47 protein-coding genes (2 of these 47 running past the window's edge) are annotated in these 57,157 nt (G+C 70.2%); 17 read left to right on the top strand and 30 right to left on the bottom strand.

The genetic code is table 11. The annotated features are described in order from the left end of the window. Positions 1-255: the final stretch of a sigma-70 family RNA polymerase sigma factor gene (locus HNR51_RS04310; protein ID WP_012456670.1), read on the top strand. 480 nt of this gene lie to the left of the window's left edge; only the last 255 of its 735 coding nucleotides appear in the window; the start codon falls outside the window, past its left edge; it ends in the stop codon at positions 253-255. A gap of 353 nt (positions 256-608) precedes the next feature. Here HNR51_RS04310 and HNR51_RS04315 read toward each other — a convergent pair whose 3' ends face one another. Next, the gene (locus HNR51_RS04315) at positions 609-1,145 is read right to left on the bottom strand and encodes a Ros/MucR family transcriptional regulator (RefSeq protein ID WP_012456671.1); all 537 of its coding nucleotides are present in this window, start codon (positions 1,143-1,145) and stop codon (positions 609-611) included. Between the two features lie 372 nt (positions 1,146-1,517). After that, positions 1,518-1,925, bottom strand: coding sequence for a hypothetical protein (locus HNR51_RS04320; RefSeq protein WP_182554086.1), 408 nt, complete (start codon positions 1,923-1,925; stop codon positions 1,518-1,520). A gap of 234 nt (positions 1,926-2,159) precedes the next feature. Here HNR51_RS04320 and HNR51_RS04325 point away from each other — a divergent pair, with 234 nt between their 5' ends. Beyond that, entirely contained in the window at positions 2,160-3,335 is a 1,176-nt protein-coding gene (locus tag HNR51_RS04325; protein ID WP_012456673.1) for a vWA domain-containing protein, read from the top strand. 13 nt (positions 3,336-3,348) lie between these two features. Here the strand turns inward: HNR51_RS04325 and HNR51_RS04330 are convergent, their stop codons facing one another. Both HNR51_RS04330 and HNR51_RS04335 read right to left on the bottom strand, forming a co-directional pair. Continuing rightward, a complete protein-coding gene (locus HNR51_RS04330; protein ID WP_012456674.1) occupies positions 3,349-3,669 on the bottom strand; it encodes a 2Fe-2S iron-sulfur cluster-binding protein in 321 nt (106 codons plus the stop codon). A gap of 175 nt (positions 3,670-3,844) precedes the next feature. After that, a complete protein-coding gene (locus tag HNR51_RS04335; RefSeq protein ID WP_182554509.1) occupies positions 3,845-4,201 on the bottom strand; it encodes an Hpt domain-containing protein in 357 nt (118 codons plus the stop codon). Between the two features lie 360 nt (positions 4,202-4,561). On the opposite strand from HNR51_RS04335, the gene HNR51_RS04340 reads away from it, so the two are divergent. After that, on the top strand, positions 4,562-12,556 hold the full coding sequence (locus HNR51_RS04340) for an apolipoprotein A-IV repeat region-like domain-containing protein (protein WP_182554087.1): 7,995 nt from the start codon (positions 4,562-4,564) through the stop codon (positions 12,554-12,556). Positions 12,557-12,882: 326 nt separating this feature from the next. Here the strand turns inward: HNR51_RS04340 and HNR51_RS04345 are convergent, their stop codons facing one another. From HNR51_RS04345 to HNR51_RS04355, 3 genes are all read right to left on the bottom strand, one after another. After that, complete coding sequence (locus HNR51_RS04345) at positions 12,883-13,512, bottom strand: helix-turn-helix domain-containing protein (protein ID WP_182554088.1); 630 nt, start codon at positions 13,510-13,512, stop codon at positions 12,883-12,885. Between the two features lie 191 nt (positions 13,513-13,703). Further along, a complete protein-coding gene (thiD, locus tag HNR51_RS04350) occupies positions 13,704-14,510 on the bottom strand; it encodes a bifunctional hydroxymethylpyrimidine kinase/phosphomethylpyrimidine kinase (RefSeq protein ID WP_182554089.1) in 807 nt (268 codons plus the stop codon). A gap of 216 nt (positions 14,511-14,726) precedes the next feature. Beyond that, complete coding sequence (locus HNR51_RS04355; protein WP_012456679.1) at positions 14,727-15,455, bottom strand: thiamine phosphate synthase; 729 nt, start codon at positions 15,453-15,455, stop codon at positions 14,727-14,729. A 229-nt stretch (positions 15,456-15,684) separates the two neighbouring features. Here HNR51_RS04355 and HNR51_RS04360 point away from each other — a divergent pair, with 229 nt between their 5' ends. Continuing rightward, the gene (locus HNR51_RS04360) at positions 15,685-16,701 is read left to right on the top strand and encodes an NUDIX hydrolase (protein ID WP_239681461.1); all 1,017 of its coding nucleotides are present in this window, start codon (positions 15,685-15,687) and stop codon (positions 16,699-16,701) included. A gap of 8 nt (positions 16,702-16,709) precedes the next feature. Here HNR51_RS04360 and HNR51_RS04365 read toward each other — a convergent pair whose 3' ends face one another. From HNR51_RS04365 to argC, 3 genes are all read right to left on the bottom strand, one after another. Further along, the gene (locus HNR51_RS04365) at positions 16,710-16,985 is read right to left on the bottom strand and encodes a hypothetical protein (protein ID WP_012456681.1); all 276 of its coding nucleotides are present in this window, start codon (positions 16,983-16,985) and stop codon (positions 16,710-16,712) included. A 209-nt stretch (positions 16,986-17,194) separates the two neighbouring features. After that, positions 17,195-17,728 carry a Ros/MucR family transcriptional regulator gene (locus HNR51_RS04370; RefSeq protein ID WP_012456682.1) on the bottom strand — a complete coding sequence of 178 codons (534 nt, stop codon included), beginning with the start codon at positions 17,726-17,728 and terminating at the stop codon, positions 17,195-17,197. Positions 17,729-18,568: 840 nt separating this feature from the next. After that, the gene (gene argC / locus HNR51_RS04375; RefSeq protein WP_182554091.1) at positions 18,569-19,513 is read right to left on the bottom strand and encodes an N-acetyl-gamma-glutamyl-phosphate reductase; all 945 of its coding nucleotides are present in this window, start codon (positions 19,511-19,513) and stop codon (positions 18,569-18,571) included. Between the two features lie 246 nt (positions 19,514-19,759). Between argC and HNR51_RS04380 the strand changes: the two genes are divergently transcribed. Then, positions 19,760-20,299: a hypothetical protein gene (locus HNR51_RS04380; RefSeq protein WP_182554092.1), complete on the top strand. Its 540-nt coding sequence runs from the start codon at positions 19,760-19,762 to the stop codon at positions 20,297-20,299. Positions 20,300-20,521: 222 nt separating this feature from the next. On the opposite strand, the gene HNR51_RS04385 is transcribed toward HNR51_RS04380, so the two are convergent. After that, positions 20,522-20,692: a hypothetical protein gene (locus tag HNR51_RS04385; RefSeq protein ID WP_182554093.1), complete on the bottom strand. Its 171-nt coding sequence runs from the start codon at positions 20,690-20,692 to the stop codon at positions 20,522-20,524. 104 nt (positions 20,693-20,796) lie between these two features. Beyond that, positions 20,797-20,997 carry a hypothetical protein gene (locus HNR51_RS04390; RefSeq protein WP_012456686.1) on the bottom strand — a complete coding sequence of 67 codons (201 nt, stop codon included), beginning with the start codon at positions 20,995-20,997 and terminating at the stop codon, positions 20,797-20,799. 316 nt (positions 20,998-21,313) lie between these two features. On the opposite strand from HNR51_RS04390, the gene HNR51_RS04395 reads away from it, so the two are divergent. From HNR51_RS04395 to HNR51_RS04420, 6 genes are read left to right on the top strand one after another with little or no spacing between them, the layout of a single operon-like run. Then, positions 21,314-22,231, top strand: coding sequence for a 50S ribosomal protein L11 methyltransferase (locus tag HNR51_RS04395; RefSeq protein ID WP_182554094.1), 918 nt, complete (start codon positions 21,314-21,316; stop codon positions 22,229-22,231). Between the two features lie 41 nt (positions 22,232-22,272). Beyond that, positions 22,273-24,105, top strand: a complete 1,833-nt coding sequence (locus HNR51_RS04400) for an aminopeptidase P family protein (protein WP_182554095.1) — start codon at positions 22,273-22,275, stop codon at positions 24,103-24,105. A gap of 16 nt (positions 24,106-24,121) precedes the next feature. After that, the gene (locus HNR51_RS04405; RefSeq protein WP_182554096.1) at positions 24,122-24,373 is read left to right on the top strand and encodes a DUF4258 domain-containing protein; all 252 of its coding nucleotides are present in this window, start codon (positions 24,122-24,124) and stop codon (positions 24,371-24,373) included. Then, positions 24,370-24,567 (top strand): DUF2283 domain-containing protein, encoded by a 198-nt coding sequence (locus HNR51_RS04410; RefSeq protein WP_182554097.1) that lies wholly within the window; start codon positions 24,370-24,372, stop codon positions 24,565-24,567. Before HNR51_RS04405 ends, HNR51_RS04410 begins: the two co-directional genes overlap by 4 nt. A 16-nt stretch (positions 24,568-24,583) precedes the next feature. Beyond that, complete coding sequence (locus HNR51_RS04415; RefSeq protein WP_182554098.1) at positions 24,584-25,057, top strand: low molecular weight protein-tyrosine-phosphatase; 474 nt, start codon at positions 24,584-24,586, stop codon at positions 25,055-25,057. Beyond that, entirely contained in the window at positions 25,054-25,860 is an 807-nt protein-coding gene (locus HNR51_RS04420) for a fructosamine kinase family protein (RefSeq protein ID WP_182554099.1), read from the top strand. The genes HNR51_RS04415 and HNR51_RS04420 overlap by 4 nt, the downstream gene beginning before the upstream one ends. A gap of 101 nt (positions 25,861-25,961) precedes the next feature. Here HNR51_RS04420 and HNR51_RS04425 read toward each other — a convergent pair whose 3' ends face one another. From HNR51_RS04425 to HNR51_RS04435, 3 genes are all read right to left on the bottom strand, one after another. Next, on the bottom strand, positions 25,962-26,345 hold the full coding sequence (locus HNR51_RS04425; protein WP_182554100.1) for a nuclear transport factor 2 family protein: 384 nt from the start codon (positions 26,343-26,345) through the stop codon (positions 25,962-25,964). Positions 26,346-26,476: 131 nt separating this feature from the next. Next, positions 26,477-28,591, bottom strand: coding sequence for an ABC transporter ATP-binding protein/permease (locus HNR51_RS04430; RefSeq protein WP_141954020.1), 2,115 nt, complete (start codon positions 28,589-28,591; stop codon positions 26,477-26,479). A 247-nt stretch (positions 28,592-28,838) separates the two neighbouring features. Next, on the bottom strand, positions 28,839-29,168 hold the full coding sequence (locus HNR51_RS04435; protein ID WP_141954022.1) for a hypothetical protein: 330 nt from the start codon (positions 29,166-29,168) through the stop codon (positions 28,839-28,841). A gap of 469 nt (positions 29,169-29,637) precedes the next feature. Here HNR51_RS04435 and HNR51_RS04440 point away from each other — a divergent pair, with 469 nt between their 5' ends. Continuing rightward, entirely contained in the window at positions 29,638-30,291 is a 654-nt protein-coding gene (locus tag HNR51_RS04440; RefSeq protein WP_182554101.1) for a hypothetical protein, read from the top strand. Positions 30,292-30,295: 4 nt separating this feature from the next. On the opposite strand, the gene HNR51_RS04445 is transcribed toward HNR51_RS04440, so the two are convergent. Both HNR51_RS04445 and HNR51_RS04450 read right to left on the bottom strand, forming a co-directional pair. Further along, positions 30,296-31,222, bottom strand: coding sequence for a pyridoxamine 5'-phosphate oxidase family protein (locus HNR51_RS04445; protein ID WP_182554102.1), 927 nt, complete (start codon positions 31,220-31,222; stop codon positions 30,296-30,298). Then, positions 31,219-31,845 carry a glutathione S-transferase family protein gene (locus HNR51_RS04450; protein ID WP_152278620.1) on the bottom strand — a complete coding sequence of 209 codons (627 nt, stop codon included), beginning with the start codon at positions 31,843-31,845 and terminating at the stop codon, positions 31,219-31,221. The genes HNR51_RS04445 and HNR51_RS04450 overlap by 4 nt, the downstream gene beginning before the upstream one ends. Positions 31,846-31,989: 144 nt before the next feature. On the opposite strand from HNR51_RS04450, the gene HNR51_RS04455 reads away from it, so the two are divergent. After that, positions 31,990-32,898: a LysR family transcriptional regulator gene (locus tag HNR51_RS04455; RefSeq protein WP_182554103.1), complete on the top strand. Its 909-nt coding sequence runs from the start codon at positions 31,990-31,992 to the stop codon at positions 32,896-32,898. 42 nt (positions 32,899-32,940) lie between these two features. On the opposite strand, the gene HNR51_RS04460 is transcribed toward HNR51_RS04455, so the two are convergent. From HNR51_RS04460 to HNR51_RS04495, 8 genes are all read right to left on the bottom strand, one after another. Then, a complete protein-coding gene (locus HNR51_RS04460; protein WP_182554104.1) occupies positions 32,941-34,548 on the bottom strand; it encodes a sulfite reductase subunit alpha in 1,608 nt (535 codons plus the stop codon). After that, on the bottom strand, positions 34,545-36,335 hold the full coding sequence (locus HNR51_RS04465; RefSeq protein WP_182554105.1) for a NirA family protein: 1,791 nt from the start codon (positions 36,333-36,335) through the stop codon (positions 34,545-34,547). Before HNR51_RS04465 ends, HNR51_RS04460 begins: the two co-directional genes overlap by 4 nt. An 11-nt stretch (positions 36,336-36,346) precedes the next feature. Beyond that, positions 36,347-37,567 (bottom strand): NAD(P)/FAD-dependent oxidoreductase, encoded by a 1,221-nt coding sequence (locus HNR51_RS04470; RefSeq protein WP_182554106.1) that lies wholly within the window; start codon positions 37,565-37,567, stop codon positions 36,347-36,349. Between the two features lie 24 nt (positions 37,568-37,591). After that, entirely contained in the window at positions 37,592-38,386 is a 795-nt protein-coding gene (locus HNR51_RS04475) for an ABC transporter ATP-binding protein (protein WP_012456704.1), read from the bottom strand. A 13-nt stretch (positions 38,387-38,399) separates the two neighbouring features. Further along, a complete protein-coding gene (ntrB, locus tag HNR51_RS04480; protein ID WP_012456705.1) occupies positions 38,400-39,260 on the bottom strand; it encodes a nitrate ABC transporter permease in 861 nt (286 codons plus the stop codon). Further along, positions 39,260-40,552: a CmpA/NrtA family ABC transporter substrate-binding protein gene (locus HNR51_RS04485; RefSeq protein ID WP_182554107.1), complete on the bottom strand. Its 1,293-nt coding sequence runs from the start codon at positions 40,550-40,552 to the stop codon at positions 39,260-39,262. Before HNR51_RS04485 ends, ntrB begins: the two co-directional genes overlap by 1 nt. Before the next feature lie 329 nt (positions 40,553-40,881). Beyond that, positions 40,882-41,898: a CmpA/NrtA family ABC transporter substrate-binding protein gene (locus tag HNR51_RS04490; protein WP_182554108.1), complete on the bottom strand. Its 1,017-nt coding sequence runs from the start codon at positions 41,896-41,898 to the stop codon at positions 40,882-40,884. Continuing rightward, entirely contained in the window at positions 41,895-42,482 is a 588-nt protein-coding gene (locus tag HNR51_RS04495; RefSeq protein ID WP_012456708.1) for an ANTAR domain-containing response regulator, read from the bottom strand. The genes HNR51_RS04490 and HNR51_RS04495 overlap by 4 nt, the downstream gene beginning before the upstream one ends. 268 nt (positions 42,483-42,750) lie before the next feature. Here HNR51_RS04495 and HNR51_RS04500 point away from each other — a divergent pair, with 268 nt between their 5' ends. The 4 genes from HNR51_RS04500 (at position 42,751) to HNR51_RS04515 (ending at position 50,486) form a co-directional block, all read left to right on the top strand. Beyond that, a complete protein-coding gene (locus tag HNR51_RS04500; protein WP_182554109.1) occupies positions 42,751-43,389 on the top strand; it encodes a hypothetical protein in 639 nt (212 codons plus the stop codon). A gap of 181 nt (positions 43,390-43,570) precedes the next feature. Next, positions 43,571-45,433, top strand: coding sequence for a glycoside hydrolase family 15 protein (locus HNR51_RS04505; protein ID WP_182554110.1), 1,863 nt, complete (start codon positions 43,571-43,573; stop codon positions 45,431-45,433). 50 nt (positions 45,434-45,483) lie between these two features. Further along, on the top strand, positions 45,484-47,559 hold the full coding sequence (gene tkt, locus HNR51_RS04510) for a transketolase (RefSeq protein ID WP_182554111.1): 2,076 nt from the start codon (positions 45,484-45,486) through the stop codon (positions 47,557-47,559). Between the two features lie 104 nt (positions 47,560-47,663). After that, positions 47,664-50,486, top strand: coding sequence for a bifunctional transaldolase/phosoglucose isomerase (locus HNR51_RS04515; protein WP_182554112.1), 2,823 nt, complete (start codon positions 47,664-47,666; stop codon positions 50,484-50,486). A 264-nt stretch (positions 50,487-50,750) separates the two neighbouring features. On the opposite strand, the gene HNR51_RS04520 is transcribed toward HNR51_RS04515, so the two are convergent. The 5 genes from HNR51_RS04520 to HNR51_RS04540 all read right to left on the bottom strand — a co-directional run. Beyond that, a complete protein-coding gene (locus HNR51_RS04520) occupies positions 50,751-51,395 on the bottom strand; it encodes a DedA family protein (protein ID WP_012456713.1) in 645 nt (214 codons plus the stop codon). A gap of 81 nt (positions 51,396-51,476) precedes the next feature. After that, a complete protein-coding gene (locus HNR51_RS04525) occupies positions 51,477-51,683 on the bottom strand; it encodes a hypothetical protein (protein WP_182554113.1) in 207 nt (68 codons plus the stop codon). Between the two features lie 124 nt (positions 51,684-51,807). After that, positions 51,808-53,268, bottom strand: a complete 1,461-nt coding sequence (locus HNR51_RS04530) for a methyl-accepting chemotaxis protein (RefSeq protein ID WP_182554114.1) — start codon at positions 53,266-53,268, stop codon at positions 51,808-51,810. 350 nt (positions 53,269-53,618) lie between these two features. Continuing rightward, positions 53,619-54,491 carry an MBL fold metallo-hydrolase gene (locus HNR51_RS04535; RefSeq protein ID WP_012456716.1) on the bottom strand — a complete coding sequence of 291 codons (873 nt, stop codon included), beginning with the start codon at positions 54,489-54,491 and terminating at the stop codon, positions 53,619-53,621. 104 nt (positions 54,492-54,595) lie between these two features. Continuing rightward, on the bottom strand, positions 54,596-57,157 hold the 3' portion of the coding sequence (locus HNR51_RS04540; protein WP_182554115.1) for an efflux RND transporter permease subunit. It continues 663 nt past the right edge of the window; 2,562 of the gene's 3,225 nt are visible here — the last part of the coding sequence; its start codon lies beyond the right edge, outside the window; the stop codon is at positions 54,596-54,598.

Consider the following 57,157-nt stretch of genomic DNA (forward strand, 5'->3'; position numbering starts at 1 on the left):
CAGGGCGACCGGCTCGACGTCGAGGATTTGCAGACGGCGCTCGCCAAGCTGCCGCCAGACCAGCGCGAGGCCCTCGTGCTGGTGGGCGCCGAGGGCGTCTCCTACGAAGAGGCGGCGACGATCATGGGCTGCAAGGTCGGCACGGTGAAGAGCCGTGTCAGCCGCGCCCGCGGCCGCCTTGCCGAACTCCTCGGCTACGACGAGGAGGATCTCTCCTCCGACCGCTTCATCCAGTCGGCGATGCCCGACGCCTGATTTTTTTCGGGAAGGCGTAGCGCCGGAAGGGTCTCGGACGTCATGGTCCGGGATCGGGCGGAAGGCTCGGTCCGCGCGGATCTGCGACACCGGCTCGACGCGACGGACATTCCGGCCAGAGCCCGGCATCGCACCGCGGGCGGTGTCCATGCTCCGCGCCGCGGTCTCGCGCAGCCGGCTGAGTGCATCTGTCGAGCATGTGAAGCGGAATTCGGCGCTCCGGGGCGCCGCGCCAGCCTGCCGAAACGCGCGAGCGGCGCTCGTCCGGAACCCAGTTCAACACGCCGTCGCTTCAGCGGACGGACGGAATCGACCGGCGGGATTGGATCGCCCCGCCGGTTCGGCAATCGACGTCAGGCGGCCTTGCGGCGTCCGCCGGTCTTGCGGCCCTCGCCCGAAGCGGCGCTCTTGCGGCGCGGCTCGGCCGGCGCTTCCGACACCACCGCGTCCGCGGGTTCCGCGGTCTTCGCGGCGGACTTGCGGCGCTGCTGGCCGAGGCCGAGATCCTTGGCCAGCGCCGAGCGCGCGGCCGAATAGTTGGACGAGACCGTCGGATAGTCCGCCGGCAGGCCGTAGCGGCGGCGGTAGCCCTCGATGTCGAGGCCGTGCGTGGTCAGGTGGCGCTTGAGCGTCTTGTAGGGCTTGCCGTCGATGAAGGAGATCAGGGCGTCCGGCGTGATCGACTTCTTGACCTGAGCCGGGGTGGCCCGCTCGACTTCTTCTTCCTTCGGCGCCTGCGGGGCCGAGAGCGCGACGAGCGCGGCATGAACCTGAACAATCAGGCCCGCAAGTTCGGGCGACGGCAGGGAGTTATTCGAGACATAGGCCGAGACGAGATCGGCGGCGAGCTCGATACGGTCGATTTGCGAGACCTGATTTGTTTCCGACATTGTACGTGATCCTGTTTTCCCCTCGATTTCGTGAGCTAAAAGGATTTGAGAAAGTTTCAAGTCCGGTTCTACCGATTTTCCTGGAAATCGACTGCAAAATCGAGAAAAAGCGCCGATCAGACCGATATTGCCAACGATCAATCGGGATCAGACCGCAGACTGGCACCGCTCAAGGTGGTGGGTACAAGCTGAGGTTCGATCACAAACGTGTTTGGCCGCGCCCGATTCGCCCATTCAACAAATCGTGAGAGACGAGTGAGCGGGAAACCCTGATCTCGCTCGGTCGAGGCCGCCGGCTTTGATCGTCCGCGCCAGTTCAGGATCGATCGCGCCCGCCGGATCGATCAGGCTCTATCGGCCTCGATCCCGCCTTTACAGGCCCGGCAGTCTCGCCTCATCGTCGGGCTGCTTGGCGGTGCTGCGGCGCTGCCTGCCCTGCTCGGACAACGACGGCAGGCTGCAGCGGTAGACCACCGTGTCGGGTGGTCCGAGGGCGGCGTGGAGCGGGACCGTGACGGTGTCGCCGGAAAAGCGCCAGTGGCGGGTGCCGCGATCCCAATACAGCCAGACGGTGGTATCGTGTCCCTTCACGTCGAAGATGGCGGCCTTCTTCGACATCGCCCGCAATGTTCGCGGTTCGTAGAGACCCTTGCGGCGATAGGCGGCGCGGGCCGCCTCGCCCTGGCGGTCGACGAAGGTGTTCTGAACGATCTGCAGCGTCGCACCGGGCTTGCGAAGGAATTTCTTGAAATCGCTCAGAGATCGCAAGACCACGGGCATGGCGTCCTTCCAATCGTCAAGTCACGGACTCATCCTGCCTTGTGCGACGTCACCTTAGTTCCACCGAGATGACGGTTCTTTCTCACGCGCAAAGATAGTCTTGGGCGATATCCACGGGAAAACGCCGCTGTCCACAGGAGTCGAAGGCACTCAAGCTCGGCTGTTTGGCGCGGGCGTCTTGCCCGAGCCCGGCCTCGGCTTGACCCGCGGGCCGGGCTCGGGCGTTTAGGCCCTATGCTGCTGCAATTCTTCACGGGCCTGCGCGAGGCCCGCGTGCCGGTGTCCCTGCGCGAATACCTCACCCTGCTCCAGGCGATGGAGAGCGACCTCGCCGACAAGCGCGTGGAGGAGTTCTACTTCCTCGCCCGCACCGTCCTGGTGAAGGACGAGTCCCATCTCGACCGGTTCGATCGGGTCTTCGCCTCGGTCTTCAAGGGGCTGGAGACGCTGGGCGAGGGGGTCGAGCCCGCCCCCATCCCCGAGGAATGGCTGCGCAAGCTCGCCGAGAAGTATCTGACCGAGGCGGAGAAGGCCGAACTGAAGGCGCTCGGCTGGGACAAGCTGTTCGAGACCCTGAAACAGCGCCTCGCCGAGCAGAAGGGGCGTCACCAGGGCGGCTCGAAATGGATCGGGACGGGGGGCACCTCGCCCTTCGGTGCCTACGGCTACAACCCGGAGGGCATCCGCATCGGCCAGGACGGCAACCGCAACTTCCGGGCGGTGAAGGTATGGGACCGGCGCGAGTTCAAGGATCTCGACGATTCTCGCGAACTCGGCACCCGCTCCATGCGGGTGGCGCTCCGCCGCCTGCGCCGCTTCGCCCGCACGGGGGCGGCCGACGAACTCGACCTCGACGGCACCATCCGCGAGAGCGCCCGCAAGGGCTTCATCGACGTAAGACTGCGCCCGGAGCGGCGCAACGCCGTCAAGGTCCTGCTCTTCCTCGATGTCGGCGGCTCGATGGACTGGCACGTGGAGCTGGCCGAGGAGCTGTTCTCGGCGGCGCGCTCCGAGTTCAAGCATTTCGCGCACTACTACTTCCACAACTGCCCCTACGAGGCGGTGTGGACGGAAAACCACCGCCGTCACGACGAGCGCATCCCGCTCCTCGACGTGATCCGCACCTACCCGTCCGATTACCGGGTGGTGTTCGTGGGCGATGCCTCGATGAGTCCCTACGAGATCGCCCATCCCGGCGGCTCGGTGGAACACTGGAACGAGGAGGCGGGCGAGGTCTGGCTCGGCCGCGTCCTCGATCACTTTCCGAAGGCGGTCTGGCTCAATCCCGTCCCGGCCGAGCACTGGGCCTATACCCAATCGATCGGCATGGTCCGCCGGATCTTTTCCGAGCGGATGTTCCCGCTGACGCTGGAAGGATTGGACGGGGCGATGCGGGCGCTGCTGCGGTAGCGCCTCGGCCGGCTCAGCCCTGACGGGCCGGAGTCGTCACGACGAGTCCGTCGAGTTCGGGCGTGACGCGGATCTGGCAGCACAGGCGCGAGGTCGCGCGCACGTCCGAGGCGAAGTCGAGCATGTCCTGCTCCATCGGCTCGGCGGGCCCGACCTTGTCGGCCCAGGCCTCGTCCACGTAGACGTGGCAGGTGGCGCAGGCGCAGGCCCCGCCGCACTCGGCATCGATGCCCGGCACGTTGTTGCGGATCGCCGTCTCCATGACGGTCGAGCCGACCTCGCCGTCGATCGTGCGGGCCGTGCCGGCGTGATCGACGAAGGTGATCTTGGGCATTCCTTGCTCCGGGACGTGTCGGCGTCCGCCTGCGATCCTTCAAGGGGCGGCGTGGCGCCTGCTTGCGGGCGGCGGAGTCAGAATGCAAGCGGGAAGCCGGTGCTTTTCGGTCGCGCCGCCTCGGTTGTCGCGTGTCCGGCCGCCGGATGTCGGGCTTCGTGGTGCCGCGTTCGTCCTAGGAGCGATCGGGGCGCCGCTCGGTCTCCGGGCCGAGGGCGTCCAGCGTCGCGGCCGCCGCCGTCCGGAGCGCCGCGAGATCGGCCGCGCGCCCCGCGCGCAGATCCGCCTCGACGACCGCGCACGCCTGCGCCACCCGCATCGCCCCGACCCCCAGAGCCGCCCCTTTCAAGGTGTGGGCGAGGTCGGCCCGCGCCTCCGCCGGGCGGCCTTCCTCCGCCAGCGCCGGCAGCAGGCGGCGGCACTGATCCTCGAACAGGCTGAGTACCTCGCAGGCGAGATCCGCGTCGCCGAAGGTCTGCGCGTCGAGATGGGCGCGATCGAGCAGGGGGGCAGGCTTTTTCTCGGCGTCCACGACGATCCTCACGATGATCCTTTTGCGTCCTTGGGCTCGCCTTGCGCGCCGAACGGCCGCACGCGGTCCGCGAAGCCGGCTGGCGCGGCGACCTGGCTGTGGGCGGCGGGGGCTATCCACAGCGCAGGGCCGCGCGGGGCGTACCGGTTTAAGCCTGCACGCGTCAGAACTTGAGGCGAGTGCCCGATCACGGGCCTTGGCTTGGTAACCATTCCGTTAAGGTTTCTTGGGTGCGCCGATCCGATCGGGTATCGGGTTCGGGTCCCGAGGGACTAAGGTTCCTTGGCTAGTCGGGTAAATCCGTCTCCGCTGCGGAGGGCGCGTGCTCTGCAACGGACGGCGATGCGTACGAGGCGTTGCATGGCCACCGAGAAGAAGCTGAAGGATCCGGCGGAGGCGGCCCTCTCCGCGATCGAGCAGGCTTTGAATCTGGACATTCCGGCCCCGGGCGAGACAGCCCGGGTCGAGCCGCGCCTGCCCGATGTCGGCGACGGCGACCCGCTGGCCGATCCCTTCTCCGAGGCCGGGGGACGCCGCACCCCGACCCTCGACATCGACCCCGCGCCCTCCGACCTGCCGCCGCCGGAGCGCGGGCGCTCGCGCCGCGAGGGCGGGCTCCTGCCGCCCGACCGCTCGCTGGTGGCCAACGACGACCGCCAGAACATCGGCATCCTGCAGCAGACCCTGCGGGTGCGGCCCTCGCGCAAGCCGTACCTCGTCGCTGCCATCGCCTCGTTCCTCTGGCTCAACGGTCTCGTGGCGCTCGCCTGGAACCAGTCCGGCGGCGACCTGAAGGCGTTCATCACCGGGCTCACCGCGCTCCAGGCGGCGGTGGTGGCCACCGCCATCGCCGGGCCGATCGTGCTGTTCCTGATCACCGCGATGCTGGCGGTGCGCGCCCACGAGATGCGCCTCGTCGCCCGCGCCGTCGGCGAGGTGGCGATCCGGCTGGCCGAGCCGGAGAGCTTCTCGACCGATGCCGTGCTCACCATGTCGCAGACCGTGCGGCGCGAGGTCGCCGCCGTCGGCGACGGCGTGGAGCGGGCGCTCGCCCGCGCGGGCGAACTCGAAACGCTGGTGCGCGGCGAGATCTCGACCCTGGAGCGCGCCTATTCCGACAACGAGATCCGCATCCGCAGCCTCGTCGACGAGCTGATCGCCCAGCGCGAATCCATCGTCGGCAGCGCTGACCGGGTGCGCGGCGCCATCACCGGCTCGCACGAGAACCTGTCGAGCGAGCTGGAGGGTGCCGCCGAGCGCATCGTCGCGGCGATCAACGGCGCGGGCGAGCGGGTGACCGGGGCGCTCGACGCCCGTGGCGAGGCGATCACCGCGGCTTTGGGCGAGGTCGGCGAGCGGGTGGTCGGCAACGTCTCGACCCGCGGCGACGACCTGATCCGCCAGCTCACCGCCACCAGCGAGGGTGTGCGCAGCGGGCTGGAGGAGATCGGCGGCAGCCTGACCACGACGCTGCAGCAGCGCGCCGACGAGGTGACGCAGGCCTTCGAGCGCACCGGCGGGGCGCTGACCCGCACGCTGGCCGACAATGCCGGCGCCGTCGCCCAGTCCCTGTCGCAGACCGGCACCGGCCTGATCGAGGCGCTGGACCGCCAGGGCGGCGCCGTGCGCGAGACCTTCGAGCGCTCGACCAGGGGCCTGGAAGAGGCCTTCCTGTCGCGCGGGACCGAGCTGACCGATCGCTTCGCCCAAACCGGCGGCGCGATCACCGCCCGTTTCGCCGAGACCGGCGAGGGCCTGAGCCGGAACTTCGCCGCCACCGGCGCGGCGATCTCCGAGGACATCGCCGCCCGCGGCGCCCTGCTGCGCACCGAGATCGAGGCCGCCGGCACCGGCGTCTCCGATCTGATCGAGGGCCGCGGCCGCGACGCCCAGGCCGCCCTGGCGCTCGCCGCCGGCAGCGTCGCCGACGACTTCTCCACCCGCATCGAACGGGTGCGCGACGGGTTCCTCGCCTCCGCCACCCAGGCGGCCGAGATCATGGACGGCCGCGGCCTCGAACTCGCCGGCCGCATCGAGTCGGCGGCGACCCGCGTCGACGACGTGATCGCCGTCCAGGGCGGGGCGCTCGCCGCGAACCTCGACGCCGCGGGTGAGCGCGTCGCCGGTCTCATGGCCGACCGCGCGGCGCAGGCCGCCGCCAGCGTCGAGCAGGCGCTCGCCGAGCTCGGTTCGTCCTTCGCCGCCAACGCCTCCGGCACCGCCGACACCCTACGCGAGGCGGTGGCGCGGCTCGCCGACGATCTCGACGCCCGTGCCGGCACGGCCCAGGATGGCATCCGCCGCAACGCGGAGGCGGCGACGGCCTCCGTCGGCGCCGGCGTCGAGGCACTGGAGCGCCGCCTGCGCGAGGCGTCCGAGTCCCTCAGCGGGCTGCTCGCCGAGCGCACCGCCGAGTCCACCGCCCGGATGCTGCACACCGCCGAGGAGACCTCGGGCGCCGCGCAGGCACAGGCCGCCGCGGTGGCCGCGCGCTTCACTGAAGCCGCCGAGACCCTGCGCCGGGCCGCCGACGAGGCCGCCGCCGCCGTCGAGAGCCGTTCGGAGGACGTGGTCGGCCGGTTCCAGGCCGCCGCCGAGCGCGTCGGGGGCGAGCTGGGCAGCCGCAGCGAGAGCGCCTCGCAGACGCTTCACGCCGCGATCCAGCGGATGGCCGACGAACTCACCGCCCGCAGCGCCGAGGCCACGGGCGCCCTCGCGCTCGCCGCGGCCCATGCCGGCGGCGAGATCACCAACCGCACCGACCAGTCGATGCACGCCCTTCAGGATCTGCTGCGGCAGGTCGCCGACGAGATCGCCGTCCGCGGTTCCGAGGCGAGCGTCGCCCTGTCGCTCGCCGCGGCCCAGGCCGGCGGCGAGATCGGCAGCCGTGCCGACCAGTCGGCGCAGGATCTGCGCGACCTGTTGGCCCGTGTCCGCGACGAGATCGACGGCCGCAGCGCCGAGGTGACCGACGCCCTGGCCCGCACCGCCGCGCATGTCGGCGGCGAGCTCGGCAGCCGCACGGAAGAGTCGCTGCGGACCCTGCGCGACACGCTCGAGCGGATCGGCGGCGAGCTGTCCGCCCGGGGTGCCGAGACCACCGCGGCCCTCGCCCGCGCGGCCGAACAGGCCGGCGGCGCGGTCACCGGCCGCACCGAGGCCGCCCTGGAGGCCCTGCGCGAGACCCTGCACCGCCTCGGCGACGAGGTCGCCGCCCGTGGCGAGGCCGCGGCGCAGGCGCTGTCGCGCACCGCCGAGGGCGTCGGCTCCGATCTCGACGGGCGTCTCGGCGCCCTGGAGGACAGCTTCGGCCGCCACGGCCGCGGCGCCGCCGCCCTCATCGCCAGCCAGTCCGACGAGGCCCAGGCCCGCCTCGAAGGCGCCGGCCGCGAGGTGGCGCTCGCCATCGCCGGCCACGTCTCGCGGGTCGGCGACGCGCTCCACCAGAGCCACGCCGCCTTCGCCGAGACCGCCGACAGCCGCACCCGCGCGGTGGACGAGGCGCTGGGAAGCCGCCTCGCCGCTCTGCAGGAGACCATCGCCCGGGGCGACATCCTCGCCGACCGGATCTCTGGCAACGCGCAGACCCTCGGCGCCACCCTGGATTCGCGCCTCGGCGAGATCGACCGGATCATCGCCGTGCAGGGCAATGCCCTGGCGGACTCCCTGGCCGAGCGCGCCCGCCTCGCCGGCGAGACGGTCGAGGCGCGGATCGGCGAGATGGAAGCCCTCTCCGCCCGCCGTGCGACCGAGATCGGCGAGAGCTTCGCGGCGCTGGTCGGCCATGTCGACACGCGCCTCGGCGCCCGCGCCAACGCCCTCAACGAAACGCTGGTGCTGCGCGCCTCCGAGATCGCCCGCACCCTGGATGAGGGCAACCGCATCCTCACTGACGCCCTCGACCGGCGCATCGAAGGCTCCGCGCAGGACATCGCCGATCGCGGCCGCTCCGTGGGCGACGTTCTCGCCGCCCGCGCCGCCGAGATCGCCGATCGTCTCGAGCGCACGACCCAGGATCTCGCCCGCCGCCTCGATGAGGGCGCCGAGCGCCTCGACACCGGCGTCGTCGCGCGCCTCGATTCGATCAGCGGCACGCTGGAGGAGCGCGCCCGCACCCTCGACGAATCCTTCGGCATCCAGGCGCTCGAAGCGGTGCGCCTGATCGAGGGCCGCACCCGCACCATCGACGGCGAGCTGACGACGCGGATCCGCGACCTCGTCGCCCTGCTGGAGCGCCGCAGCGGCCTCGCGGTCGAGGCCCTCGGCGGCCATGTCGAGACCATCGCCCGCCTGTTCGACGAGCGGGCCGAGAGCCTCAACCATCTGTTCGACGAGCGCGGCGGCGCGCTCGCCGCCGATCTCGACCAGCGCGGCCGCGCAACGGTCGACGGCCTCAACGGACGCCTCTCCGAGATCACCCAGGCTCTGGAGCAGGGCGGCGCCTCGCTCGGCGCCCTGCTCGACCGCCGCGGCACCGCCCTGCTCGCCGCCCTGCGCGATCTCGTCGGGCAGGTCGACGGCCTGCTCGGCGAGGGCACCGGCCGCCTCGGCCACGCCCTCGAAGCCCAGGCGGGCGAGATCCGCAGCCTGCTCGACAGCCGCGCCGACGACCTGCGCGGCCTGATGGAGGGCGGCGCCGGCCGCGTGCGCGGTGAGTTCGAAGCCGGCCTCGGCGCCGTCGAGACGGCGCTGGAGGAGCGGCTGCGCACGGTGCGCGACCTGCTCGAGGCCCGCAGCCACGAGATCCGCGACACCTTCGACCACCGGACGGATGATCTGCGCGGCCTGATGGAGGGCGGCGCCGGTCAGGTGCGCAGCGCCTTCGACGCGAGCCTCGGCGCCTTCGAGACGGTCCTGGAGGAGCGCCTGCACACGGTGCGCGAGCTGTTCGATGCCCGCAGCCACGAGATCCGCGAGACCCTCGACAGCCGCACCGGCACGCTGCGCGGCCTCGTGGACGGCAGCGCCGGCCATGTCCGCGGCGAGTTCGAGACCGGGCTCGATGCCCTGCGCGCCGCCCTGGAGGAGCCGGCCCGCACGGTGCAGGACCTGCTCGACAGCCGTACCGGCGAGATCCGCGCCATGCTCGACGCCCGCGGCGACGACCTGCGCACGACGCTGGAGGAGCGCACCCGCACGGTCCAGGAGATCCTCGACCACCGCACCGGCGAGATCCGCGGGCTGCTCGACGGCCATGCCGGCCGTCTCGACGAGGGCTTCCAGGGCCGCATCCTGCCGCTCCAGGCGGCGCTGACCGAGGGCGCGCGCCTGTTCGTCGAAATGCTGGAGGGCGGCATCGGCCGCGCCACCAGCGAGGTCGATGCCCGCACGCGGGGGCTGGCGAACCTGTTCGACGAGCGCCTCGGCGTCCTCGGCAACCTCGTGGACGGGCGCGGCCAGCAGGTGGCGCAGACCGTCGAGACGCGGGCGCAGGAGTTGCGTGCCCTGTTCGACGAGATCCACGCGCGCCTCGGCACCCTGGTGGACGAGCGTTCGGCCGCCCTGACCGGCCGGCTCGACAATCAGACCCAGGCCCTGGCGGCCCTGTTCGACGAGCGGATGCAGAGCCTCGACGGGCTGGTCGAGCGCCGTGGTGGCGCCTTCGCACAGGTCGTGGAGAACCAGGCCGCCGCCCTGGCGCGCACGGTCGATACCCGCAGCGAGGACTTCACGGCCCGTATCGACGCCCGCCTGCGCGCCTTCGCCACCGTGGTGGCGAACCGCGCCAACGCGCTCGCCGATGCCTTCGACGAGCGTCAGGACGCCTACGCCGCTCTCATCGACGAGGGCATGGCCCGCATGGTCGCCGCGCTGGACGAGCGTGCCCGCCAGCACGTGGCACAGTTCGAGACGGTCGAGGAGCGCCAGAAGGCCGTGGCGGCCCTGGTCGAAGAGGGCACCGCCCGGATCGCTGCGGCGCTCGACGAGCGCGCCCAGCGGCAGGCCGCCCTCGCGGAAGCCTTCGACGGGCAGCGCGAGGCCTATGCCGGCCTGATCGAGCAGGGTACGGCCCGGATGGTCGCCGCCCTCGAAGAGCGGGCCCACCGCCACGCGGCGCAAGCCGAGACGGTCGAGGAGCGTCAGCGGGCCGTGGCCGAGCTGATCGAAGCCGGCACCGCCCGCCTCGTCTCGGCCCTCGACGAGCGCGCCCAGCGGCAGGCCGCTCTCACGGACGCCTTCGACGGGCAGCGCGAGGCCTATGCCAGCCTGATCGAGCAGGGCACCGCCCGCATGGTCTCGGCGCTCGAGGAGCGGGCGCGCCGCCACGCGGTGCTGGCCGAGGCGTTCGATCGTCAGAAGGAGGCCTACGCCGCCCTCATCGACGGCGGTACCGCCCGGATGGTCGCGGCCCTCGACGAGCGGGCCGAGCGGCAGGCGGCCCTGGCCGAACGCTTCGACGAGCGCCAGACCGCCTACGCGGCGCTGGTGGAAGATGGCATCGCCCGGATGGGCCGGATGCTGGAGGAGCGCGCCCACCGCCACGCCGCCGAGGTCCAGGCCCGCGCCGAGGCCCTGGCCGAGACGATGGACCAGCACAATGGGGCGTTGGCCCGCCTCATCGACGGCCCGGCCGCTTCGCTCGCCGAGGCGCTGGCCGAGCGGGAGCAGGCCCTCGACCGGCTCATCGCCGACAAGGGCACCCCGCTGGTCGAGGCGCTGCGGGAGCGCACCGACGCCATCGTCGTCCGCACCGTCGAGTCGGCCAAGGCGCTTCGTGCGGCCCTGGACGAGGGCGCGGCGGCCTCCGCCGACACCGTCGCTCAGGCGCATGAGCGGGTCCGCCGCGATGTCGCCGGCTTCCTCACCCGGATCGAGAACGCCAATGACGGGCTGAAGGACCTCGTCGGCGGCGCCTCCGAGAACCTCGCCGCCGTCGAGCAGGGGCTTGCGGCCCGCGTCGAGCAGATCCAGTCGGCCCTCGACCGAGTCGCCGCCGACACGGCGCAGGCCTCCGACCGGGTCTCGACCCAGGTCGTGGCCCTGCGCGAAGCCTCGCAGGGGGCGCTCGTCCAGGCCTCCGACCTCGCCGAAACGCTGGACGCCCGCGGCCGGGCCCTGGTGGAGCGCACCGGCACCCATGTCGGCGCCCTCACCGAGGCTGCCGGCACCCTCGAGGCGGTGGAAGGCCGTCTCGCCGAGAGCCTGTCGAGCCGCCAAGCCGTGGTCGAGGCGGTGCTGTCCCGCCTCGAAGAGCGCAGCCAGGCGATCGAGGCCCAGACCGGGCGCTTCGGCAGCGTGATCGAGGAGACGCTGCGCGCGGCCGAGGCCCGCGCTCGCGAACTCAGCGAGAGCGTGGCTCGCGCGGCTCGCGAGGCCGGCACCGCGGTGGCGGGCGACTTCGAGCGCCTGCGCAGCGGCGCCGACGAGGAGAGCGCCCGCACGGCCGCCTCGGTGCGCAGCGCCATCGAGGCGGCCTCCGCCAAGATGATGGAGAGCTTCGCCGCCGCCTCCGGCCAGTTCGGCGACTCGGTCGCGCGGATGAACGCCATGGCCGCGGAGATCCGCCGCGAGCTCGACGCGACCCGCGCCGACCTGCAGCGCGGCGTCCTCGACCTGCCCCGCGAGACGCAGGATGCGACGAGCGAAATGCGCCGCGTGGTGGCCGAGCAGATCGACGCGCTGAACGAGCTGGCGGCGCTCGTCGCCCGCTCCAACCGCTCGGTCGATGTGGCCCAGCCGCGTGCCGTCGAGCAGCGCCGCACCGCCGAGGCCGGTCGCGCCGCCGCGTCCGTCTCTGTGCCCGCCTCGGCACCTGTCTCGGCGCCCGCGCCGCAGACGGCGCCGTCGCCGGCCCGCAATGCGGCGCCGACGGTGGCCCGGTCTCAGCCGCAGGCCGCCGCGCCCGCTCCCGTGCGTCCGGCGAGCCCGGTCCAGGGACGGCCCGGCACCCGCGACAACCGCGGCTGGCTGTCGGATCTCCTGACCCGCGCCTCGATCGACGACGACGGTGCCGAGGCGGTCCCCGCCCCGGCTGCCGCCGCGGCGCCGGAGGCGAAGGGTCCGGTGGAGCGGATCTCGCTCGACGCGATCTCGACCGACATCGCCCGGATGGTGGACCATCAGGCCTCGGTCGAGTTCTGGCAGCGCTACCGTCAGGGCGACGCGAACCTGTTCGACGGCCGCCTGTACACGGCGCAAGGGCGCCAGACCTTCGAGCAGATCCAGCGCCGCTACCGGGCGGATGCCGAGTTCCGCCGCACGGTCGATCGCTATGTCGGTGAGTTCGAGCGGCTGCTCGGCGAGGTGACGAAGAACGACCGCGACACCAAGCGCGCGGACGCCTACCTCACCTCGGAGACGGGCAAGGTCTACACCATGCTTGCGCATGCCAGCGGCCGGTTCGACGAGGCGTGAGGCGCGGATCGTGAGGCGGGTTCGGTCTCACCGAGCCCGCCTCAGAGCGCGATAGACCCGGTCGCTCCATGAAAAAGGCCCCTATCGCATGCGAGCGACGGGGGCCTTTTTCATGCGGGGTCGCGGTTCGCGAAAACCGTCTCATACGGTTTCCGCTTGATCGCCTCGGTGCCGCTTTCCGTCATCCCGGGGCCGCGCAGCGGAACCCGGGATCCACCCGTGATGCGACACCGAATTGTGGCGTCGCGGCCCGTCATGAATTCCGGGCTCGCTTAGCATCGCCCCGGAAGGACGGGGTCGAACCGAACCGATCACCGGAAACGGTATCACTCCATCACGGCGGCCTTCATGATCACCACCATCGTCGCCCGGCCCGGCTCGTCGCCGAAGCAGCGGATGCTGTGGGGGCGGTCGCAGCGGTAGCGCAGGGTCTCGCCGGCATTGGCCCGCTGCACCTCGCCGGCCACTTCGACCTCGAAGCTGCCCTCCAGCACCGACAGCGACTCGACCGAGCCGCGTTGGTGCGCGTCGGATTCGAGCACGCCGCCGGGATCGGCGGTGACGTCGTACCATTGCAGCCACTCGACGGTCTTGATCCAGCCGATGATGGCCAGCCGCACCTTGCCGTCGTCGGAGACGAGACGCGGCGTGTCGGCCCGGGAGAAGCGCTCGATGAACGGCTCCTCGTCGGAGGTGGCGAGCACCCGCTCGATCGACACGTCGAGCGCCTGGCTGAGGCGCCAGATCGTGGCCAGCGTCGGGTTGGTCTCGTTGCGCTCGATCTGGCTGATGATCGACTTCGCCACGCCCGATTGCTCGGCGAGTTCGGAAAGCGAGAGGTTGTAGGCCTTGCGCAGACGCTGGATCGTCTTGCCGAGCTGGCCCGAGAGCACCTGGGCGCCGCTGGCGAGATCCTTCGGCCGTCCGCGTTCGAGGCTTGCCGCTATGTCCTGCATCACGTCGGTCCGCTGAACGTGCCCGCCGGGGCATTCGCGCGCCGAAAGCCCCCCTCACGGGCGGATCGGATCACGACGTCGTGGGCGGGGCACCGGAAGGCGTTCCGTTATCCGAACGAGCGTTTGGTCTGTCAAACGCAAAACGACGGCGAAGGCCGGGTTTTGCCCTGGCAGGTCTCCTTCGCGCGGGTCTACTGCCAGAGGGCGAAGAAGTGGTGGAGCGGGCCGTGGCCGTGGCCGATCGGCACGGAATCCGCGGCGCGGATCGCCGCCGTCACGTAGGTCTTGGCGCCGCCCACCGCCTCGGCGAGGCCCTGGCCGCGGGCGAGTCCGGCCGCCACCGCCGCCGAGAGGGTGCAGCCGGTGCCGTGGCTGTTGCGGGTCTCGATCCGCGGGGCCGCGAACCGGCGCAGCGTCCCGTCGACGCTGATGAGGTGATCGACGCTCTCGCGGCCTTCGCCATGACCGCCCTTGATCAGCACCGCCCGTGCGCCCCGCTCCAGCAGCCGCCTGGCTTGGCCCACGGCCTCGTTCTCGTGCCCGGCTTGGGCCTCGCCCAGCAGCGCCGCCGCCTCCGGCAGGTTGGGGGTGATGACGGTGGCGAGCGGCATCAGCTCGCCGCGCAGGGTCTCGACGGCTTCCTGCGAGATCAGCCGGTCGCCGCTGGTGGCGACCATGACGGGATCGAGCACCACCGGGATGCCGGCGGCGTGCCGCCGCAGCCCCTCGGCCACCGCCCGGATGGTCTCGGGCCGCGAGAGCATGCCGATCTTCACCGCGCCCACGGCGAGATCGGAAAATACCGAGTCGATCTGCGCCGCGACGAAGTCGGCCGGCACGTCGTGGATTGCCTGCACCCCGCGGGTGTTCTGCGCCGTGAGCGCCGTGACGACGCTGGCCCCGTAGACGCGCAGGGCCGCGAAGGTCTTGAGATCGGCCTGGATGCCGGCGCCCCCGCTCGAATCCGAGCCGGCGATGGTCAGGGCGATGGCAGTCATGGGCGTCTCCCGGCGTCTGTTCTTATGGCGTCGGCCTCTTGTAGAGCCGTATCCGGCCGGATTGCATCAGGCCGGCCTCTCCAGGTCTTTGTCCAGATCTTCGTTCCGACGCGCATTCCCGCGGCGGACCGGCGATCCTTTCGCCGGGCGGCGCTAGGTTTCTGTTTTTGCATCATCTTATTCCGAAAGCCGCAAACCACCTTTCGGGATGATGCTCTAGCGGGTTCCCGCGCCCCCGCGCTGGGCCAAAGCCTCGTCGACCCGCGCGCGCAGATCCCGCGCCTTGGCCTCGGTCGCGCCGCCCTTGAACAGGGCGCCGATCAGCGCCACGCCGTCGGCGCCGGCCCGGATGACGGAGGCCGCGTTGCTGGCGTCGATCCCGGCGATCGCCCCCAGCGGCAGGGCCTGGCCGCGGGCGAGGCGGCCGCGGAACACGATCCGCTGCAGCCCGTCGAGGCCGACCGGCGGGTCCGGATTGTCCTTGCTGGTGGTGGCGAACACGCCGCCGATGCAGGCGTAGTCGATGGGAAGGCGGTAGAGTTCGTCGGCCTGGGCGCCGGTCTTCACGGTGAGCCCGATGATGGCGCGGGGGCCGAGCAGGCGGCGCGCCTCCTCGGGGTGCAGGTCGGACTGGCCGAGATGCACGCCCTCGACGCCGGCGGCCAGCGCGAGGTCGATCCGGTCGTTGACGAGGAGCGGCGCCCGGCCGCCCACCGCCGCGTGGATCGCGCGGATCCGCGCGAGCGCCGCCCGGGCATTCGTCAAATCCTTGTCGCGGTACTGGAGCAGGGTGGTCCCGCCCGCCACCGCCTCCGCCGCCAGGGCGGCGAGCGCCGCCCCGTCGCCGCCGAGCACGCCGACATCGAGGATGCCGTAGAGACGCAGATCGACCGCGATCCCCGCCGATGACGGCCGCGACAAACCGAGCCCCGTTCCGATGCTCATGCCTGTCCTCCGTCCCGTCCGGCCGCCATGGTGGCCCCTTCGCTGATCCATCCGGTCTAGCAGGATCGGCCTGCCGCGGCGACCGTGACCGCAAGCGCCGGCGGAAACTCTGCGAATGACTCCTGCGGATGAGGCCGGACGTTCCGTTGACGGTGCCGGGGCCGATCCGGCAAGAGCGGTGAAGGGGCGGGGAATGCCCGGGGACGAGGGACGCAAGGCCGACGAACGCATGAGCACGGCCCAACCGGGTGTGATTGCCGCCGCGGCGGACAAGGGGGCGCGCACGGACAGCGCCGCCTCCAATGCCTCCTCCGTGGGGCTCGTGGCCGTGATCGTCGCGGCGACGGACGGTGAGCCGCGCGCGCTGACCGTGCAGGTCGAGGGCCAAGCCAAGGGCCGCGAGAGCGCCCTGCCCGCCGGGCCGCTGGTGCCCGAGCACGCCACCCTGGAGCGCGGCCTCCGGGCCTGGGTCGAGCAGCAGACCCACCAGCGCCTCGGCTATGTCGAGCAGCTCTACACCTTCGGCGACCGCGACCGCGAGGACGGGCAGCACGGCGTGCACCTGCTCTCGGTGGCCTATCTCGCCCTGGTGCGCGAGCTGCGCCCGGCGGGTCTCGCCGAGGCCGCGTGGCGCAACTGGTACCGCTACCTGCCCTGGGAGGATTTTCGCGAGGGCCGTCCCCCGGCGCTGGCCGAGATCGAGCCGCGCCTGATGGCCTGGGTCGCCGCCGCCGCCGATCCGAAGCTGCGGCGCCTGCGCGAGGACCGGGTCGGCCTCAGCTTCGGCATCGGCGGCGCCTGGAACGAGGAGCGCGTGCTGGAGCGCTACGAGCTGTTGTTCGAGGCCGGCTTGATCCCCGAGGCCAACGGGCAGACCGGCGCGGCCGTGCCCGACGACGTGGCGATCACCGGGCAGCCGATGGCCCACGACCACCGCCGGGTGCTCGCCACCGCGATCGGTCGCCTGCGCGGCAAGATCAAGTATCGCCCGGTGGTGTTCGAGCTGATGCCGCCCGCCTTCACCCTGCTCCAGCTCCAGCGCACCGTCGAGGCGCTCTCGGGCACGCGGCTGCACAAGCAGAATTTCCGCCGCCTCGTGGCGCAGCAGGGGCTCGTGGAGGAGACCGAGGCGCTCACCAGCGGCAATGCCGGGCGCCCGGCGCGGCTGGTGCGCTTCCGCCGGGAGGTTCTTCTGGAGCGCCCCGCGCCCGGCGTGCGCCTCACCCCGTCACGGCGGACGGTGTAGGCGCCGTCTCACCCCTGGAAGACGCGGCCGAACTGTTCGGGGCAGCCGGCGACGAGGGTGGGGGCGAGGGGCAGATCGGCGCGGGTGCAGAGGCTGAAGCCGTAATAGGGGGTCAGCAGGTCGGGTTCGGGAACGCGCACCCAGAGGCGGACCTTCGGCCAGTCCTCGTCCACGCTGACGAGGAGCATCTCCTGCGCCCGATCGAAGGCCGCAGCCTGCTCGCGAAACAGCAGCGCGACCGAGCGAATATCCGCAGCAACGACCTGCTTTTGTGCCCAAACCATCGGCAAAACGCCCTCCTTGTGGGCATTTGCCGGCTCGATCGCGGCGACTCAATCGGTCCTGGCGCAGGGCAGTTGCCACAGCGGACCACGGATTAAGGTCTCACGCGGATCGTTCGACACGCCTTCCGATGAGGCCGGCGTGCCTGCAGCGGGCGTCCGGATCGCGGGCTCGGCGCTGCCGAGCCCGCGTCATCCGAGCGGATCCGGCCTTAGGCCTGCGTTTCCTTCTTGCGGCGCGGGGCCCGGCGCTTCTTCTCCGGAGCGGGCTCCGGCTCGGCCGCCACCGGCTCGGGGGCCGCCTCGACTTCGGGCTCCGGATCGGCGCGGCGGCGCTGCTGGCCCAGGCCGAGGGCACGCGCCAGTTCGGAACGCTGCTCGGAATAGCTCGCCGACGTCATGGGGTAGTCGTTGGGAAGGCCCCACTTCGCGCGATACTGCTCGGGCGAGAGACCGCGCAGGGTGAGGTGGCGGCGCAGCGTCTTGTAGGGCTTGCCGTCCTCGAAGCTGATCAGGAAGTCGTGACTGATCGACTTGCGGATCTCCTGCGGCGTCGCCTTGGGCGGGCCGGTCTCGGCGGAGGGGCGGCCGCTCAGGCTGACCGTACGGATCGCTTCGTGCACTTCACCGAGAAGTTTCGGCAGCTCGGCGCTCTGAACGTGATTGTTGCTGACATAGGCAGAAACAACGTCGGCCGTGAGGGTAACGAGGCGGGCTGTTTCCGCGTCTTGTTCACTGGTGTCCATGGCGCAATCTTCTGTGAGTGGGGATTAGCTGCAATACGGTAAGCTCAGGGCCTTCGAGGAGCAAGACATCGTTCGCGAAATCGGATGCGCGCAGGTCGAAGAAAATGGAACCTGACGTGTGTTTGTGTGCAGCTCGAAAGGAAAAAACGTCAATGTGAAGCTGTGCGGGATAATGATTACGCCCAACTTCCGGGTATCTTCGATCAGCCGGTTGAAATATTGCAAATGTTAAGTTGCATGCTGACGCTGCGCGGAAAGCCATGCGATTTCAACGGTTTGAAAATTTGATCGACCGCCCGGTTCATCCCTCCGCACGGAGCGTGACGTCGCCGGTTCGAACCTTGCGGGCATGGCAGTCCGATACGCCTCTCGGTTGCGACACCCTGTCGCGGGATTACGTATTTTCTGTGGATTTCCGAATTTGAAATTAGTGGGCGCGGATGTGCCGACGCAACGCGCCCGGTTCTGCCGGTTGTCGGGCGAGACGCATCTTCACCTCCGCCGCCTCATGATGCGGAAGGGCGCGGAAACAACAGGGCGGTCCGCTGGAAGCACTCCGCGCCGGGCCGAGGATGAAGGCTTCGAGCCGGTGGAACGGCGCTTCGAATTCTGTGCCGCAAGAGCGGCGCGCCGAAGGACTTGAATCCTTGCCGGCTGTCGGCAGGCCGGTCTTGCAAGGCTTTGGCGGCTTGTCTGGGAATACGAGGGCAATGCTGCCAAAGCCGCCATCGCGGGCCGCTTCGTCGAGGTTTCGTCGCGATGTCGTTGCGCCGCGACGGGTCCGGCACCGCGCCGGTCGCGCGGTGCCGGTCCATTGTCGGGCCGGGTTGGGCCGGCGGATCAGTCGAGCCCGAGCATCAGCCCGAGATTCTGCACCGCCGCACCCGAGGCGCCCTTGCCGAGATTGTCGAGGCGACCGACCAGCACCGCCTGGCCATGGCTGTCGGAGCCGAAGACCCGCAATTCGAGCCGGTCGGTGTCGTTGAGGGCTTCCGGTTCGAGGCGCTCGCGATGGGCGCCTTCCTCGGCGCCGCGCACGACCTTCACCAGCGGCGTGTCCGCGTACCAGTCGGCCAGCGCATCCTCGAGCTCGCCCGCGCCCGGGCGGCCGGGCAGGGCGCCGAGATGCAGCGGGATGCTGACCAGCATGCCCTGGCGGAAGTTGCCGACGGACGGAATGAAGATCGGCCGACGGGTCAGCCGGCTATAGGCCTCGATCTCCGGCAGGTGCTTGTGGCCGAAGCCGAGCCCGTAGAGCTGGAACGGCGCCCCATCCCCGCGCTCGTAGGCCTCGATCATGCTGCGGCCGCCGCCGCTATAGCCGCTCACCGCGTTGATGCTGATGGGATGGTCCGATGGAATCAGGCCCCGCTCCACCAGCGGACGCAACAGAGCGATCGCCCCGGTCGGGTAGCAGCCGGGATTGGCGACCCGGCGGGCGCCGCGGATGGCGTCGGCCTGATCCGGCGCCATCTCGGCGAAGCCGTAGACCCAACCCGGGGCGATGCGGTGGGCGGTGCTGGCGTCGAGCAGCTTCGGGCCGCCCTCTCGCAGGCTGTCGGCGAGGGCGGCGGTCTCGCGGGAGGCGTCGTCGGGCAGGCAGAGCACGACGAGATCGACCTCTTCGAGGATCGCGCGCTTCGCACCCGCATCCTTGCGGCGCTCGTGCGGGATGCTGACGAGGCGCACCCTGCCCTCCCGCTCCAGGCGCTCGCGGATGCCGAGGCCGGTGGTGCCGGCCTCGCCATCGATGAACACCCTGGGGGGGCTGACGCCGTCGGACATCGCAACAATCCTCGCTCGGCCCGGATCCGGGCCGCTGTGACAAAGGGAGCTCCCGGCCGCGTCGGGCACTTCCTGAAAATTACGCTTCGGTGGCGCGGAGGTGGAAGCTTCCTCCGTCCCTGTCAACGCCCCGTTGCGCCCGCATCCGGCCCGCCACGTCATCCTCCGGTGGACCGGCGCGGCGCGGCCGGAACCCACGATGACGCCCTCTGTTGACAGCCGAATGTCGCTCAGGAGGCGAAAACGATGTCAGGAACCGCGAAGAAGACCGATCCGAAGCTCTGGGACAAGGTCAAGAAGGAGGTCACGCAATCCTCCAAGGGCGGCAAGCCCGGCCAGTGGTCGGCCCGCAAGGCGCAGATGGCCACCAGCGAATACAAAAAGGAGGGCGGCGGTTACGCCGGCAAGAAGACCGGCGACAACCACCTCAAGCAATGGACCGAGGAGGAGTGGGGTACGAAGTCGGGCAAGGAAAGCGGCAAGACCGGTGAGCGCTACCTTCCCAAGAAGGCGCGCGAGAAGCTGTCCGACTCCGAATACGCGCGCTCGACCGCCAAGAAGCGCGCCGATTCCGCCAAGGGCAAGCAGCATTCCAAGCAGCCCGCGGACGTGGCGAAGAAATCGGCCTCCGCCCGCGACACCGGGGCCAAGTCCGGCAAGACCTCGAACAAGGGCGGCCATGGCGGCGCAACCAAGGCGGAGCTGATGCAGCGCGCCCGCAAGCAGGACATTCCCGGCCGCTCGAAGATGACGAAGGGTGAGCTGGAGCGCGCGCTCGCGTCCTGATCATCGCGGGGCGGAGCGGGGCGACCCGTTCCGCCCTCCTCAAAAGCGCGCCGCTGTGCTTGTTTCCCGCACCGGCACGGTCGGGTCGGCGACCGTCCTAGTGTCGGTCCCTCAAGCCTCATACCAGAGCCGGTGGATCCCTTCGGGATCGCGGATCGGGTCTTCGCTCAAGCGCCGCGCGCGTGCTGAGACGGCGTCCGCTTCGAGCAGGCGAACACGAGATCAGTTCTCGTCGGGGCCCGCGGCCGAGGGCTCGGGTTCGTCGGCGGTGTAGCCTTCGAGCCAATCCAGGCTCTCCTGGGAACCCGCCTCGTAGGGATTGGCGGAATCGGGCTTGCCCATCGTCTTGGCGGCCCTGCCCTCTTCGAAGATCTTGCTCGATATCACGGCCATCGACCGCTCCTTTCTCGATGCGTGCCCGGCGCGGCGCCGGGCCGGAGGTGCGGGAGAGAAGTGCCCCGGCCCGGCCGGGGTTCCCCCTTATGGCAGTGCCGGGTTCAGGCGACCGGATCGATGTCCTGGGGCGGCTTGACCTCGGCGCGGTGGAGCCGGCTCAGCAGCACGAGCAGGGGGCCCGGCAGCGGGGCTTCGAGGGTGTCCGGAGCGAGGATGTCCACGTTCGCGACGCGGCGGCGGTCGGGCCGCGGCTCGCGCTTCACGATGACGGGGGAACGACGACGGACGGATCTGGGTGTCATGACGCGACGAAACTCATGGGGCGCCTGATGGACGAGGCTCGAAGAGGCGCCCCGCACGCGCCCCGGCAACCGGGATGACCCCGCCGGCCATGGGGCCGACGAGGGGCGAGGCGGGACGCTTCGGATCGTGTGAACGCCGCCTCCCGGCGCCGGTTCCACTGACCTCGTCTACGAATTAAACATTATGCCTGTGGATTAAGCATGTTTCGCCTTGCCTGTGCTTTTGGTGACATGCAGCCGAGCCGCCTTGCAAATGCGGCGCGGGCGCGCGTGAAGTGCGTGGCCCTGGCGGCGGGAGGGTGGTAGAGGGCGGCCCATGCTCGAAGGTCTGCCGCCGCACCGACCCACGCACGTCCTGCGCCTGATCACGGACGAGCCCTCCGCTCGCGCCATGACCGAGCTTCTGGGCGAGATGTTCGATCCCATGGAGACGGCGGTCGCCGCCTTCGAGGTGGAGGAGACCGGCGCGTGGCGGCTGGAAGCCTACTTCTCGGAGGAGCCCGACGCGGAGATGATCCGCGACCTGATCCGCCCGGTGGTCGGCGCGCAAGCGGACGAGGCCGCCTTCGAGACCATCGACCAGCAGGACTGGGTGCGCGCCTCGCTGGAGGGGCTGAAGCCGGTCCGCGCCGGGCGCTTCCTCGTCCATGGCAGCCACGACCGGGATCAGGTGCGGGCCAACGACCTCGCCATCGAGATCGAGGCGGCGCTCGCCTTCGGCACCGGCCACCACGGCACCACGCTTGGCTGCCTGCGGGCCCTGGTGGCCGAATTGAAGCAACGGCGCCCGGCGCGGATCCTCGATGTCGGCACGGGCACGGGTATCCTGGGCTTTGCCGCCGCCAAGGCGCTGCACACGCCGGTGGTGGCCGGAGACCTCGATCCGGAGGCGGTGACGACCGCCCACGGCAATGCCCGGCTCAACGGGCTCGGGCCCTACATGCGCCTCTACACCGCGCCGGGCGTGCGCCACGCCCTGGCCGACCGGTCCCGCCGCTTCGACGTGGTGTTCGCCAACATCCTGGCCCGCCCGCTCAAGCGGCTCGCCCCCACGCTCACCGCCGTGGTGGCCGATGACGGCGTGCTGATCCTGTCCGGCCTGATCGAGCGCGACGTGCCCGGCGTGCTCTCGACCTACCGCCACCGCGGCTTCCATCTCGCCCGCTCCGGCGTGATCGAGGGGTGGGCGACGCTGGTGCTGCGCCGGGGCGGGGCGGCGGCGCGCCCGCGCTGACGAGGGTGTCGCGGGGGCGCTCGACGCGGTAGGTTTCCGCCATGACGACATCCCCTCCCCGCTTCCAGACCTTCGACGATCCGAGCCACGCCAAGGGATCCGAGCGGATCGAGGCCCTTCGCGCGGCGCTCCGCGAAATCCGCGCCGACGGCTTCGTGGTGCCGCGGGCCGACGAGCATCAATCGGAATACGTGCCGGCCCAGGCCGAGCGCCTCGCCTGGCTCACCGGCTTCACCGGCTCGGCCGGCCTCGCGGTGGTGCTCACGGAGGCGGCCGCCCTGTTCGTCGATGGCCGCTACACCCTTCAGGCGCCGGAGCAGGTCGATACCGGCACGATCACCGTGGTCCCGCTCACGGAAGCGACGCCGGAGGCGTGGCTCGGCACCCATCTGAAGCCGGGCCAAGTGCTCGCCTACGATCCCTGGCTCCACACGCCCGATGGCGTGGCCCGCCTGGAGCGCGCCGCGTCCAAGGCGGGCGCGACCTTGCGCCCGGTGCCGGACAACCTCGTGGATGCGGTCTGGGCCGGGCGGCCCCGGCCACCGTCAGGCCGCGTCGTGGCCCATCCCGACGCGCTGGCCGGCGAGACGCGGGGCGAGAAGCTCGACCGCATCCGCGCCGCGCTCGCGGAAGGCGGGCTCGACGCCCTGGTGATCTCCGATCCGCACAACCTCGCCTGGACCTTCAACCTGCGCGGCGCCGACATCCCGCACACACCGCTGGCCCTCGGCTACGCGCTCGTGCCCCACGAGGGCCGGGCGAGCCTCTATCTGACCTCGCCGGACATCGAGGCGGATCTGCGCGCCGCGCTCGCCGGGCTCGCCGACATCCGCCCGCGCGCCGCGTTCGAGGCGGATCTCGCCGGCCTCTGCAAGGCGGCCGCGCGCGTGCGGCTCGATGCGGCGACGGGGGCCTCCGCCCTCAAGGACCGCGTCGAGGCGGCGGGCGGCGTCGCCGATCTCGGCGCCGATCCGGTCACCGCGATGAAGGCGATCAAGAACGCCGCCGAGATCGCCGGCACCCGTGCCGCGCATCATCGCGACGGGCTTGCCGTGACCCGCTTCCTCGCGTGGCTCGACCGCGCCGCAGCCGAGGGGGTGAGCGAGATCGCCGCCGTCGAGGCGCTGGAGGATTTCCGCCGGGAGAGCGGCCTGCTGCGGGACGTCTCCTTCCCGACGATCTCCGGCTCGGGCCCCAACGGCGCCATCGTCCATTACCGCGTCACCCGCGCCACCGACCGCACCGCGCAGCCCGGCGAGCTCTTCCTGATCGATTCCGGCGCGCAATACGCCGACGGCACCACCGACATCACCCGCACCGTCGCGATCGGCACGCCGACGGACGAGATGCGCGACCGCTTCACCCGCGTGCTCAAAGGCCACATCGCCATCGCCCGCGCCAGCTTCCCCGAGGGCACGACGGGGGCGCAGATCGACGCCTTCGCCCGGGCGAGCCTTTGGGAGGCGGGCCTCGATTACGATCACGGCACCGGCCACGGCGTCGGCGCCTTCCTCTCGGTCCACGAGGGCCCGCAGCGCATCGCCAAGACCGGCACGGTGGCCTTGAAGCCCGGCATGATCCTTTCGAACGAGCCGGGCTATTACCGGACGCGTGCCTACGGCATCCGCATCGAGAACCTGATCCTCGTGGAGGCGCGGACGATCCCTGGCGGCGACCGCCCGATGCTCGGCTTCGAGACCCTGACGCTCGCCCCCATCGACCGCCGTTTGATCGATCCGGCCCTGCTCCGTCCGGCCGAGACGGCTTGGCTCGACGCCTACCACGCGCGGGTGCGCGAAGCCCTCTCGCCGGATCTCGACGCGCCGACGCGGGATTGGCTCGCGGCGGCGACGCGGCCGCTCGGGGCGCGATAGGGCAATCCCGTCGGCGATGAAGATCGTCTACGGCAGCCACGCCCTCGATACCCTCACGGAGCGTGGCATCGAACGCGAATGGGTCGCGCGGAGGCTGGCGAAACCGGACCGCGTCGAGCCGGACCCCGTCCATCCGGATCGGATGCGTGCCTTTCGGACTCTGCCCGAGCGCGACGGGCGCGTGCTGCGCGTGGTATATGTCCCCGTGCCGGGTGGCGCGCGCGTGGTGACGATGTTCCTTGATCGCGGCAGGAGGAGGAAGGCGTGAAGAGCGGCTACGATGCCGAGAGCGATGCGCTCTATCTCCGCTTCACCGAGACACCCATCGTCGAGAGCGAGGAGGTGCGGCCTGGGATCGTCCTCGATTTCGATGCCGAGGGCCGGATCGTCGCACTCGAGATCCTGGACGCGACCGAACATCTGGCGAGCGGCACCGACCTCGCCGCTCTGACGGCCGCCTGAGACGCACCCCTCGACGATGCCCGAGCGTTCCGCAATCCTGTTCGTGTGCCTGGGCAACATCTGCCGTTCGCCGCTTGCCGAGGCCGCCTTTCGGCGGGAGGCGGAGCGGATCGGGCTCGACGTCGCGGTCGATTCCGCCGGGACCGGCGACTGGCATGTGGGCGAGCCGCCGGACCGCCGCGCCATCGCGGTGGCGCGGGCGAACGGCGTCGACATCTCCGGCTATCGCGGACGGCAGGTCACGGCGGCCGATTTCGACCGCTTCGATCACGTCGTCGCCCTGGATCTCGCCAACCTCGCTAGGCTGCGGGCCCTGCGGCCGGCCAAGTCACGGGCGGACCTGAGCCTGCTCCTCGACCACGTGCCGGGCCGTGAAGGAGAGCCGGTGGCCGACCCCTATTACGGGGCTGATGCGGGTTTCGACACGACCTGGGCCGACGTGACGGCAGGGGCGCAGGTCCTCGCCCGCCGGCTCGCGGGACCGGAATGAGCGGCCTCGCCCGGCACGCGGCCGACCTCGTCGGCGTGCCCCTTGCCGAGGCGCGGCCCATGGCGGGCGGCGACCTTTCGCAATGCCTGCACCTGCGGTTGGAAGACGGGCGCGAGGCGGTGGCGAAGACCGGGCCGGCGCCGCGGGAAGAGGCGCGGATGCTCGCGGCACTGGCCGCGGCCGGCGCCCCGGCCCCCGCGGTGCTCGCCGTGGACGAGACGGCGCTCGTCCTCGAATGCCTGCCCGATACGGGCGCAGGACCCGGCGCCGAGGCCGATCTCGGCCGGGTCGTCGCCCGCCTGCATGCCGCCGAGGGCGGGCGCTATGGCTGGCCTGCCGATTACGCCTTCGGCCCCGTCGTCATCGCCAACGGCTGGAGCGACGACTGGCCGGCCTTCTGGGCCGAGCGCCGCCTGCTCTGCCATGCCCGCCACCTCCCTGCCCCGCTGATCCGCCGGATCGAGACCCTGGCCCGCGACCTTGAGAACCGTCTGCCGCGGCGGCCGCGCCCTGCCCTGCTCCACGGCGACCTGTGGGGCGGCAACGTGCTCTATGCCGGCAACCGGGTCTCAGGGCTGATCGACCCCGCCTGCTATCACGGTCATGCCGAGGTCGATCTGGCGATGCTGAGCCTGTTCGGACGGCCCGGCCCCGCCTTCCGCGAGACCTACGGCGCGTCCGAGCCCGGCGCGGCCGAGCGCGCGCCGATCTACAAGCTCTGGCCGGCCCTCGTGCATTGGCGCCTGTTCGGCGACGGCTATCGCGGCATGGTCGAGGGTTTCTTGGAGATGGCCGGGGTGTGACCGCTGCGGGCGTCGGTGGTGCCCTGCCGAGGCAAGCCGCGCGCAGGTCTCGACGCACCCTTCGTCAAGGCGAGGTGATCGGGGCTCTCGAAGGAGACCGCTCAGAACATCCCGTTCGCGTTAGCGGAGGTTTCGGGCAGGGTCTGCATCACGTCCCAATGCTCGACGATCCGGCCGTCGTCGTCGAGGCGGAAGATGTCGATAGCTGCGTAGTCGTGGTCCCCCGGCCAGTGCTGGAGACAGTGCAGCACGACGCAATCGCCCTCCGCGATCGCCCGTTTCACCTCGACCCGCTTGCCCGGCCACTCGCGCGCCATGCGCTCGAAATAGGCGATGAAGCCGTCCTTGCCGCTCGCCACGTGCGGGTTGTGCTGGATGTACTCGTCTCCGGCATAGCGCTCGATCGCTTCCCGCGGTCGGCAATCGTTGAACATCAACTCGTAGAAGGCGACGACGTTGGCCTTGTTCTTCGCGAGGTCGGTCATGCGGTCGCTCCCTGTCGGCGGACGGTGTGCGATCATGCCCGAACGGCGAAGGTTCGTCGTCAGCGCGGCACTGAGAGGCCCGCGACCGCAGGGCGGTGTCGCCCTGCCGTGGAGTAAGGCGGTCGTTCCCCCTACTCCGCCGGGGCTGGCATGGCCGACAGCCGCGGCTCGAAACGGCCCTCGCCGGCCGACTTCATCTCCAGGCGCTGGTCGTGATGCTTGTTCAGGGTCGAGCGGTGGCCGATCGAGACGAGGGTGGTGCCGGGCAGGGTCTCGCGCAGCATCCGGTAGATCGTCGCTTCGGTCTCCTCGTCGAGGGCGGCGGTCGATTCATCGAGGAACAGCCAGTCGGGCTTGGCCAGGATCGCCCGCGCGATGGCGAGGCGCTGCTGCTCGCCGCCCGACAGGCGCCGGTCCCAGCTGTCGACCGCGTCGAGCTGGTCGGCGAGCTGCGGCAGCTGCGCCGCCCGCAGGGCATCGCGGATCGCCTCGTCGGAGAAGGTATCGACCGTGTGCGGGTAGGCCACCGCGCCGCGCAGCGAGCCGAGCGGGATGTAGGGCCGCTGCGGCAGAACCAGCGCCGATTGCCCGGCCGGCACGTCGACCCGGCCCTTGCCGAAGGGCCAGATCCCGGCGATCGCCCGGAACAGGGTCGATTTGCCCGAGCCCGAGGGGCCGCTGAGCAGGGTCGCGCGGTTCTTGGGCAGTTCGAACGAGGCGCCGCGCACGATCTCGCGGCCGTCGGGGAGCGCGAGGGTGAGGTCGCGCGCGGTCACGGCGCCGGCGGTGTCGTTGCCGTTGGCGAGGCCGTAGCCCGCGCCCGCCAGGGCCTCGGCCTTGGTCATCGCCCGCTTGAACGAGCCGAGACGGATCGTGTTCGCCTTGTAGGCCGCGAGGATGGTGTAGGAATTGATGAAGAAGTTCAGCGAGTTCTGAACGTTGCTGAACGCGTTCGAGGTCTGCTGCAGCGCGCCCAGGGTGATCTTCTTGGCGAAGAACGACGGGGCGGCGATGACGAGCGGGAAGATCGTGCTCGCCTGCCGGTAGCTGAAGGTGAAGGCGATCAGCTTGATGCGGCGGAAGATGATGCCGACGTAGTTGTCGACGATGGCGTGGAACAGCGTCGAGAGCCGCGAGGATTCGGCCCGCTCACCGCGCAGCAGCGCGATCTGCTCCGAGTAGATGCGGTTGCGCGCCAGCGCGAAGCGGAAATCCGCCTCGACCTGCTCCTGCCGGTAATCGAGGCCGATGAGCGGCTTGCCGATCAGGTGGGTGAGCCACGTGCCGACCACGGCGTAGGCGATCACCAGCCAGACCAGGAAGCCCGGGATCACCGTGTCGGTGAACGGCAGCACGAAGTCGCGCGAGAGCGTCCACAGGATGACGATGAAGGAGACGAGCTGCGCGGCCTGCGACAGCAGCCGGGTCGAGAGGGTCGTCGTCTGGGCGATGAAGTTGTTGACGTCCGACTGGATGCGCTGGTCCGGGTTGTCGGCGTGCTCGTCGACGAAGGGGATGCGGTAATGCGTGCCCTCGCCCAGCCAGCGCTCATAGAGGTTGTGGGTGAGCCAGGTGCGCCAACGGAGCTGCAGGCCGGAATCGACGTAGATGTCGAACATGCCGATCACGACGTTGAGCACCGCCAGCGGCACGAAGATGTAGCCGAGCTGATACCAGAAGGACGGCGCGTCGAATTCCTGCAGCGCGTTGTACATGTCGCGGTAGAAGAAGTTGAACCGCAGCGTCAGCGCCACGTCGGCGAAGTTCACGAAGATCGACAGCGCGACGAGGTTGCGGCCGATCTGACCCTCGGTGCGTCCGAAGCGGCGGAACATGCCGATTTCCCGGCTCGGCGCGTCGTGGCTCGCGAAATAGGGGTCGGCGATCAGGGTGATGTCGCGGATCGGCTTCCAGTGCGACACGGCGAGCACGATGGCGGCGAACACCACCGATCCGGTCGCCGCGAAATCCGGCGGCAGCAGCGCCGCGACGGTGGCGGGCAGCGCACCCATGGCGGCCAGCGTCTTGGCGCCCGCGAGCACGAGGTAGCCGACGCCGTAGACCGAGACGAAGATCTTGAGATAGGCCGAGAGGGTGTTCGAGGCGACGAGGATGCCGGCCATCGCAAAGCCCGCCAGCGAAACGTAGAGCGGCGGACTTGGAATCCCTGGCATCGCAAGAAGCAGGAGCGCGACGAGCGCGGTCAGCACGGCCTGGATGCCGAGCCTGCTCTTCAATGCCGCCACGCGGATCACTCCCTCTCGTTGCACCGGTCCCGCCCCACCCCCGTCTCGGGCGATGCGTCGGCCACCGGCTCCATCGCCGCATTCGGCGGCCCTGACCATCCGTCATGGCGAGAACGTGGCGTGGGGCCGCACCTGTCACGTGAAATTTCGGTCATGTCCCGGCGCGCGGCGGTCGCACCTCAGCGCCGCGCGCCCTCAGGTGCGACACCTTGCATCGCCTCGGGCCGCCCCGGATCGTCTCCGGTCGTCAGTTGGCGTCCCAGTTCCAGTCGCCGTAATCTGGCTCGCGGCAGCGATAGCCGATCGGACATTGCGGGTTGTCGCGGGTGGGGACGAAGCGCAACTCGGCGATCTCGGCGAGGTCGCAGAAGCTGCGGTCACGCACGAAGCGTTCGGGCGGGCGCCCGCCGAAGCCGAGCGTCACCGCGCCCTCCGCCTTCACGATGGCCATCGCCTCCGCACAGGTCGGGCGCGCCGACTGCGTGCGCGGCTGGGCGAAGGCGGGGTCGTGGGCGAAGGGCGACGCCAGAAGGGGCGCCAGTGCCGAGCCGAGAACGGCGAGGGTGACAGGTTTCATCACGCAGGTACGGCCGACGGCCGATCGCGGCCGCCAAGCTTGACCATGGCAGGTTCCATCTGCGGCGGGAAGGGGTTGCCGTGCCTGTGCCGCATTCCCGGCGTCTACCCTGGCAGGCGGGCCACGGCGGGGCCTCGCGACCGGCCTGTCGTGGCGCGCTGTCCGATGGACGCGTGGGCGCCGCTGAAGCCTCGAGCGAGGGCTGATCGACGGCTTATCGAGGACTTGGCGATCGGCCGATTTTCCGGCATCTCGGTTAACAAACGATGACCGCCTTCGCGGGTGATGCGGCCGGCTCGGCCGCCGGATGTGCCAACGGGTGTGCGAGGGGCGTGCCGCGCGATGCGGGCGGCCTCAGGTCGAGGATGCGGCCGAGCGTGCAACCGCCCGGCGAGGTTTCGAAAAGGTCGTCTCGGACGCTAGGATGACGATGTCGGGAGCACAGACCGAAGGGGCAGCGACGGGGCCGATGACCGCGGATGTCATGCCGGATACGGGCGGAGCCGGTGCGCCGCGGGACGCCTCCTCCGCGGCGCTGTCGCGGCGTCTCGCCATCCCGGTGATCCTCGCCGCGGGCTGGGGCGCCCTGTTCGCCTATACCCTGATCGTGCTCACCGACGACGGACCCGTGGCGGCCTCCGCCGGGCCGACCCGATTCGTCGCGACCGAGGGCATCGACGTTCCGGAGGTGCGCCTGCCCGAGCCGGAGCGTAAGGCTGCGCCCGCCGCCGGCCCGGCGCGGGTGCTGACGGTCGCCGCGCCTGCTCCGCCCCTGGAGACGGTCGTGCCCCCGGCCGAGCCGCGGCCCGCCGCACCGCTGGTGGAGCGCGCCGCCTTCGTCGGCATCTGGGGACCGAACGCGGTCGCCTGCGGCCAGCGCCAGCGCCGACGCGGTTTCCTGCCCGCGACGATCACCGAGGACGGCGCCAAGGCCGGGCGCACCGTCTGCCGCTTCCGCAACAACCGCCGCGAGGGCAGCGCCTGGACCATGGCCGCCGATTGCAGCGAGCGCGGCCGCCGCTGGACCTCCCAGGTCCGCCTCCTCGTCGAGCAGGACCGCCTCACCTGGACGAGCGGGAAGGGCCAAGCGAACTACATCCGCTGCGGGCGCCGATCCGACTGAGCGCTCAGGCGGCCTCGTCGGCTGCGATGAAGCGCGGCCGCAGCGCCCCGGCCCGGAAGACGACTTGCTCCGGCACGAAACGCCACAGGCGCTCGGCGCCCGCGATCGTCTCGGCCTCGGCCGGATCGAGCACGACCTCCGCACGCCCGCTCATCTGCAGCAGGTCGCCGGTGGCGAAATCGGGGAAGACGAGCCCGGCACGCGGGTTCGCCAGCAGATTGCCCAGCGTGTTGAAGAAGCGGTTCCCGGAATAGTCGGGGATCGTGAGGGTGCCGTCCGCGCCGATCCGGACGAAGCCGGGCGGCCCGCCCCGGTGCGAGACATCGACCTGCGGCGCGCCGCCGACGCGATCGACGAAGCTCGCGACGAAGAAGGTGTCGGAGGCCGCGACGAAGGCCCGCGCCGCCGCATCGAGCCGCTGCGACAGGACTGCCGCCGATTGTTGCGCCGGCCCGCCCTGCGCCGGCACCGCGTGCCGGACGCGGATGTATTTCGGGCAGTTCCCGAAACTCTGCTCGACGCGGATCGTGAAGCCTCCCGTACCCGCGCGTTCGACGACGCCGTTCAGGCGGTTGCGGCGGCGCGACGCCAACTCGATCCCGAGCAGCGCGACGCCGTCCCCGTCCTCCAGCCCGGCCTCGGCCGGATCCTCGGGCACGCGGCTCCCCTCCACCCGGAGATGGTGCGGGTCGGATGCGCGGAGGAAGCCCGGGGCGCCGTCCCGCAGCGTCGCCCAGGGGCGGTCCTCCCGGTCCACGCTCCCGATCACCGCGAAGGACAGGAGCGGGAAGAACGCTTGGTGCTGCTCGATCAGGTGATCGCGGATCACCCTCGGGCCGAGTTCCGCCATCCGCCCGGCAAGGCCGATGCTCTCTTGTATCGCCACCTCACCCCGGTGCCAGGGCGAGGACGGCCCCTGCTGCGCGCTCATGCCGGGCCTCCCGCCGCGTTGAGGCCGACGGGCGAGGCCGGGAGCGCGACGAAGCCGGGCAGCGCCTCGATCCGGGCGAGCCAGGCGCGGACATGGCGGTAGGGCGCCAGATCGACGTTCCCCTCGGGCGCGGCGGCGATGTAGCTGTAGAGCGCCACGTCGGCAATGGTCGGGCGCTCCGCGGCGATCCAGTCGCGGGAGGCCAGTTCCGCATCGATCAGCCCCAGGATCCGATGGGCACGGGCGATCACCTCCTCCGCATCGAACCGCGCGCCGAACAGCGTGACGAGGCGGGCGGCGCAGGGGCCGAAGGCGATGGGACCGGCCGCGACCGAGAGCCAGCGCTGCACCCGCGCCGCCCCGTCCGCATCCTCGGGCAGCCAGTCGGTGCGGCCGAGCTTCTTCGCGAGGTAGACGAGGATGGCGTTGGAATCCGGCACGATGGTGCCGTCGTCGTCGAGGACGGGGACCTGCCCGAACGGGTTGAGTGCCAGGAAGTCCGGCGCGCGGTTCTGGCCGCCGGCGAGATCGACCTCGACCGCCTCGTAGGGCTGGCCGATCAGCGACAGGAACAGGCGCGCCCGGTGGGCATGGCCCGAGAGCGTCAGGCTGTAGAGCTTCATCGCATCATCTCCTCTGGGCCGCAGGTTCGGCCGTGGGGAGGATCAGACTATTGATGCCTTGCCGGGTGAACCGGCGTTGTAGGTAAGCGACTGTTGCGTGAAGCGGAATAATCGCCACTCTGTTCGCGGCAGGGAGACGGCGCGATGGATCGGCTTCAGGGGATGCGGGTGTTCGTGCGGGTCGCCGAGAGCGGCGGCTTTGCCGGCGCGGCCCGGGCGCTCAACATGAGCCCGCCCGCGGTGACGCGGGCGGTGGCGGCGCTCGAAGCCGCCATCGGCGCGCGGCTCCTCATCCGCACCACCCGCTCGGTGAAGCTCACCGAGGCGGGTGCCCGCTATCTCGAGGATTGCCGCCGGATCTTTTCGGAGCTTGCTGAGGCCGAGGCCGCTGCGGCCGGCTCGACCGCCACGCCCACCGGCACCCTGACGCTGACGGCTCCCGTGCAGTTCGGGCGGCTCTACGTGCTGCCCGTGGTGACCGACTACCTCACCCACCATTCCGCGGTGGCCGTGCGGACGCTGTTCCTCGATCGGATCGTCAACATGGTCGAGGAGGGCATCGATGTCGGTGTGCGGATCGGACACCTCGCCGATTCCGGGCTCACCGCGGTCCGGGTCGGCAGCGTACGCCGGGTCGTGTGCGCGGCGCCGCGCTATCTGGAGCGGCACGGCATGCCGACGGCCCCGCGCGACCTGCGCGCGCATGCGGTGATCGGCTCATCGAACCCCGGCAGCCTGTCGGAATGGCGGTTCGGGCGCGAGCAGCGGACCGCCGTTGCCGTCCAGTCCCGGCTCACCTGCAACACCGTGGATGCGGCGCTCGCCGCGGCCGTGGAGGGCTGGGGGATCGCGCGGCTCCTGTCCTATCAGGTCGCGCCCGCCCTGGCCGATGGCCGCCTGCGCTTGCTGCTCGAGGAGCACGAGGCGGCGCCCGTTCCGATCCACGTCGTGAGCCCGGAAGGGCGGCGGGCCCCGGCCAAGGTGCGGGCCTTCGTCGATCTCGCCGCGACGCGGCTGCGGGCCGACCCGCGGGTGAACCCGGCCGCCGCGTGAGGCGGCCGGTATGGTCCCCGCAGGCGTCGTCAGTACGCGTCGTCAGTACACGTCGGCCTGGTAGCGCCCGGCCTTCTTCAGGGCGGCGAGATAGGCGACCGCCTCGTCGGGGTTCTTGCCCCCGAACTGCGCGGCGACGTCGATGATCGCCCGCTCCACGTCCTTGGCCATGCGCTTGGCGTCGCCGCAGACGTAGAAGTGGGCGCCGCCCTCCAGCCACTTCCACAGCTCGGCGCCGTTCTCGCGCATGCGGTCCTGGACGTAGGTCTTCTCCTTGCCGTCACGCGACCATGCGAGCGAGAGCCGGGTCAGCACCTTGTCGTCCTTCAGGCCGTTCAGCTCGTCCCTGTAGAAGAAGTCGGTCGCCTGCCGCTGGTGGCCGTAGAACAGCCAGTTGCGGCCGGGCGCCTTCGTCGCCGCGCGCTCGCGCAGGAAGGAGCGGAACGGGGCGACGCCGGTGCCGGGGCCGCACATGATCACGTCCTTGGAGGCATCCTCCGGCAGGGCGAAGCCGTGCGCCTTCTGGAGATAGATCTTGACCTTCGTCTGCTCCGGGAGACGTTCGCCCAGATGCGTGGAGGCGACGCCGAGGCGCAGCCGCGAGCGATGATTGTAGCGCACGGCGTCGACCGTCAGCGAGACACGGCCGACATCCATCTTCGGCGAGGACGAGATCGAGTAGAGCCGCGGCTGCAGCTCGTCGAGCGCCTCCAGAAACACCTCGGCGTCGGGCCGGGCGCCGGGGAACTTGTGGAGCGCGCCGAGCACGTCGAGATAGGCGGCATCGCCGTCCGGATCCTCGCCCGCGGCCAGCGCCTGCGCCTTCTTGCGCGCCTCGCCCGAGGTCAGGAGCGAGAGGAGCTGGTAGAGGTTGTCCGGGGCCGCGCCGAGGGAATAGTCGGTCAGCAGCCGGTCGCGCAGGGTCTTGCCGCCGATCTTGCGCTCGGGGCGCGTGCCGAGTTCGGCGATCACCGCATCGACCAGGGCCGGGGCGTTGGCGGGGAACAGCCCGAGGGAATCGCCGGCCTCGTAGATGATCGGCGTGCCCGTCAGGTCGATCTCGATATGCCAGGTCTCCTTCTCGCCGCCCGGGGCGTTGAGGCGCGTACGCGACAGGAAGGTCGCCTCGACCGGGTTCTCCCGGCAGAAGCCCAGCGGCCCGAGTTCCGGCTCCTTCTTCTCCGAAGCGACGGCCGCATCCGCCTTCGGAGCCGCCGCGCCGCCCGAGGCGCCGAACTCCTCGTCGAGCTTCTTCAGCATCCGGAGCGTTTCCTTGCCGCCGGGCTGGCAGAGGTTCAGCCGCTCCTCGTTCTTGAGGAAGATCGCGTTGGCGTAGTCGGCGCAGTTGTAGCCGCACTGGCCGCAATCCTGCTGGGCCATGGCGGCCATCAGCTTCTGCGGCTCCGAGCGGTCCTTGGCGATTGCCATGCGGTCGTTGATCGGCATCGACGGGTCGTGCCAGGGCGCGTCGTCGTTGTCGGCGAGCTTCGGACCCGTCGAGGGCGCTTCGCCGGGCGCGAGCGCGGTGGCGCCCTCGACCGCCGGGCCCAGCAGCGCGGCGAAGTAGCCCGACAGCCAGGAGCGCTGGTCGGCGGTGAACGGGGCGCTCTCGGGGATGAGAACGAGCGGGGGCGCGACGTGCTGGGTCATGCGGCGGCCTTGAGGGCGGGTTGTTCTTCGGCGGCGTCGCGCAGGGCTTCGGGGCCGGTGCGCGCGGTGAAGGCCTGGAAGCTCTCCTCCGGGCCCTGGCGGCGGGCGAGATAGGCGTTGAGCAGGGCCTCGACGCGGGTCGGCACGTCCTCGGCCTTCACCGCCTTCCAGATCTCGGTGCCGATCTTCGGGTTCTCGGCGAAGCCGCCGCCGACCACGACGTCGTAGCCCTCGACGGTGTCGCCCTCCTCCGAAACGACGACCTTGGCGCCGATGAGCCCGATATCGCCGATGTAGTGCTGGGCGCAGGAATGGTGGCAGCCGGTGAGGTGGACGTTCACCGGCACGTCGAGGGCCGGCACGGTCTGCTCGACATGGTCGGCGATGATCATCGCGTGGCCCTTGGTGTCGGAGGCCGCGAACTTGCAGCCGCGGGCGCCGGTGCAGGCCACGAGGCCCGAGCGGATGCCGGCGGCCTTCACCGTGAGCCCGAGCGCGAGCACCCGGGCCTCGACCTCGGCCACCTTGGCGTCCGGCACGCCGGAGAAGATGAAGTTCTGCCACACCGTCATGCGGATCTGGCCGTCGCCGCATTCCGCCGCGATCTTCGCCAGCCCGCGCATCTGGTCTGTGGTCATCTTGCCGACGGGGAGCACCACGCCGACCCAGTTCAGTCCGGGCTGGACCTGGGCATGGACGCCGACATGGCTGAAGCGATCGGTGGGCTTGCGCGGGGCGACATGGGCGGCGTCGACCCGGTCGAGCTTGCGCCCGAGCTTCTCCTCGACGGCGGCGATGTACTTGTCGAAGCCCCAGGCATCGAGGACGTACTTCATCCGGGCCTTGTTGCGGTTGGTCCGGTCGCCGTTCTCGATGAAGACCCGGATGATCGCGTCGGCCACGCGATTGCAGTCCTCGGGCTTGAGGACGATCCCGGTGTCGCGGGCCAGATCCTTGTGGCCCGAGATGCCGCCGAGCACGAGGCGCATCCAGACGCCCGGCGCGACCGCGGCGCCCTCCAGCACCTGGATCGCCTGGAAGCCGATGTCGTTCGTCTCTTCGAGCGCCGGCATCACGCCGCCGCCGTCGAAGGAGACGTTGAACTTGCGCGGCAGCCCGTAGAGCGAGCGGTCGTTCAGGATCCAGTTGTGCCAGGACTTGGTGAGCGGACGGGTGTCCAGCAGTTCCTGCGCGTCGATGCCGGCGGCGGGCGAGCCGGTGACGTTGCGGATGTTGTCGGCGCCCGCGCCCTGCGCGGTCAGGCCGAGATCGATCAGCCCGTCGAGGAAGGGCTGGGCGTGCTCAGGCGCGATCTCGCGCACCTGCAGGCCCGCGCGGGTGGTGACGTGGCTGTAGCCGCCGCCATGGGCGTCCGCGAGGTCGGCGAGGCCGGCGAACTGCCAATGCTGCAGGATGCCGTTCGGAACCCGGATCCGGCACATGTAGGAGGTCTGGGTCGGCGCGACCCAGAACATGCCGTGGTAGCGCCAGCGGAAATTGTCCTCGGGCTTGGGCTGCTTGCCCGTGGCGGCCTCCGCCTTCAGGCGGTTGTGGCCGTCGAACGGATTCTCGGCGCGCTTCCACTTCTCCTGCTCGCAGAGCTTGCCGCCTTCCTTGACGGTGCGGTCCTGCGCCTTGATGTGGATCGCGTCCGGCCCCGTGGGCTCGGCCGGCGCGCCCGCCGGAGCCTGCCCCAGGGCGAGGCCGCCGGTCATCCGGGCGGCGGCGATGCCCGAGGCGAAGCCTTCGAGATACCGCTTCTGCTCGGCGTTGAATTCGTCTGCCATCGCTGCCTCACTCACGCTGCGAGGGTTTTCGGGGCCGGGCCGAACATCAGGTCGTCCCGGTCGTCGGGGGAGAGCGGCGCGCCGGAGCGGATCAGCTCCTTGCAGCGCGCCTGCTCCGAGATGTCGCCGACGAAGACGGCTCCCGCGAGCCGGCCGTCGGCGATGATCAGCTTGCGGTAGAGCCCGGCGGCGGCGTCATGCATCACCACCGCCTCGGCGCCGTCCGGCGTATCGACCACGCCGGCCGAGAAGACCGGCAGCCCCGACACCTTCAGGCTCGTGGCAAGCGACGTGCCGGGATAGGCGGCCGCCTCGCCGACGAGGTGTCGCGCCAGCACCTCGGCCTGCTCGTAGGCGGGCTCCACGAGGCCGTAAACGACGCCCCTGTGCTCGGCGCATTCGCCGAGCGCATGGATCGCCGGATCGGAGGTCGTCATCCGGTCGTCCACCGTGATGCCGCGCGCGCAAGCGAGACCGCAGGACTGCGCCAGCGCCGTCGAGGCACGGATGCCGACCGACATCACCACGAGGTCGGCGGGGATCACGCTGCCGTCCTTCATCCGCAGCCGCTCGACCTTGCGGTTGCCCTCGATCGCCGCGGTGTCGGCCGAGAGCACCACCTTGACGCCGCGGGCCTCCATCGCCGTGCGCACGAGGCGGGCGGCGGCGTGGTCGAGCTGGCGCTCCATCACCCGGTCCATGACGTGGACCAGCGTCGTATCGACCCCGAGCCGGGCGAGCCCGACCGCGGCCTCCAGCCCGAGCAGGCCGCCGCCGATCACCACGGCCTTGGCATGCTCCACGGCGGCCTTTCGGATCGCCGCCACGTCGGCGAAATCGCGGAAGGTCAGGACGCCGGGCAGGTCGATCCCCGGCAGCGGCAGACGGATCGGCAGCGAGCCCACCGCCAGGACCAACCGGTCATAGGGCAGGACATGCGTCTCTCCGACCAGCGCGATGCGGTTGGCCCGGTCGATCTCGGTGACCGGCGCGCCGGTGACGAGGCGTAGCCCATGCTCCTCGTACCAGGAGAGCGGACGGAAGCCGCAGGCCGCCTCGTCCACCTCGCCGCCGAGCAGCGAGGAGAGCAGCACCCGGTTGTAGGCCGCCACCGGCTCGGCGCCGACCACCGTCACGTCGTAGCGGCCCGGCGCGCGCTCCGTCAGCCGCTCGAGGAAGCGGAGCGAGGCCATGCCGTTGCCGACGACGACGAGTCTGTCCTTCGCGCTCATGGGTCCGTGATCCCCTTCACGAACTCACGCGGCGAGAGCGGGCTTGGCGTGTCGGGCGTAGAGGAATTCCAGCACCGCGGCGCGGGCGTGGACGTAGGTGGCGTCCTCCACGAGGTCGAGCCGGCGACGGGGCCGCGCCAGCGGCACAGGCAGGATCTCGCCGATGGTGGCCGACGGCCCGTTCGTCATCATCACGATGCGGTCGGAGAGCAGCACCGCCTCGTCCACGTCGTGGGTGATCATGATGACGGTGTTTCTGAGCCGCGTCTGGATCTCCATGAGCTGATCCTGGAGATGGGCGCGGGTCAGCGCGTCCAGCGCCCCGAACGGCTCGTCCATCAGCAGAACCGTCGGCTCCATGGCGAGCGCCCGGGCGATGCCGACGCGCTGCTTCATGCCACCGGAGATCTCCGCCGGACGCTTGTCGGCGGCGTGCATCATGTTCACGAGCGCGAGGTTGTGTTCGATCCACTGGGCGCGCTCGGTGCGGGTCTTCTTGCCCTTCGACACCTTGTCGACGGCGAGCGCCACGTTCTCGCGCACCGTCAGCCAGGGCAGGAGCGAGTGGTTCTGGAACACCACGGCGCGGTCGGGGCCGGGGGCGTTCACTTCCTTGCCGTCGAGCAGCACGCCGCCGGTGGAGGCCTTGAGCAGGCCGGCGACGATGTTGAGCACCGTCGACTTGCCGCAGCCCGAATGCCCGATGATCGAGACGAACTCGCCCTTGGCGATGTCGAGGTTCACGTCGCGCAGCACTTCCGACGTCTTGCCGCCGCGGCGGAAGGAGATGCCGACCTGGGAGAGGGAGAGATGGGCCATGTGCGTGTGTCCCTCAGGCTGCGGAGGTGCCGCGGGTCACGAGCACGCCGACGCCGGCGACCAGCCGGTCGAGGACGAAGCCGATGAGCCCGACATAGACGAGAGCGACGATGATCTCGCTGATGTGCGACGAGTTCCAGGCGTCCCAGATGAAGAAGCCGATCCCGACGCCGCCGATCAGCATCTCGGCCGCGACGATGGCGAGCCAGGACAGGCCGACGCCGATGCGAAGACCGGTGAAGATGTACGGCGCCGCCGAGGGCAGCATGATCTTGTAGAAGAACTCGATCGGGTTCAGCCGGATGACCGCGGCGACGTTGCGGTAGTCCTGCGGAATGTTGCGGATGCCGACCGCGGTGTTGATGATGATCGGCCAGATCGAGGTGATGAAGATCACGAAGATCGCCGAGGGCTGCCCGTCGCGGAAGGCGGCGAGCGAGAGCGGGAGCCACGCCAGCGGCGGGATCGTGCGCAGCACCTGGAAGATCGGGTCGAGACCGCGCATCGCCCATTCGGACTGGCCGACCAGGGTGCCGAGCAGCACGCCGGCCACCACCGCCAGCGCGAAGCCCAACGCCACGCGCTGGAGGCTCGCCGAGATATGCCAGAACAGGCCCTTGTCGGTGCCGCCGTTGTCGTAGAACGGATCGACGATGATGTCCCAGGCCTCGGTCACGACGCGCGAGGGCGGCGGCAGGCCGGCGGTGGGAGAGGAGCACAGCACCTCCCACAGCAGCAGGAAGCCCGCCAGCACGACGAGCGGCGGCAGGACGCGGGCGGCGACGCCGCGCAGCCCGGCCAGGGTGATGAAGGGCGCGCGGGCCTTCGCGGAGGCGCGCGCGCGGGTTGCGGTGAGCGTTGCTCCGGTGGCCATCACGCGACCTTCTTGATGCCGAGGCTGTTGAGGTAGGCGGCAGGGTTTTCGGGGTCGAAGACCTTGCCGTCGAACAGCGTCTCGACGCCGCGCGAGGTGGAGGTCGGGATCGCGGAGACGCCGAGCGCCTTGGCGGCCTCGCGCCAGAGATCCTCGCGGTTGACCTTGCCGATCAGCGCCTTGGTGTCGGTGGCCGCGTCGAACTTGCCCCAGCGGATGTCCTCGGTGAGGAACCAGAGGTCGTGCGACTGATAAGGATACGAGGCGTTGTCGGCCCAGAACTTCATGATGTGCGGGCTGTTCTCGACGACGCGGCCGGTGCCGTAGTCGAACTTGCCCTTCATCCGGTTGACGACGTCGGCCACCGGCACGTTGATCCACTGGCGCTTGGCCACGATCGCCGCCATCTCGTCGCGGTTCTCGGGCTTGTCGCACCATTGCTGGGCTTCCATCACAGCCATCAGCAGGGCCTTGGCGGCGTTGGGATACTTGTCGACCCAGGCCGCGCGCATGGCGAAGGCCTTCTCCGGGTGGTCCTTCCAGAGTTCGCCGGTGGTGATCGCGGTGTAGCCGATGCCCTGGTGGATGAGCTGCTCGTTCCACGGCTCGCAGACGCAGAAGCAGTCCATCGTGCCGACCTTCATGTTCGCCACCATCTGGGGCGGCGGCACGACGATGGTCTCGATGTCCTTGTCGGGGTCGATGCCGCCGGCGGCGAGCCAGTAGCGGATCCAGAGGTCGTGGGTGCCGCCGGGGAAGGTCATCGCGGCCTTCACCGCCTTGCCCGACGCCTTCTTGGCTTCGAGCACGGCTTTGAACGGCTTGGTGTCCAGCCCGATCTTGTGGTCGATATGCTCCTTGGCGATCGAGATGCACTGACCGTTCAGGTTGAGCCGGGCCATGATGTACATCGGCACGGGCACGTTGTTCTGCGTCACCCGGCCGGCGGAGATCAGGTAGGGCATCGGCGTCAGGATGTGGGCGCCGTCGATGCCGTTGCCCTCGGAGCCGAGCACGAGGTTGTCGCGGGTGGTGCCCCAGCTCGCCTGCTTCAGAACCTCGGTCTCGGGCAGGCCGTACTTGGCGAAGATGCCCTTCTCCTTGGCGACGAAGAGCGGCGCGGCATCGGTCAGCGCGATGAAGCCCAGCTTGGCCCCCTTCACCTCCGGCCCCGCGCCCTGCGCGAAGGCACCGGCCGGCAGAGCGGCGCGGGCCGCACCCGCCAGTGCGAGCGCGGCGGCCGCCCCCTTGAGGACGCCGCGGCGGGTCGTGTTGCCCTGATCGATACTCATCCGTTCTCCGCTCCGGCGCGCTGCCTGCACAAGAAAAAAGCCGCTGTCCGGGATCGCCTGCGCGATCGACATTCGTCGCGTGCGGGCAATCCGGATCAGCGGCTTTGCTGACGTTTTGGGTCCGTCATCGTTGGCGGGCCCGTGCGGGAACACTTGCAGGAGCCGTGCCAACTGCAGGACGCGCGCATCGCGGCCGTCGCGCCGGTGCGCAGAGCCATTTGCGGCGCGGTCCGCGCCCGAAAGCACAGCAGGCGCGTGCGCTGCACAAAAAATAGGCTGATGGTGCCGTGGTGCGCAGCCGAAGCCGGCGCGATGCGGCGGAACGGGGTTCAGCCGGCGATGGCCGCCGCGAAGATGTCGGGCCGATAGAGCGCCGCCGCCCGGTCCGCCGCGTCACCGCCGGGTGGGAGCTGCCCGCATGCAACCATCTGCGCGACCAGCCAGCGGGCCTGGGCCGGGTCCGGCCGGTGGGTCGCGGCGTCGAGGCGCAGATAGGCCAGGTTCACCCGCTCGGTGCCGTCGGCATCCACGATCAGCGCGCCGCCGAGGGTGCGTGCGATGAGTGCCGCGTCGGAATCAAGCTCTGCCCGCTCGGCGAGCAGGCGGCTCAGCGCGTCGCGGTTGGCGAGATCGGCGCACCAGAGCCCGGCCCGGTGGACCGCCCGCACCAGGGGAAGCGCGAAGTCGGCGCCCTCGGCGGGCAGGGCCAGCACCTTCTCCGGGCAATCGGGCGCGATCTCGCAGCCCAGCGCGGCGATGCGGCCGAGGCCGGCGGCGACGGCGACGCTGTTCCATGGGGCGCCGACGCAGAAGCCGTCGATGATCCCGCGCCGGAGCGCCTTCACCGTGTCCGGCGGCGGCACCACGACGAGGCGGATCACCGTATCGAGATCGAACCCGCCGAGCCCTGCGAACAGGCGGAGCTGGTAGGAGTGGCTGGAAAAGGGATGCACGGTGCCGATTGTGAGCGGCCGGCCCTCCGCGGCCCAGGCGCGCGCGACCCGGGCGAACGCTGCGGCCACGTCGCCAAGATCGTCGCTCGTCGGCGCCATCGCGCTCCAGAGCGCGTTCGAGACGGTGACGGCGTTGCCGTTGAGGTTGAGCGCCATCGGTATGCTCAAGCCGGCCTGCGGGCCGGACAGCCCCAGCGCGCTGGCGATGGCGAGCGGCCCCAGCATGTGCGCGGCGTCGAGATGGCCGAGCGCCAGCCGGTCGCGCAGGGTGGCCCAGGACGGCTCACGCGAGAGCGTGATCTCCAGCCCCTCGGCCCGGGCGAAGCCCAGCTCCGCCGCCGCGATCACGGGGGCGGCGTCGGTGAGGGGGACGTATCCGAGGGTGATCCTCATCCGAGCAGGTCCGCCGCGGTGACGATCGCGCGGGCGATGTCGACGATCTTGCGCTTCTCGTTCATCGCCTGCCGCCGCAGGAGCTTGTAGGCCTCGTCCTCGCTCAAGCCCTTGCGCGTCATCAAGATGCCCTTGGCCCGCTCGATCAGCTTGCGGTCGGCGAGTTCGGAGCGGGCCTCGTCGAGTTCGCGCTGGAGCCGCGCGAAGGCGTTGAAGCGAAGGATCGCGATATCGAGGATCGGCCGGATCCGCTCGGAGCGCAGCCCGTCCACGACGTAGGCCGAGATGCCCGCATCGACCGCCGCCTGCATCATGGTCTGGTCCGAGCGGTCGACGAACATCGCCACCGGCCGCTCCGCCTGCCGGGACAGGCCCGACATCTGCTCCAGCACGTCCCGGCTCGGGCTCTCCAGATGGACCACGATCACATCGGGCTTGAGGTTCGCCACCCGCGCCTGAAGATCCGGCCCGTCGGGCAGGACGACGACGCTGGCGACGCCCGCGGCGCGCAGGCCCTCCTCCAGGATCGCCGCGCGGGCGGTGCTCGGGTCGATCACGGCGACGGTGAGGCTGGTCTCGGTCATCGAGGCCCGGTTCGGTTCGATCCGTTCGAGGAAGGCATTGCGGCGAAGCGGTGAAGGCGGGCGTGCTTAAGAACCTCGTGAGGGTGGCGCGCAAGCGGCGGCAGGCAAGCCATGTGCCCGCCAAACCCGGCTTGGGTCCGATCCGGTCCGGCCGATCCGACACGATCCGCGGCGACAGTTACGAATCGGACATGCGCCGGCCCCGGTTCTGCCGCAAACCGGGGCGCACACTCAAGCTGCTCGCGAATCCATTGGGAGGGTCCGGTCCATGCGCGTCTTCGATCCGCTGCGAAAGCCGGACGTGGCCGCGACCGCTCGCCCGGTGCTGCCCCCCTTCCTACCGACCCTCGGCCTTGCCGTGGTCGCCGCCCTGCTGTCGCTCGCCTGCCGCGAACCGGCCAAGGACGCGGTCGAATCGGCGCGGCCCGTTCCGGCCATGGCCGCGGCTCCCGGCGTCGTTCTGTTCGATCCGGGCCGGGCGCTGCTCGCCGATGTCGAGGCGGCGCCGGCCAGCGAAGCCTTCGCCCGCCTGATGCCGCTCGTCGCGGCGAGCGAGGCCGCGCCGACATCGGCCCGTCCCGCGCGCGTCGCCGCCCGGCCCGAGCGCCGCCGTGCACCGGCGAGCCGGATGGCGACGACGCAGCCCGCGATCCCGGCGAAGGCCGCGCCCGAGCCGGCTGGCATGGCGTCCGCGCCGGTGGCCTCCGCTCCGGAGGCTCCCGCGCCGATGGCCCGTGTCGAGGAGGAGGACAGCCGCTTCCTGCCCGCAGGCGCCCTGCCCTTCGCCGCCGTCGATGCGGTCTGGGACGCGGCGCGCGGCGCCGGCTCCGGTGCGGCGGCGGGGGTGAAGACCGGCATGACCAGCCTCGGCAGCTCGGTCGTCGGCCTCGTGGCGGATCTGCGCTGAGCCGGGACGCGACCCGCGCTTTTCACAAGGGTTAGTGCCGAAAGCCTTGCGGAGCGCGGTTGCTGCGCCACTTCGCGCGAGGCGGCGCCTTCGCATGCGGCGCTCTCAACTGCGCCCGTATGAGTCCGAAGCCCGCGTCTCCCCGCGCCGTTCGGCCCGGGATGCGAGGACGGAGACCGGGATGGCGGGACGGATCGAGGATTACGCCCTGATCGGCGACGGGCGCACCGCCGCTCTGGTCGGGCGCGACGGCAGCATCGACTGGCTGTGCATGCCGCGCTTCGATGCCGCCGCGCTGTTCGCGAGCCTGCTCGGAACCGAGGAGCACGGCTTCTGGAAGCTCGCGCCCGCGGCGGAGGGGGCGCAGCATTCCTGGCGCTACCGCACCGGCTCGCTGGTGCTCGAGACGACGCACAAGACCCATGAGGGCGAGGTCCGCGTCACCGATTTCATGCCCGTCGGCGACGGCAGCCACGTCATCCGCCTCGTCGAGGGGATACGCGGACGGATGGCCATGCGCATGGATCTCGCCGTGCGCTTCGATTACGGCTCGGCGGTGCCCTGGGTCTCGCGCAGCGAACTCGGGGACCTGCGCGCCATTTCCGGGCCGCACAAGGTGGTCCTGCGCACCAACGCGCCGATGCGCGGCTCCGCGCACCAGACCACGGTCTCGGAATTCACGGTCTACAAGGGCGACGCGGTCCGCTTCGTGCTCAGCTACGGCGCCTCGCACGAGGAGGATCCGCCGCCGATCGAGCCGCGGCGCTGGCTCGACGACACCAACCGGTTCTGGCGCGAATGGTCGAGCCGCTGCACCGCCGCGCAGACGCCGTGGGACGACATCCTGCGCCGCTCGCTCCTGACCCTGAAGGCGCTGATCTACCGGCCGACCGGCGGCATCGTCGCCGCACCCACCACCTCGCTCCCCGAGGAACTCGGCGGCTCCCGCAACTGGGACTACCGTTTCTGCTGGCTGCGCGACTCGACCTTCACGCTGCTGGCGCTGATGGATTCCGGCTACATCGAGGAGGCCCGCGCCTGGCGCGACTGGCTGACCCGGGCGGTGGCCGGCAACCCGGAGCAGGCGCACATCCTCTACGGCATCGGCGGCGAGCGGCTCCTGCCGGAGATCGAACTCGACTGGTTGCCCGGCTACGAGAATTCACGGCCCGTGCGCATCGGCAACGCGGCGATCGCGCAGTTCCAGCTCGACGTCTACGGCGAGCTGTTCGATGCGCTGTTCCAGGCCCGGGCCCGCGGCATGGGGCAGAACAAGGAGGGCCTGCGCGTCGGTCAGGCGCTGATCAAGCACCTCGAGACGGCGTGGCGCGAGCCGGACGAGGGGATCTGGGAGGTGCGCGGCGGGCGGCGCCACTTCGTCCATTCCAAGGTCATGGCCTGGGTCGCCTTCGACCGGGCGATCCGCAGCGTCGAGCTGATGGGCGTGGACGATCTGCGATCCGCCGAGCCGCCGGTGGCGCACTGGAAGGCGATCCGCGACGAGATCCACGCCGAGGTCTGCGACAAGGGGTTCGACCCCGAGCTGAACAGCTTCGTCCAGTCCTACGGCAGCAAGGCGCTCGACGCGAGCCTGCTCCTGATCGCGCATATGGGCTTCCTGCCCCAGGACGATCCCCGCGTCGTCGGCACGGTGGCGGCGATCGAGCGGCACCTGATGCGCGACGGCTTCGTCCTGCGCTACGAGACCGAAGGCCAGACCACCGACGGCCTGCCCGGCAACGAGGGCGCCTTCCTGCCCTGCAGCTTCTGGTATGCCGACAACCTGATCGGACTCGGCCGCTGCCAGGAGGCCCGCACCCTGATCGAGCGCCTGATCGGCGTCTGCAACGACCTCGGACTGGTCGCCGAGGAGTACGACGTGCGCGAAAAACGGCTGGTGGGGAACTTCCCTCAGGCGTTCACACATGTTGCGCTCGTCAACACGATCCTCAATTACAGCCGCGCGGTCGGTCCGGCGACGGAACGAGGCAGCGGCGCGGACCATTCCGAGTCGAGGGTAGGCGAATCCATCGCGGCGCAGTAGGCGCATCCCGTCAGAGGGCGGGCGTTGGAAGCGAGAAAGACGGGTACTCCATGAGCGGTGCAGACACGAGCCCGAAGACGGCCCTGAGCGAGGGCGACAAGCTCGCGATCGACACGATCCGGACGCTCGCGATCGACGCGGTGCAGCGAGCCAATTCCGGACATGCGGGCGCGCCGATGGCGCTGGCGCCCGTGGCCTACACCCTGTGGAACCGGTATCTGCGCTACGATCCGGCCCACCCGCACTGGCCGAACCGCGACCGGTTCGTGCTCTCGGCGGGCCACGCCTCGATGCTGCTCTACGGGCTGTTGCACCTGGCGCGGGTCGCGGAGGGCGATGGCGCCAACGCCCCGGCGATTTCCCTCGACGATATCAAAAAATTCCGGCAGCTCGACAGCCGTACGCCGGGCCACCCGGAATACCACTTCACCACCGGCGTCGAGACCACCACCGGCCCGCTGGGCCAGGGCGTGGCGAACTCCGTCGGCATGGCGATGGGCGGCCGCTTCAAGGGCGAGCGCCTGAACCGGCCCGACCTGCCGCTGTTCGACTACAACGTCTACGCCATCTGCTCGGACGGCGACCTGATGGAGGGTGTCTCCCAGGAGGCCGCCTCGATCGCCGGGCATCTCCGCCTGTCGAACCTGTGCTGGATCTACGACAACAACACCATCACCATCGAGGGGCACACAGAACTCGCCTTCTCGGAGGAGGTCGCGGCCCGCTTCCTCGCCTATGGCTGGCAGGTGCTGCGGGTGGCCGACGCCAACGACACCCATGCCATCGCCTCGGCGCTCGAGACCTTCCTGCAATCGAGCGACCGCCCGACGCTGATCATCGTCAACTCGATCATCGGCTACGGTGCGCCGACGAAGCAGAACACCGCAAAGGCGCACTCGGACGCGCTGGGCCCCGACGAGGTGAAGGGTGCCAAGCGCGCCTATGGCTGGCCGGAGGATTCCGACTTCCTCGTGCCGGACGGCGTCTACGACACCTTCGCCGACGGCATCGGCAAGCGCGGCGCCGCGCTCTACAGCCAGTGGCAGGGCTTCTTCGAGGCGGCCAAGGCGGCGGATGCGGAGCATGCCGAGGATCTCACCGCCTTCCTCGAAGGTCGCCTGCCGGACGGTTGGGACCGGGACATCCCGGTCTTCGAGGCCGACGCCAAGGGGCTCGCGACCCGCGAATCCTCGGGCAAGGTGCTCAACGCCATCGCCAAGCACGTGCCGTTCCTGCTCGGCGGCTCGGCGGATCTCGCGCCGTCGAACAAGTCGAACCTCACCTTCGAGGGTGCGGGCTCGCTGACCCCGTTCGAGCCGGGCGGGCGCAACATTCATTTCGGCGTGCGCGAGCATGCCATGGGCTCGATCGTGAACGGCCTCGGCCTCGTCGGCCTGCGGGCCTACGGTGCGACCTTCCTGGTCTTCGCCGACTACATGCGCCCGCCGATCCGGCTCGCCTCGCTGATGGAGCTGCCGGTCTTCCACATCTTCACCCACGACTCGATCGGCGTGGGCGAGGACGGGCCGACCCACCAGCCGGTGGAGCAGATCCTCTCGCTGCGCTGCATCCCGGGCCTCGTGACGCTCCGCCCGGCCGACGCCAACGAGGTGGCCGAGGCCTACCGGGTGATCTTCTCCTTGAAGAATCAGCCGGCGGTGCTGGCGCTGTCGCGTCAGCCGCTACCGACCTTCGACCGCTCGAAATACGCCCCCGCCTCCGGCACCGCGAAGGGCGCCTACGTGCTCGCCGATAGCGAGGGCACGCCGGACGTGATCCTGATCGGCACCGGCTCCGAGGTGCAGCTCTGCGTCGGCGCCTACGAGACCCTCAAGGGCGAGGGCGTGAAGGCCCGCGTCGTCTCGATGCCGTCCTGGGACCTGTTCGAGCGCCAGGACGAGAGCTACCGCAACAGCGTCCTGCCGCCGGAGGTTCTGGCGCGGGTGGCGGTGGAGCAGGGCAGCGTCATCGGCTGGGACCGCTACGCCGGTTCCTCGGGCGCCATCGTCGGCATGCACACCTTCGGCGCTTCGGCCCCGATCAAGGATCTGCTGGGCAAGTTCGGCTTCACCGCGGAGAAGGTGATCGAGGCCGCCCGCGCCCAGGTGGCCAAGCACAAGAAGTAGGCTCGGAGATCAACCCTCCCCCGCACAGGGGGAGGGTAATGCGTCCTGCGCCGCCCTATCTACTGGTCAAGGGACGCACAAAAAATCACGCGAGGACGACCGAGATGAACCCGCTGAACGCCCTCTTCGCCGAGCACGAGCAGGCGGTCTGGCTCGACTTCGTGGCCCGTGGCTTCATCGCCAAGGGCGAACTCCAGGCGCTGGTGGAGAAGGACGACCTGCGCGGCGTCACCTCCAACCCGGCGATCTTCGAGAAGGCGATCGGCCACTCGGCCGAGTACGACGACAGCCTCAAGGCCGCCCTCGATCACGGCGACGCCCGCGTCATCGACCTCTACGAGGGGCTCGCCATCGCCGACATCCAGGCCGCGGCCGACGTGCTGCGCCGGGTCTACGACACCAGCGAGGGGGCCGACGGCTATGTCAGCCTCGAAGTCTCGCCCTACCTCGCGCTCGACACCGAGGAGACCCTGAAGGAGGCGCGCCGCCTGCATCAGGCGGTCGGGCGCGACAATCTGATGGTCAAGGTGCCGGCCACCCCCGCCGGCCTGCCGGCGATCCGCCAGCTCACGGCGGAGGGCATCTCCGTCAACATCACCCTTCTCTTCTCGCAGAGCGTCTATGAGGAGGTGGCCAACGCCTTCATCGACGGCCTGACCGAGTTCGGCGCCAAGGGCGGCGACGTCTCGAAGGTCGCGAGCGTGGCGAGCTTCTTCATCAGCCGCATCGACAGCCTCGTCGACAAGCGGCTCGACGAGGTCGGCGGCTACGAGGATCTGAAGGGCAAGGTGGCGATCGCCAACGCCAAGCTTGCCTACCAGCGCTACAAGCGGATCTTCTCAGGCGCCAAATGGGACGCCCTGGAGGCCAAGGGTGCCAAGGCGCAGCGCCTGCTCTGGGCCTCGACCGGCACCAAGAACAAGGCCTATTCCGACGTGCTCTATGTCGAGGAGCTGATCGGCAAGAACACCGTCAACACCATGCCGCCGGCCACCATGGACGCGTTCCGCGATCATGGCCGGGTGCGCGCGACGCTGGAAGAGAACATCGGCGAGGCCGAGACCGTGATGGCGCGGCTCGCGCAAGCCGGCATCGACATCGAGGCGGTGGCGCGCCAACTCGTCGAGGAGGGCGTGCAGCTCTTCGTCGATGCCGCCGACGCCCTGCTCGGCGCCGTCGCGGGCAAGCGCGCGGCGCTGCTCGACCACCGGCTCGACGCGCAGTCCTTCAAGTTCGACGACGCGCTCCAGACGGCGACCGACAAGGCGGTCGAGTCCTGGCGCGCCAGCGGCGCGATCCGCCGCCTCTGGGCGCACGACAACACGGTCTGGACCGGCCGCGACGAGGAGAAGTGGCTCGGCTGGCTGCGCATCGTCGAGGACGAGCTGGAGCGGGTCGATCTCTACGAAAAGTTCGCCGAGGAGGTGCGTGCGGAGGGCTTCACCGACGCGGTGGTGCTCGGCATGGGCGGCTCCAGCCTCGGGCCGGAGGTGATCGCCGCGACCTACGGCCACCGCGAGGGTTATCCGCGCCTGCGCATCCTCGACTCGACCGATCCCGACGAGGTGCGGGCCGTCGAGGCCGCTGTGAATCTCGAGAAGACCCTGTTCATCGTCGCCTCGAAGTCCGGCTCGACCCTCGAGCCCAACGTTTTCCGCGACTACTTCCTCGGGCGGATGAAGGACGTCGTCGGACCGGAGAAGGCTGGGTCACACTTCGTTGCGGTGACGGATCCGGGTTCCGCCATGGAGCGGGCCGCAAAGGACGACAATTTCAGAAAAATCTTCCTCGGCGTGCCGCAGATCGGCGGGCGCTACTCGGTGCTCTCCGCCTTCGGCCTCGTGCCGGCGGCGGCGGCCGGCGTCGAGATCCGCGAGTTCTTGGACAGCGCGCGCATGATGGTCCGCTCCTGCGGGCCGGCGGTGCCGCCCGCGGCCAATCCCGGCGTGCGCCTCGGCGCGGCCATGGGCGTCGCGGCCAAGGAGTTCGGGCGCGACAAGATCACGATCATCGCTTCCCCCGGCATCGACACCTTCGGCACCTGGGCCGAGCAGCTCATCGCCGAGTCGACCGGCAAGGAGGGCGTCGGCATCATCCCGGTCGAGGGCGAGCCGGTGGGCGTGCCCGCCGTCTACGGTGAGGATCGCCTGTTCGTGTACCTGCGCCTCGCGAGCCAGGCCGACGCGCGCCAGGACGAGGCCGTGAAGATCCTGGAGAGCGAGGCGCAGCCGGTGGTGCGCATCGATCTCGACAAGGCCGAGCAGCTTCCGCAAGAGTTCTTCCGCTTCGAGATCGCGACGGCGGTTGCGGGGGCGGTGCTCGGCATCAACCCGTTCGATCAGCCCGACGTCGAGGCGAGCAAGATCGAGACGAAGAAGCTGTTCGCCAGCGCCGAGGAGACCGGCGCCCTGCCCGCCGAGACGCCGATCTTCGAGGACGACACGGTCGCGCTCTATGCCGACGCGGCCAATGCCGAGGCCCTGCGCCCCGGCGAGGGGTTCGAAGCGATCGTGGCCGCGCATCTCGCCCGGGTGAAGCCGTGCGACTACGTCGCCCTGCTCGCCTATGTCGAGCGCAACGAGGCGCATCACGCGGTGCTGCAGGAGGCGCGTCTCGCGGTCCGCGACGCGCGGCAGGTCGCGACCTGCCTGGAATTCGGCCCGCGCTTCCTCCACTCGACGGGGCAGGCCTACAAGGGCGGTCCGGCCTCCGGCGTGTTCCTCCAGATCACCGCCGATCCCTCGGCCGATCTGCCGATCCCCGGGCGCAAGCTCGGTTTCAAGACGGTGATCGCGGCGCAGGCGCGGGGTGATTTCGCCGTTCTGTCCGAGCGCAAGCGCCGGGCGCTGAGAATCCACCTCAAGGGCGGCGATGTCGCGTCCGGCGTGAAGCGCGTCGCGGCGGCGATCAAGGCGGCGGTGGGCTGAAGCCGCGGGAGGCCGCCGGATAAGGCTCCTCCCTCTCCCCGCGCGCGGGGAGAGGCCTGTCTGCACCCCGTCGTGCAGACAGGTAGCGGAGGCGAAGCAGCAGCGACGGTGAGGGGGCGGCTCCGGCAGAGTCTTGCCCGGAACCGCCCCCTCACCGTCGGCTGCCGCCTCGCTTTACCGACGACAAGGTCGGTAAAGCCCTCTCCCCGCAAGCGGGGCGAGGGGATGCGGCGCTCCTCGTTGCGGAAATTGGCTACGAAAAAATCAGTCCGTCAGCGGGCCGGGGATCGCGGCTTCGGCCTTCACCAGCAGCCGCTCCTCGTGGCGCTTCATGAACAGCCACAGGGCGAGGCCGCCGAAGATCACGAAGGCCAGCAGCGCGAGGCCGACGGGGCCGACGATGTGCTCGATCGAGCGGCCGCAGGCATAGGCGCCGAAGCCCATGATGCCGGCCCAGGCGAAGCCGCCCAGACCGTTGAACAGCATGAAGCGGCGGGCATCGAGCCGGTTCACGCCCGCCAGCACCGCCGCGTAGGCCCGCAGCATCGCGGTGAAGCGGCCGAAGAACACGATCTTCCCGCCATGCTCGCGGAACAGGTATTGCCCGAGCTTGAGCCGCCCATGGTCGAGGGCGATGAGGTGGCCGTGGCGCAGGAGCAGCGGCATGCCCCAGCGGCGCCCGACCCAGTAGCCGACATTGTCGCCGAGGATCGCGGCGGCGGCGGCGGCGGCGACGATGAGCACGATGTTGAGGTTGCCGGTGCTGCCGGCATAGACCGCCGACGAGATCAGGATCGTCTCACCCGGCATCGGCACGCCCGCACTCTCCAGCGCGACGACGACGAAGACCGCGAGATAGCCGTAATGGGCGATGAGGTCGGCGATCGGCAGTCCATGGAGGAAGGACATGGATGAGAATGCTCCGCGGAACGTGTGGCGGCGCAGTCTGGTCACGAACGTGGCCGCAGGAGGGCGGCCCCCTGCCCCGCGTCAGCCGGTCCCGCCCGCCTCGGACAGGGACTGCTCGGCACCTTGAACCGGGCCCGCGCCCTCCCCGCCGCCCTCGGCCTGCCACGGCAGGGCGAGGGTGTCGTCCGGCAGCGGGAGCAACTGCGCCAGCCCCTCCGATACCCCGAACAGAACCGGATTCGTTCGCAGGCCGGAGCCGGGCGGGAGAAGAAGGGTGCTGTCGATCATGGCGGGGAACGGGCTCTGACCGCCGAAGGGCGGAGACTGCTATAAGCCTTCCGCCGGCCTCTTGTTGCACGGGTTCGTCCGAGGCCGTGCCGCGCGGCACCTTTTTCGCCGCCACGCCCGGCCGTCAATTCGCCTTGAGGAACCTCTCGACGCTGGCGCCCAGGCCCGCGGAATGCGCCGAGAGATCGCTGGCGATGGCGCGGACCGCATCGACGTGGCTGCCGGTGGCGTCCGCCGCCGAGGAAACGCCGACGATGTTGCCGGACATCTCGTGCGTCGAGGCGGCCTGCTCCTCCACCGCGCTTGCCATGGCGAGGGTCAGCCCGGAGAGGTCCGTCACCGCAGCGGTGATCGTGCCGATCGCCTCCACCGCCTCGCCCGTGGCGCCCTGGATCGCGGCGATCTGTCCGGAGATCTCGCCGGTGGCCCGGGCCGTCTGCTCGGCCAGGGCCTTCACCTCGGCGGCGACCACGGCGAAGCCGCGGCCGGCGGCGCCGGCACGGGCCGCCTCGATGGTGGCGTTGAGCGCGAGCAGGTTGGTCTGGTCGGCGATCGAGCGGATCATCGCCACCACCGCATCGACCTTGCGGGCATTCTCGGCGAGTTGGCGGACGGTGAGGTCGGTCGTCTCCGCCTGAGCCGCGATCCGCTGGGCGCGCTCCGAGACGCTGCCGACCTGACCCGAGATCTCTTGGATCGAGGCGGTCATCTGCGCCGAGCCCGCCGCTACCGAGGAGGCGCGCTGCCGGGCGTCGCCGGCGGAGCGCGACAGTTCCTCGGCCGAATGCTGCATCCGCTCGACGGCGGAGCGCACCGCCTCGACCACCTGCGCCACCTCGTTCGACATCTGAACCTGCGCCGTCGCGACCGACCACGTGACCATCGGGCCGACATACTCGCCCTCCGGGCCGTGGATCGCCGAGACGCGCAGGTCGAGGGTCTCCGGCCCGACCCTGATCTTGGCCCGGTGCGGCAGGCGGCTGCTGTCAGCCAGCATCGCCCGCTGGTGGTGCGGGTTCTTGTGGAACACGTCGAAGGAGCGACCCAGCATCTCCGAGACCTTGATCGGCAGATGCTGCTCGATGGTGGCGAGCGTCGTCAGCGAGGTCTTGTTCAGATAGTTGATCTTGAACTCGTCGCGCGGATCCGCGGTCATGACGGCGACGGGCATGCCGTCGATCATCGTCAGGAGCCGGCTCGTCTCGTTCTTCTTGGCGGTGATGTCGGTCGCGAACTTCATCACCCGTTCCGGCGTGCCGTCCGCCCCGAGCACCGGGTTGTAGGTCGCCTCCAGCCAGATCTTGCGGCCGGATTTGCCGAGGCGGAGGAACTCGCCGGATGCGTATTGGCCGGAGCGCAGCTTGTCCCAGAAGGCGCGATACTCGGCACTCGCGGCGTAGTCGGCTTCGACGAAGAGGCTGTGATGCTTGCCCTTGATCTCCTCGAGGGCGTAGCCGACCGCCGCGAGGAAGTTGAGGTTCGCATCCAGGATGGTGCCGTCCATGGCGAACTCAATGGTGGCGAGCGATCGATCAAGTGCATCGAGCTTCGCCTGCGCATCACTCTGCTTCGTCTTACGGAACATGGAAGAACCCCCGTGACGCGATCATCCTCACGCTGGCATTTTGCGAGGAGCGATCTTGTCGTTGATCGGACGCGGATCTCGGCGGTTCGGCTCGATGTTTTTAATCCGCTCCTATGTCGAATGTTCATTTTCGAGGTAAATTAAGAATTAATATGAAGGCGCGTCAGCGATGCAATTCATTGCGGCAACGGTACAGATTCTGAAAATATTTTACGAGATTCAGACTCTCTATCATAACAAATGATATCAAATTTGGGGCAATCCGCTGTTCTATAGGGCCGGCCCGGACCGAATTCGCTCCGCCGCCCCGCCGAGCGATGCGGGAGGCCAGGCGGCGGAGTTCGGATGCTTCAGGCGCGGCGCAGGAGATCCGTCAGCGGCACCGGCGCGGCGTGTGGACGGCTGCCGAGCATCGCATCGATCAACGCCAGAACTTCCGTCCGGCCGACATTGGCTGCCGGCTCGAACGGGGTCCAGGTCTGGGTGAAGTCGAGGCGCTCGAACACGTCGCGATAGCGGCGCAGCTCGTTCACGGTCAGGGGCACTCCCCGCACGAAGGCCTTGTGCGCCGAGATCGTCCGCGCCCTGCGGAAATCATTCGGTTCGAGTTCGAACTTGAGCGCGTCGCCGCAGAAGCAGATCTTCCGCTTGCGGTCGAACAGCACGGCGTGGCCGTCGAAATGGCCGGCGGTGCGGTGCAGTTCGAGGCCGGGCAGAGGCTCCAGAAAGTCGTCGTAGGGCCAGGAGACCTGAAGCGCCGCACTCCAGGTGAAGTCGGCGGCCGGAAGGCAGAGTTCCGGATCGAACCGGTCCTGGAGCTGCACCAGCGCCCCGTAGGAATGCGGGTGCGAGGCCGAGAGCAGCTGCATGCCCCCGAGCCGCTCGATCTGGTCGAGCGCCGCCTCGCTGAAGACGGGGCAGCCCTCGAACCCCATATTCCCGTTCTCGGTCCGGATCAGGTAGGCGCTCGGGCCGATGCCGGAGACCGGCTCGTTCCAGAAGCGCCAGACGCCCGGCTCCAGCTCCTCCCAGTGGCAGGGGAACGCGTCCTGCGCCTCGCGGGCGGTGCGGAAGCGCCAGCCGTCCTGCGGCACGACGTGGCGGGCGTCGAGGCACATCGGGCAGTGCGGCGGCGTCTCGAAGTGGCGCTGCCAGAAACCGCAATTGTCGCAGGTATAGGCGGGCAGCTTCAGGGCGCCCGCGAAGGGCAGATAACCGGGCACGGGCGATCCTGCTTGGAAAAACGAGAACGGCCGGAAGCTAGTGCTCCCGGCCGCATTCTCATCCCCGGTGACGCGTTCTGCCGCGCGTCCCTCGCTGTGGTGCCTCAGCCGTGGGCCGGGGCTCCGCTCGGTTCGCCGTGCGGGTCCCTCCCGTGCGGATCGTGGCTGTGCGGGTCCTTGCCGCGCTTGCGGCCGATCCAGATCACCGCCTTGCGGATCACCACGTAGAAGACCGGGGTCAGGAACAGGCCGAAGAAGGTCGCGCCGATCATCCCGAAGAACACCGCCGTGCCGAGCGCCTGACGCATCTCGGCGCCGGGGCCCGTGGCGATCACCAGCGGCAGCACGCCGAGGATGAAGGCGAAGGCCGTCATCAGGATCGGGCGCAGGCGCAGGCGGCAGGCCTGGACCGCCGCATCCACCGGTCCCTTGTGCTCGCTCTCCTCGATGTCGTGGGCGAACTCCACGATCAGGATCGCGTTCTTGGCCGCCAGACCGATGAGCACGATCAGGCCGATCTGGGTCAGGATGTTGTTGTCCTGCCCGCGCAACTGCACCCCGAACAAGGCGGCGAGCACGCCGGTCGGCACCACCAGCAGGATCGCCAGCGGCAGGGCCCAGGACTCGTACTGCGCCGCGAGCACGAGGAAGACGAGGAGCACGCCGAGCGCGAAGACGTAGATCGCCGTGCCGCCCGCCGCCTTCTGCTGGAAGGCGATCTCGGTCCAGTCGTAGGAATAGCCCTCGGGCAGGGCCCGCTTGGCGATCTCCTCCATGGTGTCGAGCGCCTGACCGGTCGAGACGCCCGCCTGCGCCACGCCCTGCAGCGGCACCGAGTAGTACAGGTTGAACCGCTGCACGATCTGCGGGCCGGAGATCTCGCGGATCGAGGCCAGCGTCCCCATCGGCACCAGGGCGCCGGTGGAGGAGCGCACCTTCAGCTGCTCGATGTCGCGCTGGGACATGCGGTAGACCGCATCGCCCTGCACGCGCACCTGATAGATGCGGCCCAGCGTGTTGAAGTCGTTGACGTAGGCACCGCCCAGCGCCGTCTGCACGGTCGAGAAGACGTTGGCGAGCGGCACGTTGAGCATGCGTGCGATGGTGCGGTCGATGTCGAGGTAGAGCTGCGGCGTGTCGTTGCTGAAGGTCGTGAAGACCCGCGTCACGTCCTTGCTCTGGTTGGCCTGCCCCATCACCTCGCCGGCCGCCGCGAGCAGCGGGCCGATATCGGAGGATTGACGGCTCTCGATCTGCATCTTGAAGCCGCCGCCCTGGCCGAGGCCGCGCACCGGCGGCGGCGGGATGACGATGACCCGCGCCTCCTGGATGCCGGCGGTCGCCTTCATCACGTCGCCGGTGATCACCGCCGCGCTGCGTCCCTGCGCCGCCCGCTCCTTGGAATTCTTGAGCGTCAGGAACATCACCGCCGCGTTGGTGGTGTTGGTGAAGGTGGCGCCGTCGAAGCCGGCGATGATGACGGTGTTGGTGATGCCGTCGATCTTGCGGGCGATGGCGGCGGCGCGGTTCACCACCTCCGTGGTGCGGTCGAGCGAGGAACCCGAGGGGAGCTGCACCACGCCGATGAGATAGCCCTGGTCCTGATCCGGGATGAAGCCCGTGGGCGTCGTCCGGGCGAGGTGGAGCGTGCCGGCGATCACCGCCGCGTAGACGATCAGCATCGCGATCACGCCGACCACGGTGCCGGTCAGCACGCGGATCGTGTGGCCGTAGACGTTCGACAGCCAGTCGAAGCCGCGGTTGAACAGGCTCGCGAGCCAGTTGACGAAGCGGGTGAGGAAGAATTTCGGCGGTCTCTGCTCGTGGTGCGGCTTCAGCAGAAGCTTGCAGAGCGCCGGCGAGAGGGTGAGCGAGTTGAAGGCCGAGATGATGGTCGAGGCCGCGATGGTGAGCGCGAACTGCTTGTAGAACTGGCCCGAGATGCCGGGGATGAAGGCGGTCGGGATGAACACCGCCGCGAGCACGAGGGCGATGGCGATGACCGCGCCGCCCACCTCGTCCATGGTCTTGTGGGCCGCCTCGCCGGGCGAGAGCCCCTCGGCCATGTTGCGCTCGACGTTCTCGACCACGACGATGGCGTCGTCGACGACGATGCCGATGGCAAGCACGAGGCCGAACAGGGTCAGGTTGTTGAGCGAGAAGCCGAGCGCCGACATCACCGCGAAGGTGCCGACCAGCGACACGGGGATCGCGATCACCGGAATCAGCGCCGTGCGCCAGCTCTGGAGGAAGACCAGGACCACGATGACGACGAGGAGGACGGCCTCGAACAGGGTCTTGTAGACCTCGTGGATCGACTCCTCGATGAACTCCGTCGGGTTGTAGGCGATGCGGTACTCGACGTCCGGCGGGAACCGCTTCTTCAGTTCCTCCATCGTCGCCTTGACCGATTCCGCGGCCTCGAGCGCGTTGGTGCCCGGCCGCTGGAAGGCGCCGATGCCGACCGCGGGCGTGTCGTTGAGGAAGGAGTTCGTGGTGTAGTCCTTCTGGCCCATCTCGACGCGGGCGATGTCGCGCACGCGCACGAGGCGCCCGTCGCTCGCCTTGACGATGACGTCGGCGAACTGCTCCGGCGACTGGAAGCGCCCTTGCGACTGCACCACGAGCTGGAAGGCGGCGCCCGGCGCGGCCGGCGGGCCGTTGAG

The organism is Methylorubrum thiocyanatum (assembly GCA_014138645.1).
Taxonomy (GTDB): Bacteria; Pseudomonadota; Alphaproteobacteria; order Rhizobiales; family Beijerinckiaceae; genus Methylobacterium; species Methylobacterium thiocyanatum.

Coding starts and splice junctions, on each gene's coding strand:
- HNR51_RS04315 (WP_012456671.1), bottom strand. CDS start 1,145: ATGTCGGAAACAAATCAGGTCTCGCAAATCGACCGTATCGAGCTCGCC.
- HNR51_RS04320 (WP_182554086.1), bottom strand. CDS start 1,925: ATGCCCGTGGTCTTGCGATCTCTGAGCGATTTCAAGAAATTCCTTCGC.
- HNR51_RS04325 (WP_012456673.1), top strand. CDS start 2,160: ATGCTGCTGCAATTCTTCACGGGCCTGCGCGAGGCCCGCGTGCCGGTG.
- HNR51_RS04330 (WP_012456674.1), bottom strand. CDS start 3,669: ATGCCCAAGATCACCTTCGTCGATCACGCCGGCACGGCCCGCACGATC.
- HNR51_RS04340 (WP_182554087.1), top strand. CDS start 4,562: ATGGCCACCGAGAAGAAGCTGAAGGATCCGGCGGAGGCGGCCCTCTCC.
- HNR51_RS04345 (WP_182554088.1), bottom strand. CDS start 13,512: ATGCAGGACATAGCGGCAAGCCTCGAACGCGGACGGCCGAAGGATCTC.
- thiD (WP_182554089.1), bottom strand. CDS start 14,510: ATGACTGCCATCGCCCTGACCATCGCCGGCTCGGATTCGAGCGGGGGC.
- HNR51_RS04355 (WP_012456679.1), bottom strand. CDS start 15,455: ATGAGCATCGGAACGGGGCTCGGTTTGTCGCGGCCGTCATCGGCGGGG.
- HNR51_RS04360 (WP_239681461.1), top strand. CDS start 15,685: ATGAGCACGGCCCAACCGGGTGTGATTGCCGCCGCGGCGGACAAGGGG.
- HNR51_RS04365 (WP_012456681.1), bottom strand. CDS start 16,985: ATGGTTTGGGCACAAAAGCAGGTCGTTGCTGCGGATATTCGCTCGGTC.
- HNR51_RS04370 (WP_012456682.1), bottom strand. CDS start 17,728: ATGGACACCAGTGAACAAGACGCGGAAACAGCCCGCCTCGTTACCCTC.
- argC (WP_182554091.1), bottom strand. CDS start 19,513: ATGTCCGACGGCGTCAGCCCCCCCAGGGTGTTCATCGATGGCGAGGCC.
- HNR51_RS04380 (WP_182554092.1), top strand. CDS start 19,760: ATGTCAGGAACCGCGAAGAAGACCGATCCGAAGCTCTGGGACAAGGTC.
- HNR51_RS04385 (WP_182554093.1), bottom strand. CDS start 20,692: ATGGCCGTGATATCGAGCAAGATCTTCGAAGAGGGCAGGGCCGCCAAG.
- HNR51_RS04390 (WP_012456686.1), bottom strand. CDS start 20,997: ATGACACCCAGATCCGTCCGTCGTCGTTCCCCCGTCATCGTGAAGCGC.
- HNR51_RS04395 (WP_182554094.1), top strand. CDS start 21,314: ATGCTCGAAGGTCTGCCGCCGCACCGACCCACGCACGTCCTGCGCCTG.
- HNR51_RS04400 (WP_182554095.1), top strand. CDS start 22,273: ATGACGACATCCCCTCCCCGCTTCCAGACCTTCGACGATCCGAGCCAC.
- HNR51_RS04405 (WP_182554096.1), top strand. CDS start 24,122: ATGAAGATCGTCTACGGCAGCCACGCCCTCGATACCCTCACGGAGCGT.
- HNR51_RS04415 (WP_182554098.1), top strand. CDS start 24,584: ATGCCCGAGCGTTCCGCAATCCTGTTCGTGTGCCTGGGCAACATCTGC.
- HNR51_RS04420 (WP_182554099.1), top strand. CDS start 25,054: ATGAGCGGCCTCGCCCGGCACGCGGCCGACCTCGTCGGCGTGCCCCTT.
- HNR51_RS04425 (WP_182554100.1), bottom strand. CDS start 26,345: ATGACCGACCTCGCGAAGAACAAGGCCAACGTCGTCGCCTTCTACGAG.
- HNR51_RS04435 (WP_141954022.1), bottom strand. CDS start 29,168: ATGAAACCTGTCACCCTCGCCGTTCTCGGCTCGGCACTGGCGCCCCTT.
- HNR51_RS04440 (WP_182554101.1), top strand. CDS start 29,638: ATGACCGCGGATGTCATGCCGGATACGGGCGGAGCCGGTGCGCCGCGG.
- HNR51_RS04445 (WP_182554102.1), bottom strand. CDS start 31,222: ATGAGCGCGCAGCAGGGGCCGTCCTCGCCCTGGCACCGGGGTGAGGTG.
- HNR51_RS04450 (WP_152278620.1), bottom strand. CDS start 31,845: ATGAAGCTCTACAGCCTGACGCTCTCGGGCCATGCCCACCGGGCGCGC.
- HNR51_RS04455 (WP_182554103.1), top strand. CDS start 31,990: ATGGATCGGCTTCAGGGGATGCGGGTGTTCGTGCGGGTCGCCGAGAGC.
- HNR51_RS04460 (WP_182554104.1), bottom strand. CDS start 34,548: ATGACCCAGCACGTCGCGCCCCCGCTCGTTCTCATCCCCGAGAGCGCC.
- HNR51_RS04465 (WP_182554105.1), bottom strand. CDS start 36,335: ATGGCAGACGAATTCAACGCCGAGCAGAAGCGGTATCTCGAAGGCTTC.
- HNR51_RS04470 (WP_182554106.1), bottom strand. CDS start 37,567: ATGAGCGCGAAGGACAGACTCGTCGTCGTCGGCAACGGCATGGCCTCG.
- HNR51_RS04475 (WP_012456704.1), bottom strand. CDS start 38,386: ATGGCCCATCTCTCCCTCTCCCAGGTCGGCATCTCCTTCCGCCGCGGC.
- ntrB (WP_012456705.1), bottom strand. CDS start 39,260: ATGGCCACCGGAGCAACGCTCACCGCAACCCGCGCGCGCGCCTCCGCG.
- HNR51_RS04485 (WP_182554107.1), bottom strand. CDS start 40,552: ATGAGTATCGATCAGGGCAACACGACCCGCCGCGGCGTCCTCAAGGGG.
- HNR51_RS04490 (WP_182554108.1), bottom strand. CDS start 41,898: ATGAGGATCACCCTCGGATACGTCCCCCTCACCGACGCCGCCCCCGTG.
- HNR51_RS04495 (WP_012456708.1), bottom strand. CDS start 42,482: ATGACCGAGACCAGCCTCACCGTCGCCGTGATCGACCCGAGCACCGCC.
- HNR51_RS04500 (WP_182554109.1), top strand. CDS start 42,751: ATGCGCGTCTTCGATCCGCTGCGAAAGCCGGACGTGGCCGCGACCGCT.
- HNR51_RS04505 (WP_182554110.1), top strand. CDS start 43,571: ATGGCGGGACGGATCGAGGATTACGCCCTGATCGGCGACGGGCGCACC.
- tkt (WP_182554111.1), top strand. CDS start 45,484: ATGAGCGGTGCAGACACGAGCCCGAAGACGGCCCTGAGCGAGGGCGAC.
- HNR51_RS04515 (WP_182554112.1), top strand. CDS start 47,664: ATGAACCCGCTGAACGCCCTCTTCGCCGAGCACGAGCAGGCGGTCTGG.
- HNR51_RS04520 (WP_012456713.1), bottom strand. CDS start 51,395: ATGTCCTTCCTCCATGGACTGCCGATCGCCGACCTCATCGCCCATTAC.
- HNR51_RS04525 (WP_182554113.1), bottom strand. CDS start 51,683: ATGATCGACAGCACCCTTCTTCTCCCGCCCGGCTCCGGCCTGCGAACG.
- HNR51_RS04530 (WP_182554114.1), bottom strand. CDS start 53,268: ATGTTCCGTAAGACGAAGCAGAGTGATGCGCAGGCGAAGCTCGATGCA.